The organism is Paenibacillus sp. NPDC058177 (genome assembly GCF_042883835.1).
Classification (GTDB): Bacteria; Bacillota; Bacilli; order Paenibacillales; family Paenibacillaceae; genus Paenibacillus_AQ; species Paenibacillus_AQ agri.
In genome coordinates this window covers 2,006,576-2,049,813 of the sequence record NZ_JBHVVB010000001.1, presented here as the reverse complement: position 1 = coordinate 2,049,813, position 43,238 = coordinate 2,006,576, and the positions used below count along the sequence as shown (strand labels likewise).

General features: G+C 46.0%; 56 protein-coding genes and 1 tRNA gene (1 of these 57 cut by a window edge). 47 read left to right on the top strand and 10 right to left on the bottom strand.

Annotated features, from left to right (window positions below; genetic code table 11):
• The 9 genes from ACFVU8_RS09855 to ACFVU8_RS09815 form a co-directional block, all read left to right on the top strand.
• Positions 1–2,817 (top strand): Ig-like domain-containing protein (locus ACFVU8_RS09855; protein ID WP_387427130.1); only part of this gene is annotated, 2,817 nt, incomplete at its 5' end.
• A 77-nt stretch (positions 2,818–2,894) separates the two neighbouring features.
• Entirely contained in the window at positions 2,895–4,088 is a 1,194-nt protein-coding gene (locus tag ACFVU8_RS09850) for a HupE/UreJ family protein (RefSeq protein ID WP_387427128.1), read from the top strand.
• A 28-nt stretch (positions 4,089–4,116) separates the two neighbouring features.
• Entirely contained in the window at positions 4,117–5,166 is a 1,050-nt protein-coding gene (locus ACFVU8_RS09845) for a permease (protein WP_387427126.1), read from the top strand.
• Positions 5,167–5,181: 15 nt separating this feature from the next.
• Positions 5,182–6,126: a TIGR03943 family putative permease subunit gene (locus ACFVU8_RS09840; protein ID WP_387427125.1), complete on the top strand. Its 945-nt coding sequence runs from the start codon at positions 5,182–5,184 to the stop codon at positions 6,124–6,126.
• 42 nt (positions 6,127–6,168) lie between these two features.
• Positions 6,169–7,074, top strand: coding sequence for a cupredoxin domain-containing protein (locus ACFVU8_RS09835; RefSeq protein ID WP_387427123.1), 906 nt, complete (start codon positions 6,169–6,171; stop codon positions 7,072–7,074).
• Positions 7,075–7,272: 198 nt separating this feature from the next.
• Complete coding sequence (locus ACFVU8_RS09830) at positions 7,273–8,619, top strand: MATE family efflux transporter (protein ID WP_387427122.1); 1,347 nt, start codon at positions 7,273–7,275, stop codon at positions 8,617–8,619.
• Between the two features lie 52 nt (positions 8,620–8,671).
• Positions 8,672–8,755, top strand: a tRNA-Leu gene (locus ACFVU8_RS09825).
• 229 nt (positions 8,756–8,984) lie between these two features.
• Positions 8,985–9,338, top strand: coding sequence for a winged helix-turn-helix transcriptional regulator (locus ACFVU8_RS09820; RefSeq protein ID WP_379468835.1), 354 nt, complete (start codon positions 8,985–8,987; stop codon positions 9,336–9,338).
• 194 nt (positions 9,339–9,532) lie between these two features.
• Positions 9,533–10,060 (top strand): NAD(P)H-dependent oxidoreductase, encoded by a 528-nt coding sequence (locus ACFVU8_RS09815; RefSeq protein ID WP_387427121.1) that lies wholly within the window; start codon positions 9,533–9,535, stop codon positions 10,058–10,060.
• Between the two features lie 51 nt (positions 10,061–10,111).
• On the opposite strand, the gene ACFVU8_RS09810 is transcribed toward ACFVU8_RS09815, so the two are convergent.
• The 5 genes from ACFVU8_RS09810 to ACFVU8_RS09790 form a co-directional block, all read right to left on the bottom strand.
• Positions 10,112–10,696, bottom strand: coding sequence for a DedA family protein (locus ACFVU8_RS09810; protein WP_387427119.1), 585 nt, complete (start codon positions 10,694–10,696; stop codon positions 10,112–10,114).
• A complete protein-coding gene (locus ACFVU8_RS09805; protein WP_387427118.1) occupies positions 10,693–11,316 on the bottom strand; it encodes a class I SAM-dependent methyltransferase in 624 nt (207 codons plus the stop codon). The genes ACFVU8_RS09810 and ACFVU8_RS09805 overlap by 4 nt, the downstream gene beginning before the upstream one ends.
• Before the next feature lie 161 nt (positions 11,317–11,477).
• Complete coding sequence (locus tag ACFVU8_RS09800; RefSeq protein WP_387427117.1) at positions 11,478–12,785, bottom strand: sensor histidine kinase; 1,308 nt, start codon at positions 12,783–12,785, stop codon at positions 11,478–11,480.
• A complete protein-coding gene (locus tag ACFVU8_RS09795) occupies positions 12,760–13,461 on the bottom strand; it encodes a response regulator transcription factor (protein WP_387427116.1) in 702 nt (233 codons plus the stop codon). The genes ACFVU8_RS09800 and ACFVU8_RS09795 overlap by 26 nt, the downstream gene beginning before the upstream one ends.
• Complete coding sequence (locus ACFVU8_RS09790; RefSeq protein ID WP_387427114.1) at positions 13,461–14,405, bottom strand: phosphatidylinositol-specific phospholipase C/glycerophosphodiester phosphodiesterase family protein; 945 nt, start codon at positions 14,403–14,405, stop codon at positions 13,461–13,463. The genes ACFVU8_RS09795 and ACFVU8_RS09790 overlap by 1 nt, the downstream gene beginning before the upstream one ends.
• A 222-nt stretch (positions 14,406–14,627) precedes the next feature.
• Between ACFVU8_RS09790 and ACFVU8_RS09785 the strand changes: the two genes are divergently transcribed.
• Positions 14,628–15,122, top strand: a complete 495-nt coding sequence (locus tag ACFVU8_RS09785) for a GNAT family N-acetyltransferase (RefSeq protein WP_387427113.1) — start codon at positions 14,628–14,630, stop codon at positions 15,120–15,122.
• 289 nt (positions 15,123–15,411) lie between these two features.
• On the opposite strand, the gene ACFVU8_RS09780 is transcribed toward ACFVU8_RS09785, so the two are convergent.
• On the bottom strand, positions 15,412–16,638 hold the full coding sequence (locus tag ACFVU8_RS09780) for a tyrosine-type recombinase/integrase (protein ID WP_387427112.1): 1,227 nt from the start codon (positions 16,636–16,638) through the stop codon (positions 15,412–15,414).
• 11 nt (positions 16,639–16,649) lie between these two features.
• Complete coding sequence (locus ACFVU8_RS09775) at positions 16,650–17,084, bottom strand: hypothetical protein (protein ID WP_387427111.1); 435 nt, start codon at positions 17,082–17,084, stop codon at positions 16,650–16,652.
• Between the two features lie 113 nt (positions 17,085–17,197).
• On the opposite strand from ACFVU8_RS09775, the gene ACFVU8_RS09770 reads away from it, so the two are divergent.
• Positions 17,198–17,518 carry a LytTR family transcriptional regulator DNA-binding domain-containing protein gene (locus ACFVU8_RS09770; RefSeq protein ID WP_387427109.1) on the top strand — a complete coding sequence of 107 codons (321 nt, stop codon included), beginning with the start codon at positions 17,198–17,200 and terminating at the stop codon, positions 17,516–17,518.
• A 188-nt stretch (positions 17,519–17,706) separates the two neighbouring features.
• Here ACFVU8_RS09770 and ACFVU8_RS09765 read toward each other — a convergent pair whose 3' ends face one another.
• A complete protein-coding gene (locus tag ACFVU8_RS09765) occupies positions 17,707–17,952 on the bottom strand; it encodes a helix-turn-helix domain-containing protein (protein WP_387427108.1) in 246 nt (81 codons plus the stop codon).
• A gap of 205 nt (positions 17,953–18,157) precedes the next feature.
• Complete coding sequence (locus ACFVU8_RS09760) at positions 18,158–18,565, bottom strand: hypothetical protein (protein WP_387427107.1); 408 nt, start codon at positions 18,563–18,565, stop codon at positions 18,158–18,160.
• 161 nt (positions 18,566–18,726) lie between these two features.
• Here ACFVU8_RS09760 and ACFVU8_RS09755 point away from each other — a divergent pair, with 161 nt between their 5' ends.
• The 21 genes from ACFVU8_RS09755 to ACFVU8_RS09655 all read left to right on the top strand — a co-directional run bounded on the left by ACFVU8_RS09755 (position 18,727) and on the right by ACFVU8_RS09655 (position 30,747).
• The gene (locus ACFVU8_RS09755) at positions 18,727–18,960 is read left to right on the top strand and encodes a hypothetical protein (RefSeq protein ID WP_387427105.1); all 234 of its coding nucleotides are present in this window, start codon (positions 18,727–18,729) and stop codon (positions 18,958–18,960) included.
• 15 nt (positions 18,961–18,975) lie between these two features.
• The gene (locus tag ACFVU8_RS09750) at positions 18,976–19,293 is read left to right on the top strand and encodes a hypothetical protein (RefSeq protein WP_387427104.1); all 318 of its coding nucleotides are present in this window, start codon (positions 18,976–18,978) and stop codon (positions 19,291–19,293) included.
• Positions 19,294–19,420: 127 nt separating this feature from the next.
• Positions 19,421–19,936: an XRE family transcriptional regulator gene (locus ACFVU8_RS09745; RefSeq protein ID WP_387427102.1), complete on the top strand. Its 516-nt coding sequence runs from the start codon at positions 19,421–19,423 to the stop codon at positions 19,934–19,936.
• Between the two features lie 11 nt (positions 19,937–19,947).
• Positions 19,948–20,241 (top strand): hypothetical protein, encoded by a 294-nt coding sequence (locus ACFVU8_RS09740; protein ID WP_387427101.1) that lies wholly within the window; start codon positions 19,948–19,950, stop codon positions 20,239–20,241.
• Positions 20,238–20,411: a hypothetical protein gene (locus ACFVU8_RS09735; protein WP_387427099.1), complete on the top strand. Its 174-nt coding sequence runs from the start codon at positions 20,238–20,240 to the stop codon at positions 20,409–20,411. Before ACFVU8_RS09740 ends, ACFVU8_RS09735 begins: the two co-directional genes overlap by 4 nt.
• Positions 20,408–20,668 carry a hypothetical protein gene (locus tag ACFVU8_RS09730; RefSeq protein ID WP_387427097.1) on the top strand — a complete coding sequence of 87 codons (261 nt, stop codon included), beginning with the start codon at positions 20,408–20,410 and terminating at the stop codon, positions 20,666–20,668. The genes ACFVU8_RS09735 and ACFVU8_RS09730 overlap by 4 nt, the downstream gene beginning before the upstream one ends.
• Before the next feature lie 194 nt (positions 20,669–20,862).
• Positions 20,863–21,066: a hypothetical protein gene (locus ACFVU8_RS09725; protein ID WP_387427096.1), complete on the top strand. Its 204-nt coding sequence runs from the start codon at positions 20,863–20,865 to the stop codon at positions 21,064–21,066.
• A 119-nt stretch (positions 21,067–21,185) separates the two neighbouring features.
• Complete coding sequence (locus tag ACFVU8_RS09720) at positions 21,186–21,482, top strand: hypothetical protein (RefSeq protein ID WP_175373109.1); 297 nt, start codon at positions 21,186–21,188, stop codon at positions 21,480–21,482.
• Positions 21,445–23,523: an AAA family ATPase gene (locus ACFVU8_RS09715; RefSeq protein ID WP_387427095.1), complete on the top strand. Its 2,079-nt coding sequence runs from the start codon at positions 21,445–21,447 to the stop codon at positions 23,521–23,523. Before ACFVU8_RS09720 ends, ACFVU8_RS09715 begins: the two co-directional genes overlap by 38 nt.
• The gene (locus ACFVU8_RS09710) at positions 23,523–24,653 is read left to right on the top strand and encodes a hypothetical protein (RefSeq protein ID WP_387427093.1); all 1,131 of its coding nucleotides are present in this window, start codon (positions 23,523–23,525) and stop codon (positions 24,651–24,653) included. Before ACFVU8_RS09715 ends, ACFVU8_RS09710 begins: the two co-directional genes overlap by 1 nt.
• Before the next feature lie 3 nt (positions 24,654–24,656).
• Entirely contained in the window at positions 24,657–25,364 is a 708-nt protein-coding gene (locus tag ACFVU8_RS09705; RefSeq protein ID WP_387427092.1) for an MBL fold metallo-hydrolase, read from the top strand.
• On the top strand, positions 25,361–25,555 hold the full coding sequence (locus tag ACFVU8_RS09700; protein ID WP_387427090.1) for a hypothetical protein: 195 nt from the start codon (positions 25,361–25,363) through the stop codon (positions 25,553–25,555). The genes ACFVU8_RS09705 and ACFVU8_RS09700 overlap by 4 nt, the downstream gene beginning before the upstream one ends.
• A 25-nt stretch (positions 25,556–25,580) precedes the next feature.
• Positions 25,581–26,492, top strand: a complete 912-nt coding sequence (locus ACFVU8_RS09695) for a hypothetical protein (RefSeq protein WP_387427089.1) — start codon at positions 25,581–25,583, stop codon at positions 26,490–26,492.
• Positions 26,470–26,814 (top strand): hypothetical protein, encoded by a 345-nt coding sequence (locus tag ACFVU8_RS09690; RefSeq protein WP_175373115.1) that lies wholly within the window; start codon positions 26,470–26,472, stop codon positions 26,812–26,814. Before ACFVU8_RS09695 ends, ACFVU8_RS09690 begins: the two co-directional genes overlap by 23 nt.
• Positions 26,807–28,216 carry a replicative DNA helicase gene (gene dnaB / locus ACFVU8_RS09685; RefSeq protein WP_387427088.1) on the top strand — a complete coding sequence of 470 codons (1,410 nt, stop codon included), beginning with the start codon at positions 26,807–26,809 and terminating at the stop codon, positions 28,214–28,216. Before ACFVU8_RS09690 ends, dnaB begins: the two co-directional genes overlap by 8 nt.
• Before the next feature lie 15 nt (positions 28,217–28,231).
• The gene (locus ACFVU8_RS09680; protein WP_387427087.1) at positions 28,232–28,393 is read left to right on the top strand and encodes a DUF6906 family protein; all 162 of its coding nucleotides are present in this window, start codon (positions 28,232–28,234) and stop codon (positions 28,391–28,393) included.
• Positions 28,390–28,593, top strand: coding sequence for a hypothetical protein (locus ACFVU8_RS09675; RefSeq protein WP_387427084.1), 204 nt, complete (start codon positions 28,390–28,392; stop codon positions 28,591–28,593). The genes ACFVU8_RS09680 and ACFVU8_RS09675 overlap by 4 nt, the downstream gene beginning before the upstream one ends.
• On the top strand, positions 28,574–28,786 hold the full coding sequence (locus tag ACFVU8_RS09670; protein WP_387427082.1) for a hypothetical protein: 213 nt from the start codon (positions 28,574–28,576) through the stop codon (positions 28,784–28,786). Before ACFVU8_RS09675 ends, ACFVU8_RS09670 begins: the two co-directional genes overlap by 20 nt.
• Positions 28,722–29,255 (top strand): crossover junction endodeoxyribonuclease RuvC, encoded by a 534-nt coding sequence (locus ACFVU8_RS09665; RefSeq protein ID WP_387427081.1) that lies wholly within the window; start codon positions 28,722–28,724, stop codon positions 29,253–29,255. Before ACFVU8_RS09670 ends, ACFVU8_RS09665 begins: the two co-directional genes overlap by 65 nt.
• Positions 29,256–29,257: 2 nt before the next feature.
• On the top strand, positions 29,258–30,283 hold the full coding sequence (locus ACFVU8_RS09660) for a hypothetical protein (protein WP_387427078.1): 1,026 nt from the start codon (positions 29,258–29,260) through the stop codon (positions 30,281–30,283).
• A 32-nt stretch (positions 30,284–30,315) separates the two neighbouring features.
• On the top strand, positions 30,316–30,747 hold the full coding sequence (locus tag ACFVU8_RS09655; RefSeq protein WP_387427075.1) for a DUF5348 domain-containing protein: 432 nt from the start codon (positions 30,316–30,318) through the stop codon (positions 30,745–30,747).
• Positions 30,748–31,013: 266 nt separating this feature from the next.
• Here the strand turns inward: ACFVU8_RS09655 and ACFVU8_RS09650 are convergent, their stop codons facing one another.
• Entirely contained in the window at positions 31,014–31,319 is a 306-nt protein-coding gene (locus ACFVU8_RS09650) for a DUF3889 domain-containing protein (protein ID WP_387427072.1), read from the bottom strand.
• A gap of 141 nt (positions 31,320–31,460) precedes the next feature.
• On the opposite strand from ACFVU8_RS09650, the gene ACFVU8_RS09645 reads away from it, so the two are divergent.
• The 15 genes from ACFVU8_RS09645 to ACFVU8_RS09575 form a co-directional block, all read left to right on the top strand.
• On the top strand, positions 31,461–32,150 hold the full coding sequence (locus ACFVU8_RS09645) for a hypothetical protein (protein WP_387427070.1): 690 nt from the start codon (positions 31,461–31,463) through the stop codon (positions 32,148–32,150).
• Positions 32,151–32,313: 163 nt separating this feature from the next.
• Positions 32,314–34,116 carry a DNA cytosine methyltransferase gene (locus tag ACFVU8_RS09640; protein ID WP_387427067.1) on the top strand — a complete coding sequence of 601 codons (1,803 nt, stop codon included), beginning with the start codon at positions 32,314–32,316 and terminating at the stop codon, positions 34,114–34,116.
• Positions 34,117–34,413: 297 nt separating this feature from the next.
• Positions 34,414–34,938, top strand: coding sequence for a hypothetical protein (locus ACFVU8_RS09635; protein ID WP_387427065.1), 525 nt, complete (start codon positions 34,414–34,416; stop codon positions 34,936–34,938).
• Between the two features lie 21 nt (positions 34,939–34,959).
• A complete protein-coding gene (locus ACFVU8_RS09630; RefSeq protein ID WP_387427062.1) occupies positions 34,960–35,346 on the top strand; it encodes a hypothetical protein in 387 nt (128 codons plus the stop codon).
• Entirely contained in the window at positions 35,346–35,801 is a 456-nt protein-coding gene (locus tag ACFVU8_RS09625; RefSeq protein WP_387427237.1) for an ASCH domain-containing protein, read from the top strand. Before ACFVU8_RS09630 ends, ACFVU8_RS09625 begins: the two co-directional genes overlap by 1 nt.
• Positions 35,798–36,217 carry an HlyD family secretion protein gene (locus ACFVU8_RS09620; protein ID WP_387427060.1) on the top strand — a complete coding sequence of 140 codons (420 nt, stop codon included), beginning with the start codon at positions 35,798–35,800 and terminating at the stop codon, positions 36,215–36,217. Before ACFVU8_RS09625 ends, ACFVU8_RS09620 begins: the two co-directional genes overlap by 4 nt.
• A complete protein-coding gene (locus ACFVU8_RS09615) occupies positions 36,214–36,399 on the top strand; it encodes a hypothetical protein (RefSeq protein ID WP_387427058.1) in 186 nt (61 codons plus the stop codon). Before ACFVU8_RS09620 ends, ACFVU8_RS09615 begins: the two co-directional genes overlap by 4 nt.
• Positions 36,400–36,503: 104 nt before the next feature.
• On the top strand, positions 36,504–36,989 hold the full coding sequence (locus ACFVU8_RS09610; protein WP_387427055.1) for a hypothetical protein: 486 nt from the start codon (positions 36,504–36,506) through the stop codon (positions 36,987–36,989).
• A 543-nt stretch (positions 36,990–37,532) separates the two neighbouring features.
• Complete coding sequence (locus ACFVU8_RS09605) at positions 37,533–37,907, top strand: hypothetical protein (protein ID WP_387427053.1); 375 nt, start codon at positions 37,533–37,535, stop codon at positions 37,905–37,907.
• A 143-nt stretch (positions 37,908–38,050) separates the two neighbouring features.
• Entirely contained in the window at positions 38,051–38,368 is a 318-nt protein-coding gene (locus ACFVU8_RS09600; protein ID WP_387427051.1) for a hypothetical protein, read from the top strand.
• 278 nt (positions 38,369–38,646) lie between these two features.
• Positions 38,647–38,940, top strand: a complete 294-nt coding sequence (locus ACFVU8_RS09595) for a hypothetical protein (protein ID WP_387427048.1) — start codon at positions 38,647–38,649, stop codon at positions 38,938–38,940.
• 1 nt (position 38,941) lies between these two features.
• Positions 38,942–39,739, top strand: a complete 798-nt coding sequence (terS, locus tag ACFVU8_RS09590) for a phage terminase small subunit (protein WP_387427046.1) — start codon at positions 38,942–38,944, stop codon at positions 39,737–39,739.
• Positions 39,736–40,998, top strand: coding sequence for a PBSX family phage terminase large subunit (locus ACFVU8_RS09585; protein ID WP_387427044.1), 1,263 nt, complete (start codon positions 39,736–39,738; stop codon positions 40,996–40,998). The genes terS and ACFVU8_RS09585 overlap by 4 nt, the downstream gene beginning before the upstream one ends.
• Positions 40,999–41,015: 17 nt before the next feature.
• Entirely contained in the window at positions 41,016–42,515 is a 1,500-nt protein-coding gene (locus ACFVU8_RS09580) for a phage portal protein (RefSeq protein WP_387427041.1), read from the top strand.
• Position 42,516: 1 nt separating this feature from the next.
• On the top strand, positions 42,517–43,238 hold the 5' portion of the coding sequence (locus tag ACFVU8_RS09575) for a phage minor capsid protein (RefSeq protein ID WP_387427039.1). 376 nt of this gene lie beyond the right edge of the window; 722 of the gene's 1,098 nt are visible here — the first part of the coding sequence; the start codon lies at positions 42,517–42,519; the stop codon falls past the right edge of the window.

Sequence of the window (43,238 nt, the reverse complement as noted above, 5' to 3'; positions counted from 1 at the left end):
AAGGTTGGCGAAAGCGACGAGCTTAAAGCTACGGTAACTCCTGATACGGCAAGCAATAAAGCCGTAACGTGGAGCACAAGCAACGCTGACGTAGCAATTGTGGATGCCAACGGTAAAGTTACTGCTATTGCAGAAGGAACAGCAACCATCAAAGTAACAACTGAAGATGGTAAATTCGAAGCAACGTCCGAAGTAACGGTAACACCGAAGGATTCCAGCGGAGAAAATACTCCGGTAACGGGTGTGACGCTGGATAAAGCAACGCTGAACCTGAAGGTTGGCGAAAGCGACGAGCTTAAAGCTACGGTAACTCCTGATACGGCAAGCAATAAAGCCGTAACGTGGAGCACAAGCAACGCTGACGTAGCAACTGTGAATGCCAGCGGTAAAGTTACTGCTATTGCAGAAGGAACAGCAATCATCAAAGTAACAACTGAAGATGGTAAATTCGAAGCAACGAGCGAAGTAACGGTAACACCGAAGGATTCCAGTGGAGAAAATACTCCGGTAACGGGTGTGACGCTGGATAAAGCAACGCTGAACTTGAAAGTCGGCGAAAGTGATGAGCTTAAGGCGACTGTAACTCCTGATACGGCAAGCAATAAAGCTGTAACGTGGAGCACAAGCAACGCTGACGTAGCAATTGTGGATGCCAACGGTAAAGTTACTGCTATTGCTGAAGGAACAGCAACCATCAAAGTAATAACTGAAGATGGTAAATTCGAAGCAACAAGCGAAGTAACGGTAACACCGAAGGATTCCAGTGGAGAAAATACTCCGATAACGGGTGTGACGTTGGATAAAGCAACGCTGAATCTGAAAGTCGGCGAAAGTGATGAGCTTAAGGCGACCGTAACTCCTGATACGGCAAGTAATAAAGCCGTAACATGGAGCACAAGTAACGCTGAAGTAGCAACAGTGGATGCCAGTGGTAAAGTTACTGCGATTGCGGAAGGAACAGCCACCATCAAAGTAACAACTGAAGATGGTAAATTCCAAGCAACGAGCGAAGTAACGGTAACACCGAAGGATTCCAGTGGAGAAGATACTCCAGTAACGGGAGTGACCCTGGATAAAACAACGTTGAGCCTGAAGGTTGGCGAAAGCGACGAGTTTAAGGCGACCGTAACTCCTGATACGGCAAGTAATAAAGCCGTAACATGGAGCACAAGTAACGCTGAAGTAGCCACAGTGGATGCCAGTGGTAAAGTTACTGCGATTGCGGAAGGAACAGCAACCATCAAAATAACAACTGAAGATGGTAAATTCGAAGCAACGAGCAAAGTGACTGTATCACCGAAGGATTCCAGCGGAGAAAATACTCCGGTAACGGGTGTGACCCTGGATAAAACAACGTTGAACTTGAAAGTCGGCGAAAGCGATGAGCTTAAGGCGACCGTAACTCCTGATACGGCAAGTAATAAAGCCGTAACGTGGAGCACAAGCAATGATGAAGTATCAACCGTGGATGCCAGTGGTAAAGTTACTGCGATTGCGGAAGGAACAGCCACCATTACAGTAACGACTGAAGATGGTAAATTCCAAGCAACGAGCGAAGTGACTGTAACTAAACCGGACACCTCCGGCGGAGATGAAGGTAATAACGGCAACAACAGCGGCAGCAACCCAGGTACAGGAAGCAATGGCAGCGGCTCGAATGGATCAAGCGGCAACACCACTCCTGGTAATGTTGTTGACAATGGTTCTGGCGCTAGCTCCAGCTACAAAGTATCCTCCGCTGACCTAAACAATAGTGCAAACGGGGTTACGACCGTCGAAGTTCCAGCGAAAACGACGGAAATAAGTCTTCCTGGAAATACAGCAGATCTGATTAAGCAAAATGCGTTGCAAATCAAATCTGACGCAATTACGTTAACCGTTCCGTCTGAGCTACTTAAGCAGCTGTTCAGCAAGCTGTCGACAGAAGAGCAGCAGAACAGTACGGTTACGTTGAAGCTGTCGCCGTTGAGTAATCAAACAGCAGTCAGCATAATCAACGGCAGCAGTCAAACAGCCCATGCAGGCCTGAAACTGAGCAGCGATATCTATGAGCTGACGCTTTCGATTCAGACAGCAAGCGGCCAGGCGATTAATCTGTCGAAATTCGATGAGCCAATTACGATCCAGCTGAAGGTTGCGGCAGATACGAATCCTAAGCTGGCAGGAATCTTCTATATTTCTGATGGCGGATCCATTGAGTATGTGGGAGGCACTTATGCCAATGGGTATATGACAGCCAAGCTTACTCACTTTAGTAAATATGCCGTTCTGGAATATACGAAGTCATTCGTGGATGTTCCGGCAGGACATTGGGCGGCAGATGTGATTAAAGAGCTTACAGCTAAACAACTGGTGAACGGAACCAGCGACAGCACATTCGAGCCGGAACGTAAGGTTACCCGTGCCGAATTCACTGCGATGCTTATCCGGGCGCTCCATCTTACGGACAAAGGAACCTTGGCATTTACAGATGTGAAGGACGGTAATTGGTATGCCGAGGCCGTAGCTATCGCTGTCAAAGCGGGCATTGTCCAAGGCAAGACCCAGACCCTTTTCGATGCCAATGCGCAAATTACCCGTGAGGAAATGGTCACCATGTTGATGCGGGGATATGAAGTGGTTCATGGTCAAGTAACCGTTAATAATCCTACTTTATTTACCGACGAAGCTAAAATCTCTGCTTGGGCCGTGCCATTTGTTCATGCGGCTTCAGCAAATAAGCTGATTCAAGGACGCGAGGCAGGCAAGTTTGATCCGAAAGGAATCACAACCCGTGCCGAAGCAGCGCAGGTCATCTATAATCTGTTGAACAACTAATATCATAAAGGCACAGGATGGAAAGCAGGATGCCCTTCTTTTGAAAGGCATCCTGTTTATTTAAGAGGAGGAAAATCATGCCCAGGCTTCAAAGCGTACGTCAATTATTCATCTGTTTTGCATTAATATTACTGCTAATACTTCCGTTTAATCAGCAAGCCGATGCACATGCGTATAGTGCCAGCTACACAACGCTTAATCTGACCAAGTCCTACACTGAAATGACTTATTCAATTGATGAACTGTCCGTGATCGAACTGGCTGGTGGCGATACAGATGGAAATGGAATGCTGGATGAACAGGAATTCGAAGCAGTCAAAGATCAATTCCTCAAGTTACTTGAGCAGGATATTACTTTGAAAATAAATAACGAGCCACAGGCTTGGACACAAGTGGAAAGTGTGGTTATGGATCGTAAAGGGGATGCCACTAAAGCCATCATCAAATTAAAATTTCCACCGGTGTCGCCGGCCCAGTCCATATCTTTGACGGATCGATTGTACATGAATAATAAGGCTACTGAGAACTATGTGGATCTGATCACGATCAATTATGGTCAACAAAAGAGCACCGCAGCATTATCCGGCAGCAGCAGGGTCTGGGCAATGCAGCTCACGGACACAGAATATGCAAGCTTGCAGCAGGACGGCGAACAGGTACAGTCTAGTGCTGCCGACAATTCATCCTCGGCGACACAGACGACCGACGAAGATGCTGGGCAGTCAGTTTCTGGTTGGGTATCGTTTTTCAAACTGGGTATGAACCACATCTTGTCTGGTTATGATCATCTATTGTTCCTGTTCTCGCTACTGATCGCCAGACAAACCTTCAAGCAGTATGCAGCGATGATCACTGCCTTCACCGTTGCACACAGTATTACTTTAACCTTGACCGTGCTTGGTATCATCAATGTTCCTTCTATTATTGTGGAGCCGGCGATCGCGCTTAGCATTTGTTTTGTTGCTGTTGATAACATGGTCCGTGAGCGTGTAAGCTACCGCTGGGTTTTGACCTTCCTGTTTGGACTCATTCACGGGATGGGCTTTGCTGATATTCTTAAAGAAATGGACCTTGTAAAAAGTGAGCTTGCCGTTGATCTAGTTAGCTTCAACCTTGGCATTGAGACCGTTCAACTTATTTTGGTCGCTATCCTTTTGCCGCTTCTGGCACTACTGCATCGTTGGAAATATTCGAGACGAGCGGTACTGGGATGCTCAACACTGGCCTTTGCGCTTGGTGGTATTTGGCTGGTTCAACGCTTGTTCTTCTAATTAATGAACGAAAAAAGGTGAAGCTAAAGTGCAAGAGACGGTAATGCGAAATAAGTCATCCAAGTGGAATAGTTACATCGTGCTGGGACTCTCATTGGTGACGATGCTCATCCTATACTTCTTTTCTACTCAAGAACCTGGAGCGCTGCTGCAAAATGCCAAGCTACAGTTATTTAAAATGATGTTTGTCAGCATTATTATCGAAGCGATGCCATTTATTCTCATCGGGGTGATTATTTCAGCGTTGCTGGAGGTTTTTGTATCAGAGGGGACCATTAAGCGAATGATTCCCCGCAATCCAGTGCTAGGAATTATCACAGCCAGCGTGATCGGTATTATTTTTCCCATTTGCGAATGCGGGATGGTTCCTGCGGTTCGTCGTTTAATTCAAAAAGGGATGCCCTTATATGTCGCGACCACTTTTATTGCGGTAGGACCTATTTTGAATCCGATCGTTTTCTGGTCAACCTTCACGGCATTTCGCAACCGGCCGGAACTTGTCTTTTCCCGTATGGGACTAGCTTTCCTGGTGGCCCTTGTCTTGGGACTGATTGTCTATCGTTTCGTACACCCGGATCAGCTGAGGCACAGTAGTTCTTCCTCACACGGAGGTCATGTTCATCATGTTCATGCGGAGGGTAAGACTTCAGCTGCACGTCCTTCCTTCAGAACACGAATGATGGAAGTGATGCACCACTCGATCAGCGAGTTTTTTGATATGGGCAAATATTTGATGTTCGGCGCATTATTGGTTAGTCTGCTGCAGACCTTCGTTCCCAAGGAAAGCCTGGCGGCATTAGGTCATGGACAGGGAAGTGCGAATCTGTTAATGATGGGGCTGGGCTTCGTGCTGTCGCTCTGTTCGACATCGGATGCATTTGTGGCGCAATCGTTCACGACTAGCTTCTCCGGGGGAGCGCTCGTTGCATTTATGGTGCTGGGTCCAATGTTTAATTTGAAGGGTGTACTGATGATGACAGCTGTGTTCAAATCCCGGTTTGTCGTCGTGTATAGCGTAATGGTGATTATATTCGTCTATGCAGGCACTTGGCTGCTTGAGAAGCTGCTGCTGCAATAGGAAGGGGAATCCGAAATGGGAAAAACACGCATGTTGGTACATGATTCATTAAAACTGCTGATCCTTATGGGATTCACCGGTTACATGTTTTCTCTGGCTCTCACGGGTGAAATTCTGCTGTATATCGCACCACATCTGGTAAAATACACGGAGCTCGCGGCTGCCGGTCTATTCCTGTTCACCCTGTTTCAGCTTTACGTTCTAATCCGCTCTCGTACTCAGCCTATGGTTGCTTGTAGTTGCGATCATGGTCATGACCATGGTCACTATCACTATCACGATCATAGTCATGATCATGGGCACAGCCATGAGCCTTCCAAATCAGTTTTGAAAAATGTGATTATGTATGGCTTATTCATTTTGCCGCTAATGCTGGGCGCATTTCTGCCTAGTCAGGCTTTTGCTGGCTCCCTTACTAAGGGAGGTTTTCAACTAGGAGGAACAGCAGCCAGCAGCAATAGTATCCCTGAGGATCTAGCTGGGCTTGTCGGAACGGAATCTCCGGAACTAAAAGAACGGTTTATATCGGACAAGTACAACCGGGATTATGCCAAGCTAGGGATGCTCTTGTATCAACAAGATATCATTGAGATGAAGGATCAGTGGTTTATCGAGAGGCTGCAAGCGCTGAATTCCTTTGCAGGTAACTTTGAAGGCAAGACGATTAAGATCAAAGGCTTTATCTCTCGGGAAGATGAATTACAAGGGAACCAGTTTATTATCAATAGAATGGCTATGACGCATTGTATTGCGGATATTACTCCTTACGGGATTGTTGCCGAGAGTGCGGACGCGAGCAGTTTTGCCAATGACACATGGGTGGAGCTCACGGGCACCATTGATAAGACAACCCATCATGGCCAGACTGAAATTAAAATCATGGTCACGGATATTAACCCTTCAACTGGACCAGAAATTCCTTATATTTATCCAGACTGGGATTTTGCTTCTAAGCTGTGAATCTACAGTGCAAGAATAGATTAAAGATGGAGTGAATGTGTTATGCTGCTGAATACAGGCGGTCTTGTATTGATTCTGCTGATTACGATTTACCATATTTATTTTTTGGTGCAAAGAAAGAGCGGGCTGACTGGGAAGAGCGGCATGCTGCTAGCTTCACTGTTTGCTCTTCTTGCAGGACTTGCAGCCGGGATTATTGGGGCCCAAACCTTTGATTTAGAACTGGGGCTGTCCATGCTGGTCTGCGCATTGTTGGCTGCTGCTGCAGGAGCGGCTCTAGGGTTTCCATTCGGTCGGCAATCTGTGATTAATAGTATCCTCTCCGGTGTGATTGGCGGTACATTGGGGACGGTACTAGGAAGTTTGTTCTTTACTTCAGGACGAATTGTTTTGTCTGGGGTCGTTCTGTTCATTCTGTGCTCCTTCCTCGTGCAAAAAATAGGCGATGTATGGATCAGCAAGCCGCGTCCGAAAGCGAAGAAAGCAAACACAGTCAAGAAAACAGCAGGTAAGGCTACCTATACAAGCACTATTCTGCTAACAGCAGCAACGATCATTGTTGTGGGAGGCCTGTTATTGCAATATGACCGAATTGCTGTAGGTTCCATTGGTCAGCCCATATCTCAGACCGCAGTATTTGATGAGGACAACGATATGCAGGTGGCTACTATAGAGGTATCAGAAGCGGGGATTACTCCTAAGACTACTGAATTCATCGCCGCCAAAATGATCAAGGCCATAGTAAATGTCAAAGGGTCTGTAGGAACCGGGTTAACTCTCGTATCCAAGGACTTGAATTTTAACACTGATCTAAAAGAGGGGCAGAATATCTTTGTGCTCAGTAATCCTCAGCCTGGTACTTATGAGATTGAGATCCCGGCCAAGAATTATAAAGGGACCTTCATTGTCAAAGCAGCAGAGAAAACCAATAGCATAAACAATCCATAGTCTGATTAAGCAAGGCATGGAGAACGTCCGTAGACACGCGATAGAGGTGTTTGCGGGCTTTTTATTTGCTCAGAAGTATTTTGTTTGCCCAAAATCATTTATAGATAGATCATTGACAATTCAAATTCTAATAATTATATTATGGATATAGATAGAATTCTAACAGTTGAAGATCTTACGAAGAAAGAAGCGAACGAAATGGAGAAAAATCAATATTACCTGGAAGCTGCACCTGTCCGAAAAGCGATCACACATTTGTCTATTCCCATGATGATCGGGATGTCTGTTGGTATGATTTACAATGTGATTAATGCTTATTTTATCGGCCTGCTGCACAATACAAGCATGCTGTCAGCCATCACCCTGGGCCTGCCGATTTTCACCGTGCTGATGGCCATTGGAAATGTATTTGGCGTAGGTGGAGGAACCTTTGTCACACGTTTGGCGGGGGAGAGGGAGACGGAAAAAGGGAAGCGAATTGCTGGCTATACTTTCTATAGCAGTATTATTGCAGGCCTCCTGATTGCTCTCCTTGCTTTTCTGCTGGTGAATCCCATCGTCCAATTACTTGGTGCGGATGCTGCCACATTGGCGTATACTAAAACCTATGTCTTGACTCTGTTTGCCGGAGGATTCGTCGTTGTTCTTAATTTTGCATTGGAGCAGCTAGTGCGGTCGGAAGGGGCCTCCAAGGAGTCGATGTACGGCATATTTATTAGTACGGCGCTGAGCCTGATTTTTGACCCGTTATTTATTCTGGTGTTGAAATGGCATGTAGCTGGAGCGGCGCTGGCAATGGTTCTGGCCAATGCAGGGTCCGTGATCTATTACATCTATTACTTGGAAAAGAAGAGTGAATATCTGCGAGGGTTCCTGAAGTCATTTAAAATTTCCATTAAGGATCAGTTGGAAATCTACAAGATCGGGGTATCGGAGCTATTGCAAGCTGGTTTTCTCATTGTGAGCACACTTTTGCTGAATAACTATTCCATACTGTATGGAGACAGCGTTGTTGCCGGTTTCGGTCTGGCGCTACGGATCGCTCAGGTGCCGGAATTTCTCGCCATGGGATTGTTCTTAGGCCTGATTCCATTCTTCGCTTATAATTATTCCAGTAAAAATATTAGCAGATTCAAAGCAGGCTTTACCTATGCAGCACTTTATATTGGCGGGATCGCGATACTATTCGTGGGTCTGGTGTATCTGTTCAGAGAGCCTGTTATCCAGTTCTTCTCCAACGATCCAGAGGTGCTGAAAATAGGGACCTACATCGTAGTAGCGATGCTCATATCCGCATTGTTTAATGGTTTTACAGGATTGTTCACTAGTGTATTTCAAGCCACAGGTCAAGGACTGCCAACGATGATTATGTCCATCACACAAGGTGTTTTGTATATACCGGTCATCGTCCTGTTACATTCCATATTCGGACTGCACGGCGTTATCTGGTCCATGACAGTTACCGAAGTGATCACCTGTGTGATGGGACTGCTGTTATTTATTCCGTTTAATAAAAAAATAAAAAAATCCTTGCATTCTATCTGAAAAAGGCGTATAGTCTTATGTACAGGCGGTAATGATCGTCGGTACATAATTTGCGGTCGTGGCGGAATTGGCAGACGCGCACGGTTCAGGTCCGTGTGGTAGCAATACTGTGGAGGTTCGAGTCCTCTCGACCGCATTATAGTTTGAATGAAATGAGCTTGTAAACTGACCATTAGGGGAGTTTACAAGCTTTTTTATTTGGTAAAAGTATTCAGGCTATTATTTGTGTTTGTTCTTTTTTTGTTGGATTGTTTTACAATTATTACATGCGTTATTTCTTTACTTCTTTTATACTTGATTGTAGAATTAAACAACATGTAAATTATACGCATTTACTTCATATATACAAAAAGGAGAGCGTACTTGTGAACACTGAAAATTGCGTTACGACTGACCTGGATCTAAAAGATACCGGTTTTGGATACACCTTATCACTGATAGGTGGCAAATATAAAATGATTATTATTTATTGGTTAGCTGAACATAAAGTTATGCGACATAATGAGCTAAAAAGACGTATTGGAACCATTTCATTCAAAACATTGGGGATTACGCTAAAAGAGCTTGAGGCCGAAGGCATCATTATCCGTGAGGAGTACCCGCAAATTCCTCCGAAGGTGGAGTATTCTTTGTCGGAACGCGGGCGCTCGCTTATTCCTGTCCTTGATAAAATATGTGAATGGGGAGAGAGTAACCGTCCAGCTCTTTTGGCTAAATGAGCTAACAATATATTGTATTCATTAAATTTGGCGATCCGCGAGCGGGTCGCCTTTTTATATACCTTTTTTGTCTATAACACTCTCTAAAAGGTTCACTACTTACCTAAAAGTGCATACTTACTTTAATAATTCCCATGATATATACTCGTTCTCGAGCCGAAAATAATATTCACAAGAAAAGAGTGGTGGGTTTTATGAAAACATTAGTAGTTATAGCGCATCCAAGTATAGAAAGTTCAATTATTAATAAAAGATGGTTGGAAGAGTTGAGAAAGCATCCTGAAGAGATTACTATACATGAGATTTACAAAGAATATCCGGATGAGAAAATTGATATTCAGAGGGAACAAGAGCTGATCGAAGCTCATGATAATTTGATTTTACAATTCCCAGTTTATTGGTTTAATTGCCCGCCTTTTCTAAAGAAATGGCTGGATGAAGTACTTGCAGATGGATGGGCTTATGGCAAAGGTGGAGATAAGCTTAAGGATAAGAAAATAAGTTTGGCGGTCTCTGCTGGCATTAAATCGGAAGATTATTCGTCTACAGGCAGATACAATTACACCTTAAGTGAAGTATTACGTCCTTTTGAAGTTACTATTCTCTATACACATGCTGACTATCGACCGTTTTACGCATTTTATGGAGCGGAACATAGTCCATTAGATCAAGAAGTTGAGTTAAGCGCTCAAGAGTATATTCATTTTATTAATTCTTTGTAAGTAAAATAAGAAGTTCATAAGTTTGCTCTTGCAGCAGCTTATGAACTTTTTCTATATGCGATCACGGATGATGTGATACAGGACTAGAGCAACAAATAGCGCTGAGAGTACCCAGATTCCGTCACGGTAAAGCAAATGTCCGATTTCTTCGACATGGCTACCTACACTCCGCCCCAGTATGAAAAAAATCGTCGTCCATACAAGTCCGGTTGTGTAAGACAGTAAGGCGTAGCGACGGAACGACATTTTATTGAGTCCCATAAGATAGGGCAGGACATGCCGGATGACCGGGAAAAAGTAACCGATGCACAGTGAGAAGCTTCCATATTTCAGTATCAATTTTTCTGAGAATACAAGGTATTTATCCATCTTCTTTTTACGGCGAAGTTTATCCAGTACAGTGGCCCCCAGCAGGCGGCCAAGCACATAACCAAGCGATAACCCCGAGATGACTCCCAAATAGGTAACAATGAAGGCAGGAACCATATGAAGTACGCCGTTCGAGGTAACGCTGCCTCCAGTCATGACAATAACTTCGTCGGGGATGGGGAGACCGATGATCCCGAACCAAAGGGCAAGGAATAAAGCGGCATAGCCAAACTGCCCAATAAGCGATATAAGCGTGTCATAGCTCATTTACAGGCAGCTCCTTCTGCTAAAGGATGTGAGTCTGAAGGAAGAAGAGGCGGTTTCTTCCGACAGACGTAGACGAAGGCAGGGGGCATATTAAGAGGCACGAAATGTACATGCTCTATCTCAAACTGCTGGTGTAGCTGTTTTCTCATTTGCTGGGAGTATTGAAAAGCAATGAATAGTCCACCGGGCTTCAGAGCCGTACTAATCTGCTCCATTAGAATATCGCGTAGCTGTTGCGGGAAATTAAAAAAGGGCAGGCCACTTAATATGCAATCCAATTTCTCGTCTTCAAGCCCTTGTTGGCGTAGGGCAGTGTCCAGACGGCTGGCATCGGGATAGCTGGGAAATCCCGGGTATCTCTCAGTCAGTTTCTGCCGCAATTCAGCATCTTTCTCAAATAGAAGAACTTGCGTGTGTTTTGACTTAGCAGACGATATGTATTGCGTAATTGCGCCGCTGCCAGCCCCAAGCTCAGCAATTGCCGTTACTTGTTGCCAGGGGACGTACTCTACCATTTTTTTGGCCAGAGAAGCTGAGCTTGGTGTAATACTACCGATCTGCATGGGCATCCGAAGGAATTTATAAAAAAATAGTAAGGCGTCATGGAGGTTTCTGTGCATAGTGTTATCCTTCTTTCTCGTTGGTGCCTCCATCATAAGCAATAAAAATAAAGATCAAATAAGGGGAAATCTAAAGTTTCTTTGAAGATTTTTTTGATATTAAGGAACGAAAAAAGCCCCTTCAACTTCTGATGGAAGTGAAGGGGCCTAGTGCTTTGATATTATAATCTCGTTTTGGGCAGTTCTAGAAGAACGTTGAACTGATCCCCATGGATTTCGATTTTGATGTCACCGCCGTGCAGGTCAACAATGCTTCTCACAATAGCCAGACCAAGCCCGGAGCCTTCGGTTTGACGTGACTCATCTGCTCTTTTGAAGCGTTCAAATAATTCGTCAGCGGGAAAGTCAATTTCATAAGAAGATGTGTTTTGGATTTTAAGCAGAACCCGATGTTCAGATTCTTCAAGATAAATGTAAATTCGTGTGCCTGGAAGAGAGTATTTTTTGGCGTTACCAATCAGGTTTTCAAATACCCGCCAGATTTTATTTCCGTCCAAGTCGGCATAGATATGAGGTTGGGCTATTTTTTCTCTAACTTCAAGCGAGGTTCCCAAGTTGCTGCTGAATTCAGCAATCGCCTGTGTTAATAATGTGGCTACATCGATTGTTTGAATATCCAGTTCAACCGTGCCACTGGTCATTTTAGACACTTCAAACAGGTCTTCAATTAATAGCTTGAGCCGGAGAGCTTTGCGGTCCAGAATATCAACGTAGGAATTGGCTCGATCCGACTCAAGTTGTTCTTTTTTTAACAAATCAATGTAGTTGATAATAGAAGTTAATGGGGTTTTCAAGTCATGAGAGACATTTGTAATCAGCTCCGTTTTTAAACGCTCGCTTTTTATTTGATCCTCCAATGCATTTTGATATCCGACCTTCATGTTGTTAATGTATCCTGCCAGTCTGGGAAATACGCCTTCTCCTTGAACCGGAATTGTAGATTGAATATTGCCTTGGGCAATTTCTTTCGTGCCGTTAACAATCTGCATCAACTGAGTAAGCTTGTGTAAACTATACGGAATGACAATCAGAATATACAAAACGATATAGGGTATCCACACATACAGTTCATAATATGGGGGATAGCTAATAATTCGCCAAACTGAAACGCCTGCAATAGCTGTTAACAGGAATAAAACTAATAATTTCAGTGTAATTCGGCTGTCTACGGAAATGCCTTTCCAGACTTGAACATACTTCCTAAGAAGGTCCAAGTAAATGGATACCACACTGACCTGTTTCGGAGCACTTTTAACAAAGAAGAAGTAGCCTTTGCCTACAAGAATCAGGACAAGAATAGTAGCTGAAGAATAGCTGAACAGCCTATAAGAAAGAGAGTCCCAGTAGAACCACCCGAGGTAGAACCTAATTAGTTGAAGCGCTATCCATAAAATTGCCGTACTTAATATGACGCGAAGATCAAGAGATAAGGCGCTAATCCAGTTATTTTTTCTCGATTTTGTACCCAATTCCCCACACCACCTTTAAATATTTCGGATCCTTGGGATTAATCTCAATTTTCTCGCGAATGTTCCTTACGTGTACAGCGACTGTATTATCAGATGCATAAATAGGCTCATTCCATACGCTCTCGTAAATTTCTTCAATGGAAAAGACCTTTCCTTTGTTCTCCATCAGCAGCTCCAGAATTTTATATTCCTTAGGGGTGAGCCGGACGTCTTCGCCGTCTACTTCAACGGTTTTTGAAGTTTTGTTCAGGGCAAGACCACGTACCTGGATAATTTCCTCGCCCGCACTCATTTGAAAAGATCCCAAATTGGTAAACCTTCTGAGCTGAGACCGGACCCTTGCGACCAGCTCCATCGGATCGAATGGTTTTGTAATGTAATCATCGGCGCCTACATTAAGCCCTATGATTTTGTCGTTCGCTTCTGATTTGGCGGAGAGTAGAATAATTGGTATATTTTTATTTTCACGAATTTTGAATGTTGCTTTAATTCCATCCATTTGTGGCATCATGACATCCATGATAATGAGATGAATGGTTTCTTTTTCTAATATTTCAAGGGCTTCTAACCCATTGGACGCTGTAAAAACATCCACACTATCGCTTTTCAAATAAATGACCAGCGCTTCTCTGATTTCCAATTCATCATCCACAATAAGAATATTATTAATCGCCATTATGTTGCCACCTTCATTATTATACTACTTATACTTCCCAGTACTTCCTGGATGTATTTCCCGAAAACCAGCTTAGCAGGCTTGGAAAATGTATCCTTCAGCGTGTTAGGGGGTGTTTCTAAATCTGTGTAATACCCGTGTACGCCTAGTTGAGACATTAATTTCATAGCGCCCGGACTATTAACGGTATGGACGTAGCTTTGTACATTTAGTTGGTTTAATGCATAGACCAGATTAGGATTTATGAGCACACGGTAGGTGGGCATGGCCACCACGGAAATATGTTTTTTCTTTACAAAATCCACAATACTTGCGGCCGAAGCTCCGGATTGATACAGGGAATAGATTTTATTGGGAAAAGGATAGATGTTCATGACGGTATCGTACATTTCCGGACTATAGATTTCAGGAATAATTCGATACAGGAGAGATGCATCCATCTTCCTGGCTTGTTCCACTAAAAGAGAAAATTGCTGCTCAATCTTCTGTTTGTTCGTTTCCTTCGTATCTGTAATCAGATAAAAATCAGGGTATTTCTCCATTAAATGAAGGATATCTTTAAATAAAAGGGGTTGGAATTTTCCATCTATAAGAGAACTCTCAAATTGCGAACTAGTTAATGAATGACCAGTCTGACCAGACAGATCTGGCTGTAGTCTTTTGGACCAGTCATGTCTAGCGGCAAGCTCACCGTCTGTTGTTAGCAAAAGATCTGTTTCGAACAGGCGGTATCCTTTATTGTAGTTCGTTATAAATGCATCATAGGAGTTCGTATAACTCGATCCTTGTATTCCGCCCAAAGCATGAGCGATTAATCGGTTATTTTCCCAACCATTTATATTTTGCGAAGTAGTCTGCCCGTTCGATCCAGACCAAACGATTCCCCATCCTAACCAAATTAAACAAAACGCTATCAATATTACACTCATTATTTTCTTATCCATCTGTAATTCTCCTTTTCATATGCCGATGTAAGTCATCTTACAGGGCTGATATGAAGGACAGGTGGAGAAAAAACGAATGAAATTATGAAGATTATTATAGCATGAATGGGAGAGGCGCTAGATAAGGGGGCATATTCGCTATCTGAAAGCGCAAGGAATAGAGGTCTTGATAAGCTTAATGTCGAAAAAAGTGTAACCGCATAAAACAAAAGGAGAGGTACTTTGAAAAAAATTAGGGTAGCAGCAAAAGAGGAAATGATAGAAATTTATAAGATGGGCTATGATGTTTGGGGAGATAATCTGCCATATGAAGAATATATAACAATGTGTCAGAATTCCAATAAGTATAAAAAGGGAAAGTGGTACGTTCTTGAAGCCACAGATACAAAGCAATTATTAAGCTCCCTCATCGTATATGAACTAAATCTTTCTGAAGACCAAATTGTAAGAGGGATAGGTTCAATCGCTACCCCTTTAAATTTAAGAAAAAAAGGATATGCTTCTTTATTGGTCAAAGAAACGATAAATAAACTTGAACAGGAAGAAAAGTGTAACAACTTTTTCCTTTATAGTGATATTGAGATAGAAATTTACAAAGAATTGGGTTTTGTTGTACTACCTAATGATAGTCAAAAATATAAAGACAGTGTTTGTATGTATTACTCAAAAGAAAATGATATCGACTCCATATCATTTGGTATCCCCGATTACTTTTAAAGCACATCCTTATTGAAGTAAAGGGACACGAAAAAGGGAGGGTATGAAGGTGCATAAAAAGAAGTATTTTATTCTAGTGCTACCAACGATAATAATTGGGCTATTTTTATTCTACTTTCTTCCAGTAAACAAGAGACCTTATATTTCATTAATTCCTATTGCATTTTGGTTGATATATTATATTTGAATATATATATAAGAGCCAAGAACCTATATAAAACCAGTGTTTATAAGGGTTATTGGCTCTTATTTTTACGAGAAGATCACGGAAAGATCACATTTCTTGAAATTATACGTCTTTTAGTATCTTTCCAAAGTGTGTTTTGATGCTCTGGTTGACATTGGCCTTCATACGATTTGTAACGTGGGTGTATATTTCCATAGTAGTTTTTGCGTCTTTGTGACCAACTCTTTGCATAATGACCGGCAAAGGAACTCCAGCCTCTGTGAGCATACTAATATGAGTGTGTCGCCAAATGTGAGGGGTCGCATCTTTTTTTATGCTTGTCATTTTGACGATCCTATGCATGCGGTTTAACAACTTGATAGTTGTAAAAGGCCGTCCATCTGCATTTGAAAGTATGAATTGTCCTTCGTGGAAATCATCGTGATACTCTTTATACCTTTCATGTATTTTCTTCTGTTCTTCTTTTAATTCCTCTAACATTCTAATGATAATTTCATCGAAATCAAAGATTCTAACTGATGTATCATTTTTTGGTGGGGTCAACTCCCACACATATCGATTGTTGGTTGGGTGATAAATTGTTTTGTGTATATCGCACATATATGTTTCATTATTAACATCAGGCCACTCTAAGGCGCACATTTCCCCTGGCCTCATACCTCCAAATAACATAGTTTTGAATATCTTGTAGTCATTGTCTATGCCATGAGTTTTAGCCTTCTGTAAAAACTCTTCTATTTCATCTCGTTCAAGATATTTTTCTAAGATAGCATCCCTTTTAATTTCTTCAACTGTTTTTGGCTTTTTTGGAATGGTTACTTTGTAACATGGATTATCCGTTCTTAACTTCATTTTGATGCACCACTCAAAAACCATATTAGCGGCAGAATTGATATTGATTAATGTCCCGCGTGCATATCTCTTTTTACCATGCTTATCTTTCATTTCATCTAGTTTGTTAATAAATTCTTGATAAGTATCATTAGTATGTCTATCAACATTATGATTACCAATAAACTTATTTATGATATTGATGTAAGAAGTGGTTTTACGAACTGTAGATTTTGTAAAACCTGACTTCGAATACGTCACAAGAAATTTTTTAGAAGCATCTTTAAACGCTGTCGCTTTAACTACCTTAGTGTCAATCCCCTGGGCTAGCTTGTTATATTCCTCTTGGCACCGCCCCAGCGCTTCTGTCTTCGTTTTACCGCGCCTCGGGATCTGCTTCCGCTCACCCGTTACAGGATGGGGAGGACCCTCCAGTACGCATTTCCATACATATCCTTGCTTGTACTTCTTTGATGGTAGTTTTGAATATGATGCCATGGTGGGGCCTCCTATGATTCTTTTAACTGATTTTCGAGCTTTCTCTCTAACCTCGCTAATCTTCCGGGGTATCCTCCTTTTGTGCCATCGGTAAGTTCATATTCAAGCGCTGCATTGCAGATGTCTATGGCTTCATAAAACCGCTGCTTATTCTCGTAGAAAATAATTAAGGTCTTAAATGATGGAATAAAAGGGAGGAAGCCGTAAGTAGGGTTACGTTCATGCCAGGATTCCTTGAATCTCGGGAACAGCTCGATATCCTTAATACAGACTGCAACAAGTTTCTCAGCTGCGTCAGGTTGGATAAGATGCATAGAGTAGAGTTTAATGAAGCTGTTATACGCGAAGTGTAACTCAAAAGGTTTGTCCTCAACCAGTTCGAGGTGTTTCATGAACAAATCCTCAGTAGCCCTGTAATTAAGCCATAGATTCATATAGCCAGACATTGAATCCCTCCTGTTGACTGTAATATTTTATGTAATGATAGCTAGTCGATTTTTGTCGTATTATATCAAGTAAACAACTAGAATCGGCAGGTGCGTGCAAGATGATAAGGCGAATGAAGAGGCTACAAATCAAGAAGAAGGATGCTTTCGAATACAGAGACGTTAATCTCAAAGATGTGAATTATATAGACAAGTGGCAACGTACAAGCAACTCGCATTCTACGCTTGCCTACCATACGAGTGAAGGTTCGTTTCAAGACCCGGATATTTTGGTTGAAGCAGCTGAAACCTATAAGGATCTGGGTTTTGTGTTAATTGGAAGGACTGCTCTGGTGCAAGAATCCAAGATCGATAAGATTCAGGCCATCGAAAATAATGGATCTCTAATAACATTCAAGGACGGTACCGAATTATATGTGATGAAGCAAATATAAAAGTGAAAGTCAACCCCTTCAACGGTGTTTAGGGGGTGCTTTCGTTCGTCCTTTTTCGACAGCGTTTTCCATGTTTATGTGATATTGTATGTACTACCAGAAGGGATTGCGTATTTAGGTGGATAGTAAAAAACATAAAGTACGCACTAGAGTGTACTTATTCCTTACGAGCAGCCTAAGCCACTCGGCTATCGCCACTCCATTACATAAAGATCGTCAACCAGGCAATCGAGATAGTAAGCAATCAGATGGGCTTTTTGGAGCCTCATGTTCTTCCTGCGAAGGTTGATGTAGTCAGAAAGTTGCTGTTTGCTCATATCAATGCTATCAGCCAGCCATTGTTGATTGATCTTAATCGGACTTGTCGGCGGCTCCATATTGGCGCGCCGAACAAGTAGCTCTGGAATGCGACAGCGGACCGGAACAAGTTCCATCGCACTGCCACCTTATTATACTATTTTTTTGGATCATTTACGAACTCATGTTCGTATGTTAATATGGGTTAAAAATCCACCTAGAACTGGACGGTGACAACAATGAATCAAGAATTTGTAGATAAGTTATTAACGTTAAAAGCATTTTTATCAATAGATCCTTTGGAGTTATATGATTCTATCAAGTCACTATTAGATGAAGAAACTACTTTTGATTGTTACGATGGACAATTTTAATCAGATCCTCCAATGTCTCTACATCACGGGGGTCAGTTAAATCAATATTGTACTTCTTAACTAACTCCCTTATTACATACTCTGTTTTTTCCCTCGATAAAGATTTCTCCTCATGAAGGGTATCGTTTTGATTCGATTCAGAACTTTCGTCAATATATCCTGCCGCAATCATTAAATCAATATCGGATACATTATTATGAGCTTTACTTCCTAACTTACTGATGATTGCTGCGCTAGGCGGAGTATCGTTTTGACATCTTAATAGCCGAGAAATATATCCCGGATCGACTTGTGATATTCGTCCGAAATTATTAATCGATCTATCACCTTTAGCTTTATTTAATAGCTCGGAAAACCTCTCCTTATCAAAAATCATACTTCACCACCTCTTCTGAACTAATAATAAACTTTGGCGTTGTTTATAGGCAATAAAGCGTGAAAAAAAGTATTGTTTGTAAACAATAAAAATGACTTGACCATTGTCTATAGACATGATATATTTATGTTGTCAGTAGACAACGGAAGGCGGTGAACAGCGTGAAGATAAATTCGAAAAAGCTCTTGAAACTCGCTGAAAGCGAAGGCTGGAGTATTCCAGAATTGGCAAATCAACTAGGTGTTAACTATTCATATCTATTTAGGGTATTGAAAAACGAAAAAAATGGTGGCGGAAAACTATTCAATGGCTTGTATCAATTATGTAAGGAAAAGGAACTGAACATAGAAGACTATATTTTTTTGCAAAAAAACGTTGTCTACAAACAATGGTAAAAAAGAGGTGATCTAATGGCACTAGTAGTGATTGAATCGGCAGACCTCGAAGCAATGATCCAAAAGGTTGTGGAAAGAACCATTGAAACTCACGGCGTGCGGGTTCCAGCTGATCTTCCAGCCATATTGGATCGTTCAGACCTTAAGAAACTTCTAAAGGTCGGAGACAACAAAATTACTGAGCTGCTTAAGCGACCAGACTTTCCGGTCACGCGAGAGTTTGGCGATCCGCGGATAATGACATCACTGTTCTTTCGATGGACAGAAGAACACAGCGGCTGGATGAACAAGAATGTTGGTGAAAAATGGAACGCTCGTCGTCAAGTAATATGAAAAACCCGCCGAGCTGTACCGGCAGCGGCGGGCAGGGAATGCGGCAAGGGGAATTGCTTAAGTCAATCATACAACAGGCCTCTGTCCGATAAAACCCGCAAAACCGGACAAAGGAGATGATTAAAAGTTGGCAATCGGACAATTCGGACCAGCGTTAGAACAAGCGTTAAAGCGCTCAGGAGATACGAGGGAGAAGGCAGGGCTAATTGTTCATGCTGATGCTTCCTTGGTGGGGAAAATCGCAAAAGGAACTCGCAATCCATCCAAGCCGGTCATGAAAGCGGCAGCTGAGCATTACGATGATGGGCAATTGTATCTTGCAGCGGCAGCAGAAGTGACCGGAGGGGCGTTTGCCCCATGGCTGGACAACGTAGACCTACATAGAGCAAGTGTTCTTCTCAAATCGTTAGAAGAGATTCAAGAGGTGCGTGATGCCTCCGGCATAGCGCCAATCAGTAAAACGAATGAACAGATCAATGAAACCGAGCGTCAGCAGATCAAACTGCTTTTGATGGAGACGGTAGAGGCGATTACAGCACTGACGCATTTGGCGGCGGCTATCTGTAAGGAATACTCATTCAGTTGGCTGTCGACCTGGAAGGAACACCGCGCTGAACTGAAACTCAAAAATTACATGAAATGAGGGTTGCTGAAATGATAACACTCGAAGATTTGGAACAAGAAGCGCGTTTCGTGGCAAAGAATGCTAAACACAATCTCATGCTGGTTAAACAGCAGGCTGCAGTTATTGATCCGGCAAAGCTAGAGAGCAACATCAAGTGGCTCGAAATGATGATCGATCTGCATCAAAGGGATCTGGCAGCAGCAAAAGAACAAATGAAAAAAGCCCGCCGGGCAGGGCGGACTCCGTTGAGAACTCAGCTAAAGTATCTCGTTGCGTCCATTTTACGTGAAGATCGCAGCAAAGGCAAGGGGGAGGCGGTGTGATCAATAAAATCGGCGTTAAGCACCTGATCGGCCGTGAACTCTCTGATATTGAAGTTCAGGCTCTTGAAATGTTGAATCGTGGTGACGACAGTATTAGCGAGACTATCGCCTCCCTCATTTTAACGGCTTACCGGAATGGCGAAAAGCACGGAAAGTCGGTGGTCCTATGACGGAGCAGGATAAGGCTGAATTCGCTACTGCACTTGCGGAATTGTACGTCAAGCGTCGTCAGGAATGGTGGTCCGCCATTGATAGGGTTCAGAAGATCAGAGCGGCCATCAAGGAATACAGTCAAGCATTCCTCCTACAGCAAGATCGGATCAAACAGATAGCTACTGCAAAGTGGGATCAGTTGGTTGAAGTGATTGAACTACTCCCAGCAGACATCAAGGAAGCAACCATGCGGGAAGTAGCAAGGATTGAATGAGCAGAGGCTTCGGCCCCTGTCTCCAAGCGTCGACCCTTAGAAATAACCTTTCCTCCGGGTTGACGTTTGGAGATGCGGCTGACGCATCCAAGGTGGTGGCGGATCACATAGGTCAAGGGAGCCGAAGAGGCCGTCTTCATTGGTGCAATTACTCCCTCGCCCACCTTGATTATACATAGGAAGGAGGAACTGAATTGACGGTTAGAAGTTCAAATTCAACACTTCTGAAAAAGTTGGAGCGGACTTTGGATGATCACGAAGATTACATCCCCGCGAAAGCGTGGGAAGCTTTGGAGCAATGCTTCAATGAATTGGACGACGAGGCTGAAGAGCTGGAATCTCAGCTGAAAGAAGCTAATGAACGCATCAGAGTACTAGAAATTGAAAATGAGCAATAAAAAAACGACCCGTTGCACCGGGCCGCCTGCTCTTTGAAAACTGAATAGCATTAAAGCTTTATCACTTGCCTTTATCTTACACGATGAAGGCCAAACGACACAAGAGGGAGGGACTAGGAATGTCAACAGCTTTTTCTGCTCATATCAGCGGGAAGCCTATCGAAGTTGAAATCGTGCCTCCTACGAATTACGCACCGCCGGTTCTTTCTATCCGGCAGCAATCTGGGACCTTTCAGTTGCATGCTGACCCGGATCAATTAGCTGAAGTCGAATATGCCATTCGGACTTATCTGGAAGGCATTCGTTACCCGGAAACACCCGATCAACAAATGATCTTACATGCTGAATGCAATGCAGCAATTGAGGAGGGGATAATGCTTGAAACGTATCGTGTTGGAGCGCCTGACGCTCCGTAATTTCAAAGGGGTTAAAGAACTTGTCCTCGCTGTTAACGGCGGGGCCGCTGATGTCTATGGTGACAACGCCACTGGCAAAACAACCGTCTTCGACGGTTTTGTCTGGCTCTTGTTTGGTAAAGACAGTCAGAACAAGGCAGACTTCGAAATCAAGGGACTGGATGGTGCCGGTAAAGTCCTGCAACACAAGCTGGAACATGAAGTCGAGGGTGTTTTTCTAATTGATGGCCGCCGCCGAACCTTCCGCCGGGTCTTCTCTGAGAAATGGACGAAGAAGCGCGGTGCCGCAACAGACGCTTTCGAAGGACATGAGACGAATTACTTCATTGATGGCGTTCCAGTAAAAAAGGGAGAGTACACCGCTGAAGTGGATTCCCTCATTAAAGAAGATCTCTTCAAACTCCTGACTTCGCCTTCTTACTTCAATGAACAATTGAAGAAGGAGGATCGCCGGAAGACGTTGCTGGAAGTGTGCGGTGATCTGACGGATGCTGAGGTGATTCACGGTAATAAGGAGCTTGCATCGCTGCCGGGCATCCTCAGCGGGCGTGACCTTGATTCCCATAAGAAGGTGATCTCATCACGTTGCAGCGTGATCAATAAAGAGATCAAGGAGCTGCCGGTGAGAATCAGCGAAGTACAGCGCCAGATGCCAGATGTTGCCGAGCTGGATGAAGAGCTTCTTAAGGAAGACATCGCCATCCTGCGCAGCCGAGTTGAGTCGTGTGAAGCTGAACTGTCCCGTATCCTCTCCGGTGGCGAAGTTGCAGTACAGGAGAAGCGGTTGAGAGAGATCGAAGGCGAACTGATAGACATCAAGAGCCGGATGCACTCGGATGTTCTGGATCAGTTGGCTTTCAAGCGAGATGAAGTAAACCGGATGCACATTGAGGTCAATCGGTACCGTCGTGAGATTGAGGACAAACAGCAGCGCATTCAGCACAATGAGAGGCTGGCAACGGGGCGTCAGCAAGAAGCGGATCGGCTACGGACGGAGTTTGCTGAACTGAAGGGTATGGTTTTCGAACATCCGGAAGGTCATGATTCTCACTGCTCTGCCTGTGGACAGTCGTTACCTGAAGACCAGGTAAAAGCTGCTCATGACAAGGCAGAGGCTGATTTTAACCGCAGGCTGGCTGAACGGAAGGAACGTATCAATACCTCTGGTAAAGCAGCAGTGGCAGAAGCTCAGAAATTTGAGCAAGAGATCGTCCGGTTCCAGGGAGACATTGAGAACCTGAAGAGTGCTTTGCAACTGCTTCAAGCTGAATTGACTACTGCTGAGGCTGAACTGACTGATCTGCGAGCGGGCGTTAAAGACCCTGCTGATGATCCAGCCTATGCCAGTAAACAAGCCGAGGCAGTTGCAGTACAGCAGCAGATCAGAGAACTGAAAGCTTCCTCAGATGATGCTGCCGCAACTGTCCGCACTGATATCCGCCGGCAACGTTCCGAGATTGAGGAAATGGAGCGTGATCTTGCCAAGTTCGATGGAATCCGTCGTGCAGAGCTCAGGGTTACTGAGCTGGAGAACCAGGAGCGGGACCTCGCAGCTGAATACGAACGGCTGCAACATGAATTGTTCCTCTGCGAGGAGTTCACCAAGACGAAAGTCAGCATGCTGGATGCCAAGATCAACAGTAAATTCAAGCTTGCTAGATTCCGCCTCTTCGAAGAACAGATCAATGGCGGAATCAAGGAAGTCTGCGACACACTCTATAAGGGCGTTCCATATGACGGCGGGCTGAACAACGCGGCTCGGATCAATGTAGGCCTGGACATCATCAATACGCTAGGTGAGCATTACGGCTTCTCGGCTCCTATTTTTATTGACAATGCAGAGGGAGTTACAAAATTGGTCAAAACAGAGGGACAGATGATCCAATTGATAGTTCCTCCATCTTTTGAAAAGCTGCCCGATGAAGTGCAAGCACATTTAGTTTCAATTTATGGTAGTTCGGAGAACGCCGAGAAGAACTGGATCAAGCGAAACAGTACATTGCGTGTAGAGACGGATCAGCAGATACAGGAGGCGATTTAATGACCTTTTCAACAGGGTTGGTAAAAGTAACGGAAACCTATGCACCGATGATTGAGCGGCAACTCAGTGGCAATGGGGTTAATTTGGACGCTTATGCTCGGCAGTGCGTAGTCAATGCTATCTCTGCCATCAACACTGCTCTTGATTCGAAGGCAATCTCTTGGAATGATGAGAAACTCGACAGAAATAACATCACTCAGGTTTTAATGAATGTCGCAGCCTTGAAATTGAACGCTGCAGCGAGTCCGAGGGAAGTTTACTTCCAAATTCGGAACGTCAATGTAAAAGCGAAACCGTCCGACCCAGACAACTGGCGCAAACAGATCGAGATGGGTATCGAGGGCGACGGTAACGATGCGATCCTATCGAACTTTGGCCGGAACGTTGAGAAGGTTTATCCTTACTGGCTTGTTCGGGAAGAAGATCACTTTGTATATCCTAAATTCCGCGGTGTTGAGTACGATCCACCAGAGTGGTCACCAACAGGACGTGGAGAGGTAGTTAGGGTGGTATACCCTATTCTGCACACTGACAAGACCCTACACTATTACATTTCTGAACGAGATGATGTAGTGAAAAACCTGATAGCCCACATGAGCAACAACATGATGAACGAAACATTTGGTATCTGCGCAGACCGTTACAAGGCTACTTCTGAACAGAAAAAACAGATTGCGGCCAAGAAGGCGGAAGTTCTCAAACGTGCAAAAGATCTAGGCATTGGCGCTCTTGACGATGTGGATCTTCAGCAATATATCAGCCCTGCTTGGAGCGAGTATCAAAGCCGTGAATCGATGTTAATTCGTAAGATGAGGAACAACGTCGTTAAGAAAATACCGAAGGACTTCAACAGCGCCTATGTTGAAATGCTGCATGACGAGGTTAATGACCCGGATTACGCTGGAGTTCGGCGGGAAATCAACGAGAATGCAAATACTGAGCTTCTCGATGTTACTGTTGCATCGCCAACTCAACCATTGAAAGAAGAAGCTCCACTTTCAAATGCATCTGAGAGCGAACCATCAGACGCTAAATCTAAAGGTAATACGGATCCAAATGATTTTTCCGGGGATGTTCCTTCAATGGATACGTCGTCAACTGTAAATCCAAACGACGAAGTTCTCTTTTAGCTTATGATCGACATCTTACCTCTCGGGTCCAGTAGCGCCGGTAATGCCTATCGAATCTCAGATGGGCATACCGTGCTCCTGCTGGAAGCTGGCTTTCCTTATAAGTCGATACAACGGGCTCTTAACTTCCGAATGTCGGACATTGCCGGATGCTTAATCACACATGAGCATTTGGACCATAGCAAGGCTGCTCCTGACATCATGCGAGCAGGCATCAACATTTACACCAGTGCAGGTACGGCAGCTGCCAGAGGGCTGTCAGGTCATCGTCTGAAGGTGATTAAGGCACTGGAGCAGTTCACGATTGGTACCTGGACGATTATGCCGTTTGATATCCAGCACGACGTTGAGGAGCCGTTGGGCTTCCTGCTAGCCAATACTGCAGGCGATAAGTTGGTCTTCCTGACTGATACCTACTACTGCCGACATCGCTTTCGAGATCTTACTCACATCATGGTGGAGTGCAATTACTCACTGGATATCGTCAATGAGCGTGTGGCAACAGGGAAATTGCATCCGGCACAGAAGAAGCGGTTACTGCGTTCGCACTTCGGATTGGAGCATGTGAAAGACTTCTTGAAAGCTAATGATACCCGGAATGTCGAAGAGATTTGGCTTCTGCACTTGTCGGATGGCAACAGCGATGCTGATCGGTTCAAACGGGAGATACAGGAGACAACAGGCGCACTGGTTAGGGTAGCAGACCGATGAACGGCCCAATGGGAGAACGTATTTGGACCAGCAGCATCGCTGAGCATATCTGGGAGCTGAGATCCACTGACCCAGAGGCGTTCAAGATGAGAGTTAAAGAGTACTTTGCTCGCGGACATCCTGGCTTTACAGTGATCCGGGCGAAGTATCCGCACATTTACATTCAGGACGATAGAGCAAGCAATAAATAATGGCCGCTGCGGGAGGGGGGAGTGCATGACGGAGTCAGCCAGAGAACCAACAATGGCCGGCCTCCTTAACCAGTATGAAGCGATAGGCGGGCCAGAGGAATATGGTCCCGAAGGTATAGCTATCATGGTTGCCTTATGGCGAAAATCGAGCAAGTTAGGTTGGAGGAAGGCATTCCAGATGACGAACACAGAGCTTACACTTCAGACCGGAATTAAGAGCCGGGATACGTTAAATACACATCGAAGTAAACTCGTCAAAGCCGGGTTAATCGGCTACTCTCCCCCACCGCGGGGGAGTTCGAAAGGAGATTATCAGGTACGCTTTGATCTAATTGTTGTCGGAGAAGTGGTCCGAAAACCGGACAGCTTTTCTGAAGTATCCGAAAAAGTGGTCCAAAATCCGGACCACTTTAACCAAGTTGTCGGCGAACCTGTCCAAAAATTGGACCACTTTCCCGACACTGTATTAAAAGATCTTATTACTACTACTACTCCTACTACTGCCGCGGGCAGTGATTGGATTGAGCCAGAGGTTGATCCTGAGGCAAACGGAATGATCGCTATTTTAAACGCTTATTGCAAATTGAATCGCAAGCTAGACTTCCATGTTAAACCAAAAGAGCGCGATGCCATGGGTCGGATGGTCGCCGGGGGGATGCCGGTACCCTTTACCATCTCAACTATGGAGAGCCTGCTACAGGCCAAGCGCGAAAGAGAAGGTAATGATTTTGAGTACCCAACAAGCTTTTTTTATTACGACAAGGCAATAAACGAAGCCTGGCGTAACTCCCAAACTACCAACCCGCCGATGGAAGGAGTCGCCCCGGGAGAAGCACCAGGTCCTCAAACTAAGAAGACAAGGCAACAGCAGGAAATTGATGATCTGGACCGCTGGATCAGAGAGGAGGAAGCACGTGAACAAGCTAGAAGTCGCTAAGCTCTACAAGGAAATCAAGAAGCGCTATGCGAATTTCGACGCCAGCCTTCAGGCGGTGGAAGAGGATCTGGGGATGCTTCACGATATTCCCTATGATGTCGCTTATTCCAATGTCCGGCAACACATCATGACCAGTGATTTCCCTCCGAAAATCTCGCAGATTCGCGGCCGGCTTGGAGAGCAAATTGAGCGGGAGCGCATGAAGGAAGCGACGACTCAGCATTTCCAAAACCTTGATGCATGGAGTACAGCGAGTAAGCCGCCACCAGCAGGTTATTGGGATGATGTAAGGCGGAAAATCAGGGGTGAAGCAAATGCTTAATCGTGAAGAGATGCTTGAGCAGATGGGCATTCAGACTCCAGTTGATTTGGAGGCTGAGCAGGCGGTACTCGGTGCAGCTCTTCTGGACCAGACTGCTTACGATGCAGTTGCTGACATCCTTCAAGGCGGGGAATTCAGTGACAAAAGCCATGCCCGCATATTTCGGGCAATGCGCAAGCTCAATGATGCTGAGCTGCCGATCGATATGGTCAGCTTAACCTCACACCTCAAGGATAGTGAAGAGCTTGAAAAAGTGGGTGGAGTCAGTTATCTGGCACGGATGGCCGGAGCTGTTCCAACCGTTGCGAATGCCGGATATTACGCGGAGCGGGTACAGGAAATGTTCCTTCGGCGACAAGCCATAGACACAGCAATGGACCTCTTGCGAAATGCTGGTGAGGAACAGGACGTGAAAGGTTTCATCTCGATGGCGGAACACGCTGTTTCGAAGTTATCCGATCAGTCGGTTCCAGTTCGGGAGTTTGCTACCATGAAGGATGTGCTAATGCAGGTCTGGGAAGATGCCGAACAGCGGTACAGCGTTCGGGAAACATCACGAGGAATCACTGGCATCCGCTCTGGGTTTGATGATCTCGACAAGATGACATCCGGATTCCAGCGCAATGATCTGATCATCGTTGCAGCCCGGCCGTCCGTAGGGAAGACGGCATTTGCCCTGAACATCGCCCAGAATGTTGCGGTTCGTGCCAAAGAGACGGTTGCCGTATTCAGTCTTGAAATGTCCAACGCTCAGCTCGTGCAGCGCATGGTCTGTGCTGAAGGTAATATCGATGCCAGCCGGATGCGGACCGGTCACTTCGAAGGAGATGACTGGCAGAGGATGTCCGAGGCTATGGGGTATCTGGCCGAAGCAGACATCTACATCGACGATACTCCTGGCATCACCGTCAACGAGATTCGTTCTAAGTGTCGGCGGCTCAAGAAGGAGAAAGGCCTTGGCATGATTGTCATCGACTATCTGCAGCTCATACAGGGTAGGGGGCAGCGGGGAGTCAGCCGGCAAGAAGAGGTTTCTCAGATCAGCCGGACGTTGAAGCAGCTTGCGCGGGAACTTGAAGTGCCGGTAATTGCACTATCACAGCTCAGTCGCGGTGTAGAGCAACGCCAGGATAAACGACCGATGATGAGTGACCTTCGGGAGTCCGGTTCCATTGAGCAAGATGCCGATATCGTCGCCTTCTTGTACCGTGATGATTACTACAATCAGGACACGGAGAAAAAGAACATCATCGAGATCATCATCTCCAAGCAGAGAAACGGCCCAGTGGGCACGGTGGAGCTAGTGTTCCTGAAACAATTCAACAAATTCGTCAACTATGAGCGTTCGCAGCATGATGCTGCAGCGCCTCCAGATGACATGGATAAGCGCAAATGGGCTTAGGAAAGGGGAATTGCGATGAAGCAGGGGAAGCGGCCGACACGTCGGCAGAAGCAAGAAATTAAAGCGGCAGGCTTAGTTATGGATAACTGGCTGGTAGAGCGGGATACGCATACTCAGTTAGTACTGATTAATCGGTACTCTGGCAAGGCGCGGACGATTCGGAGAGCTGTATCATGAGTGCCTGGAATTACTGGCATGTGTATCACTACATGGTCACTCACTACGCGAGCACCGGTCTTGTTCCAGATAAGGCAACTCTGTTGAATGAATTTGCAGAGCTGGGGTCTTCTGAGATCGACGAAGGGATTGCGGAGTTTGATCTGGTGATTGGGAACCACAGGGAAGGAGTTGATCAAGATGCCTGCAAAGAAGCGTAAACTGATCGATCCATTCTTCCAGCAGCGGAATTACTTTGCGGTGAATGATGAGACTGGGGCAATGGTCGGCATGGTGTATGTGCTGGATACAGCGATGATGCCACCAAGGCAAAAAGGAGGTAATGCGCGTGAAGCTTCTAGGAATCGATCATGGAACCAACTATGCCGGATGGGCAACGATGGAAAACGGTAAGCCGATCGAGTTTGGTCTCAGAGACTACAGCAAGATTGCTATGCCGGATGTGCTGGATGCCATCTATCAGGATACCTTCCGAATGATCGAGCAGGAGCGCCCAGATCTGATAATTCTGGAGAGGCCAGTTCACTTCAAAAATGCGAATAGCGTCCTGGCTTTGGTCGGTGCGTTTTCCATGGTCACGCTGGCTGCACTGCATCTAGGTATCAAAATCGCCCATATCCGTCCGTCAGAATTGAAGATACAGACTGGTAAGGGAAATGCGGACAAAGAGACTGTCGCCATCGAGATGCAGATGCTGTTCAACCTGGATTATGACGATCTTGCTGTGCCAGTTCTCTACAAGACGAATGATCCAAAAGGCAAGTACAAGAAGGGCGCAGTGAAGGAGCGTTTATTCGACCCATCGGATGCACTGGCGCTTTGCTGGGCTTACCACCAAAAATATATCAAGGGAGTGGCGTAATCGTGGGATATCTCGATTTCAAGGGGCTTGTGAAAAAAGTAGATCTGAAGGCTGACGGCGATGTGAATATTTTGCTGACTGTGGCTGGAGAGGAACTTCGCGGGAAGATTGAATGGCTGCATGAAATGATTGGGGATAAAGTGACGGCATCGCTTGATTCCGCTGTTGTTAATTACAACATCGAGATTAATGCCCGCACGGAAAAACCGATCAAAACCTACCGGGTGGATAACGGCGTTGTCTCCGAGGTGAAACCAGAAGGCGAACAGCTTTCCATGGACCTTGGGCTGCTAAAGGAGAAGATCGAGATCAAGCAACAGCCGGCTGAGATTGAATTATCAATCATCGAGGAGTTCATTCTGTCCGGCCTAGCCCCTACCTATGAGGATCTGGACTATGACTTCGTTTCCTTCTCTCAGCGTTTGGCCGGCGGTGAGACTTACATGAAGCTGGCTTCCGAGCTTGGGATCAGCAGCGGGAAGATTGTCGAGAAAATTGATGAGTACCGCAAGCGTGTAGCCCCTTCCGCAGCAGCATGGCATGAGTGGATGGAAAGTCAGGGTGTAGCCCCTTCCGCAGCAGCGGAGCCGGTCCCAGTATCTGAGGAAGGAAATGCTGGAGAAGCGGATAGTATCGAAGGAAAATCGGAAGGCAGCAAATCTGCGCAAGAGGGCAATGGCGATGGCGATGGTTTTACGCCGGAGTGGGAATCTGGAAGCAGTCAGTCTGCAGGTGATTCTGTCAACGGGTCAGACCAAGATCATATCGATCCTGCTGGTTCCGAGGATGTGGATAAAGAGGAACTGGATGCATTCATCCTTGCTGATCGCCCTATCTTCGCTGAAGTGGAGTATAACGGCCAGCCCGTTCCTTTCCCAGATCTGCTGGAGAAGCGACTCAAGGAGAACAAGGTATGGCGGGAAATCGCTAACGAGAACGGTATGACCAGCGGGCAGCTCTCTTCCCGGTACAACGTTTACAGGAAACTGGCAGCAAAGAAAATGAAGGACGGGGGAGGGGCAGCGTAAGCTGCTTCTTCTCTTACAGAGGAGGGATTTATATGAAGGAACAAATTAAGGCGGCGTTGGCCAACTTGGAGCCACAGCTGAAGCGCGTATCGAAATTGATTCATGATGCGGAGAACGATGGCATCTATAGCAGCGAAGATCCGGAAGAACTGTATCTGCGGAACATGTTTTACAGAGTCGGTGAAGATCTGGATAAAGCACGGCGGTATATCCGCCAGGTTTCAGCACGCATCTCTTCAGAAGGAACAATTAGTAAACTGCCAGATGGACGGTATGGAAATGAGAGAGCTTATTACACTTCTGGATCGTCAATTGAATTCTTATTCAGAGATCCTGACGGAGATGATCGCTGGATTTACTCCAGTGTGGAACACAATGGCGCTGATTATTACATCGTTGCTAAACCAGAACTCTCACTTGATGGCCTGCGGGTCCGTGTTAAGGATCTTCCTTTCTGGGATTAGGAAGCGGTCATGAACTGGCGTGCTGCTTCTTTTAAGGAACAGCAGATAGTTCTCAGGGAAAGCAGCGCGCATTTGGTTCACCGGCAGGATGCCGAGGCTGAGTTGTTGCACCGTCGACGCATACTGCTCACTAGCGATTCCCACAAGAGCTCATTTTGAGGGACCCAATATAAAAACCAACAGCTGTCTTAAACTGAAATATAAAGCCCTAGACCACTGTTGGTTTATTGAACTAACGTTCCTCGTTACCGTGAGATTTATTAAATCTAACGATTAGTTTCGGAAAATTGAATCGATTGTATTATTTCAGTTGACGGGTCAAATTGGATTGATACAAAAACCCCAAACTCGTTACCTACTTTGGTTCTAATCCATAGTTTGAATTTCTCTTCAGACTTTTTTGGTGTTAGTTTAGTACGACCGATGTGCTTGTAATCAATTATGTCTGCTTTGTAACGTTTTTGTGTTTCCTCTACTGCAATTTTACCCCATTTTGCATATTCTGGCGTAGCCTCTATTGAAGTAGTGGGAAAAATGAGTATGGCCAAAAACGATATCAGTAATTTTTTCATAATAACCGCCCATCTGGAGAAGTTTTCAGTAATATATCCTACTTTATCCAAATGTATTCTTAAACAAACTTACACGTTAGCTGATGCATAGTACGAAGATACCGGCAAGATGAATCAAAAGATTAGGAGGGTGTATCCCAAATGAGTTATCACGAATATGATCATGAATTTTACCGGGAACCGAGCGAGTTCGAAGGGCAGATCAATGTTCTGAAGGAATCTCTAATGAACGCTATCAAAGATGAGCACAAAGCGGAAGTCGAGCGGCTTCGGAGGGAGAACGCTGAGCTGCAGGAGGTAAAGCGCACCCTGGAAACAATCAAGCGGGACTACAACCAGAAGGTTGTTGAGTTGGATATGCAAAAGCGTGATCTGAAGAACGAAGTGCGGCGCGAACGGCTAGTGCATATCATGGACAATCTCAAATTTGAGCTTTTTAGAGCCGGAAAGGACTGGATGAGCGGTCCTAAATGTGAGAAATGCGACGAAGGTAGACAAATACACTTCCTCTCCCCATCAGGGAAAAAATGTTCAGAAGACTGTGATTGCAAAAAGAGGAATTATTTTTACAAACCAAGTACGCACATTTGCTCTTCCTTCGAGGTCAGAAACGGGAAGGTGTTGGCTTGGTATAAACCCTACTCCGACGCTGATGGAATGGAATTGGAGTACCTGGGAGGATCAAACGCCCCAAGGTTCATATATTCCGGGGAAAGCTTCGAATCCATCAAAGAAGACTTCTATGGCGTTTATTTCCGTGCAGAAGAAGACTGCCAACGATACTGCGACTGGCTGACTGAGCAGGAAGCTGCCAAGAAGAAGGAGAGTTAATCCCATGAAAACAGTCATTCGCTTCAGGGACGACAGCGGCCGTATTATCACGGCCCGGGAAGAGGAACTGTCGAGTCCTACCAGGGTGCTCTTCCAGTTTAGCGTGGCAATGTTCATTCTCTGGTTGTTGTTGAGTTGGCTTCTATAGAAAGGACGTGAAGACTTGGGCTTATCAGACAATATCATCTACAAAACAGCAGCATTTCTCTTTGCTGGGATTGGCGGGGCTACGGCCGGGTCAATGCGTTCTACTGTTGAATATGGCGGCAAGGTATACAAGTTCAAAGTGCTGTGCTCGATCGACAATGACCCGGTTGCTTGCCGGAATCATGATTTGATCTGCGGGGAGAAAACGTCCGTTGTGATGGATCTGTTCCAGCGTTGGCAGTATGAAGCCTGGCACGGCCATGAACCGCCGGAGGGCTGGAGGGAAACAACGCCCTGGGATATTTGGCTGGCATTCAAGGAGCAGGTACCGTTCTTCCTATTTCTCTCACCACCTTGTAAGGGGCTCAGCGGGCTATTGCCATCCGATAAGGCAGCTTCAGCTCAGTATCAGGCGCTAAATTTTTTGACAGTTCATGGGCTTGAGATGGCTCTGCGGGCTTGCCTAGAATACGGCGGTGCCATCCCAGCAGTCATCCAATTGGAGAACGTGCCGAGAATCACCAGCCGGGGCAAGCCTTTATTGAAGCAGATTCTAAAGATGCTCAAGAAATTCGGATACGAGGTAAGTATCCGTTCTGATCACAACTTGGGTAGCATTGGCGGTCTTGGGCAAAACCGAGTCCGTTTTCTCCTTAAAGCCCGCGATCCGAAGCAGATTCCAAATGTGATTTATTACCCTGAGCATAAACCATTAAGAAGCATTGGAGATGTGATCGGAACACTGCCGTCCCCCGGAGATGTTGTAGCAGGCGGACCACTGCACAGACTTCCCCGGCTTCAGTGGAAGACTTGGATGCGGCTGGCCCTTATCTCCGCCGGCGGAGATTGGCGAGATCTGAACAAGGTCGATTGGCAGAACCTACGCGTTGTTCATGAGCCTCGACGCGGAGCTTACGAGGTGGCGGATTGGAATGAGCCTAGTAGGGCAGTGACAAGCACAGCGGGACCCGGCAGGAGCAACGGGGTAACGGCCGTTTCGGATCCTCGCCTACAGATAAACGGCGAAGGAAAGACAAATATCCTGCGGATACAGTCCGTAGATGAACCTTCCTCCTGTGTAACTGGTGCTGCCGGTCCGCACCAAGGTGGAGCCAGTATTGCTGACCCTGCACTGAAAGAACGTCCCGGCCGTCATCCGGCAGCATACCGGGTAGTACGTGCAGATGAGGTGGCGCCATGTGTGACAGGTACGCGATTTGGCAGCGGTGCTATTGCTGTTGCTGATCCAAGTGTTCCGGAACGCCCAGGGAGATATACCGATCAGTACCGGATCCAGTCAATCGATGGACCCGCGGCTACAGTAACGGGTTCCACGGATGTACAGAATGGGGCGCAGTTAATCGCTGATCCAACTCTGAAATGCGCTCCACGTGCAGATAGCTACGGTGTCCAAGACTGGAATCAGCCAGCCAAGACAGTGATTGGTAGCGCCGATATCCATGCGGCGGCTGCAGCGGTAGCTGATCCACGGATCCCGGCAGACAACGAACAGGGGGTTTGGGTGATCATCGCCCAAGATGGTACTTGGCATCGTCCGCTTACTACTTATGAGCTTGCTATGTTGCAAAACTTCCCAACGCATCTGCCGGACGGCAGACCATTCCAGCTCGAGGGATGCAGTGACGCCAAGGCTCGGGAGTACATCGGTAATGCTGTTCCTCCGGCAGCTGAGGAGGAGATGGGCAATGTGATTCTGATGGCGGCAGCGGAGGCAGAGGCGGGAGTATCCTTTCAGCTCAGTTGGAATCCGGTATGGGTTGCTCCTGATGAGGAGCAACGGCCGACAGTGTTGCAATGATCTGCTGTTGGGCAGATGGAGTTCAGTCTTTAGATTCATACAGTTTAAATATTTCTCGGCTAATAAAGAATATAACTTTCACGGAAAAGAAAATGTTTTCCCGCTTTTCGTTCATCTTTTTTAATAGCAATCTGTATTTTTTCATTAATCATCTCTCCCAGTTCAGATTGTTAGATGCAGTAGATTACCGCCTCTATGTATTTCAACGATATACTCCTGACTCTCGCACAGTTTTTCATACAAAAAATTTAGAAAACAATGGAGCGTCTTTATTTTGAACTCAAGGAGGGAACAGACATGAGCCACTGGTTTTATATCACACCTGAAGAGTACGAGCAGGCTGCAGCAATAGGAATTGACTCCGAAAACTTGAATCGTCGTGTCCGGCTATTGGGCTGGGATAAATCAAGAGCCCTGACTACTCCTCTCGGTAAAATGACTGATCGTAAGTACTGGGCAAATGTAGCAAAGCAAAATGGTATCGGCTATTACACATTCATGAATCGGATAAACAACTTAGGTTGGGATGAAGAGAAAGCAGCCACCACACCTTTACAGGATCGGAAAACTGCGGCAGCTCATGCTACTGAAAAGGGGAGAAAGTTCCCTGTAGAACTCCTTCGACTGGCTGAACAGAACGGCATTGCTTACCACACAATGCGCGCCAGAATCAATAAAGGGTGGGATCCGCAAGAAGCAGCGACCATGGCGGTTGGCTCTCACAGCGATGCTGGGAAGCTCGGGAAAGCTGCTGTCATTGATAAATATGGGGACTGGAATAGGTTCTCTTTCAAAGATCCTATAACAACTACTCGAGCATAACCCCTATAAGGAGAGATAAGCGTGAGCGATCAAACAAAAGGCCTTTATAACAAATACCAGATCATTAATCGGGAAACAGGACAGGAGGCAGATGGTCAGTTTTTCGTTCTCAAGCCTGCATCTGATCCGGCAGCTCGGGCAGCTCTGGTGACATACGCTGAGGCAACGAGCAATGAGCAGTTGGGGATTGATATTTCGACCTGGATATCCATCCTACCGAAGCTGGCAAAATGCGATTGGTGCGACACTGACGTAAAGGGAGAGACAGAATTGACGCATCCTCATATGTTTGACATGGCAATTGGAGGACGGATGTGTCGTAACTGCTGGGAGCATGACCGCGAGGTATACAAGGGTTCATATGGCGAGGATATCGGGGAGTTCAAGCCAATCAAGGAGGAGCAATGATGAAAGCCATAACCATTATACAGCCCTGGGCGACACTGATCGCTGTTGGGGAGAAGCAGTTTGAAACACGCAGTTGGTCCACGAAGTACCGGGGAGAGCTGGCGATCCACGCCGGGAAAAAGGTAGACCGGGAAGCCTGCCAGAAGCCGGAGATACAAGCAGCGCTAGAGCGGCACGGCTACACTGCTGATAACCTTCCTACTGGGGCGGTAGTGGCAACATGTGATTTAGCGAATGTCTATCCAATCACTAATCACTTTGAATACTCAGGCGAAGCTGCTTCAATAAACGCCGAAGGAGTAATTGAGGAAATATTCGAGGGTAACGAGTACGCTTTTGGGTGGTATGAGGTAGGTCGCTACGCATGGGAATTGCATGCGGTACGCCGGCTGCCGGAGCCGATCCCGGAAAAAGGACAGCAAGGACTCTGGAATTGGGAAGGGGTGTCGCTATGAACCAAAGAATGTCTGAAGTAGATCGCAATCGGCTACTACACTGTGAAGCGCTCTATAAAGCTTCTGCAGATCAACAAGTGGAGGCAGATATAAAAGCCTTGTTTGATTCAGAGGCTGCAGCATGGTCTGAGGTAGAGCGGTTATCATCTGCTCTGGAAGAGGCACAGCAGACCTTAAACAATTTACGATCTGAACGTGATGGACTTAAAGAACATCGCAGTGAGCTGGTAATCAGCAATACCGAGTTACAGGGGCGATTATTACAGGCACAACAGACCATAGCCCAAGCAAGGCATATCGTCGAAGTTCCTCCAGCTGTATTTGGAGAAGGATTTGACTGGGAGTTCCATTATAAGTCTCGACGAAGAACGTTACTGAAGCTGCTTGGTGATAAAGACGGGGGTGACAGGGCATGAAGCAAACAGTCGATTACTCCAAAGTAACCCATGTTCACTGGACCCCTGAGCAGTTGGCAGAACACCTTCGGCGGATTGGAGCTGATAAAGTTCCAGTCAAGCCAAAGACTAACACAAGTATTACGGCTCCACAACAACATCAGGGCAGTAGCCATTATTCTCGCCGTGGTGGGGAGTGGTAATAGACATGCAAAGACCCCCATATCCTTGGCCGGGGCGGGGGTCAATGTAGCAAATCATTTCTCTTGACATTATAACATGACAAAGGGGAATGAGGGGAATGTCGATGGCATACGAACAAGGGGAACTGTTTGCTGAGGCATCTGATAAAGAAATCTCTGAGACCGAGTTCTACCTCGAAAGGTATAAAGACATGATGTTGTTTATTGCAGATTTCGAAGGAAATGAAGCTGATATGGCTCAAGTGGCCATTGATGGAGAGTCTGCTCGTCGGTTAAGCGTGGATGATTTGCATGCTGATAAGACAGCCAATGCAGTTATTTTGAATGAGAAGCAGAAGTGGATGTATGAGCGGTACCGCGTTTATACGTTCATGATCTTTAGGGCATATAACCTGATACGAGATCCGGACGTGAAGGAAGTTATCCGAGTTCGTTTTATCCAGGGGCATAGCCGTAAGGAAACGATACTTTTCACGCGTCGGGGCACTGCTGCTAGTACAGTGGACCGTTATATTGAAAAAGGCATTAAGATGGTTGCCAATTCTTTGAATCAGATGGGCTTCTTCGACGAAATTTTGAAGAGAAACTGACGACAACATGAGGACAAAACGGGGAATGTTGACGACCACATGGGTATTTTACCGTGCTATATTGGTAATGTGGAAATCAAGCGAGAGTGACACGCACGGCTGCAGCAATGCAGCATTAACCGAGGCGTACCTCCTCTCGCTTTTCTATTTACTCCGTTCTTGAGGGTTTGTCATTCCCTTGTCCCCCTAGAGCCGTGACCACAGCGGTTAAAGTTCGGATCGTGGAGGTTGCCGGCCCCCTGAGTAAGTGCCGGATTATCAAATAAGTGAGAAAATAGTAGGAAATCTATGATTTATTGGGGTGTAATTGCTTTGATCGGATTCAGTGGTTTTGACTCCGATTTCTCCAGGTTAGTAAAATGGTCTTGTTCTCCATTGTAACTATGGAGGTAAAGATTTTAAGCAAAGAGCGCAGCGCATTTGCTGCGGACGCGAAGCAGACGCCGTGATCTGGCCAAGATTCCAGCACGTAGTAACTATATACATATTCCAAGGTCGCTCATTATTGGGCGGCTTTTTTATTATGCAGGAAGGGTGATTCTTGTGGAGATAGCAGCTGAGCTTAAGGATTTGGAAATGACCTGTGAAGAGGTTGTTGCTGAAATCGCAGGGCCGTATAGGCTCAATAAGAAGGAGCAGCGTTTGCTTGCTTATCTACTAGATGACTGTAAAAGCAAGAATATCGGCGATATTTGTAGAGCGCTTAATACCACAGCCCGGACATTGATCGGTAAGACGAAACCCGAACTTGAGAGGAAAATTGACGCTGTTGGTACCGAGGCATGGAAACGGGATTTGAACGCTGCACTTCAATCCAGTTCAGTATCTAAGCGTGAGGTGAGCCAGTGGTTGAGGTTATTTTCGAGAGAGGAGAATATTCGTGGTGAACAAGAAGAACAAAGTCTGGAATCCACTTAAGAGTATTCCCAGGCAGCCATCGAAGTGCAAAGGTTGTATATGGGGCCGATGGGAACAATCAGCACAGTTTTGTTCCAGAGTGAAATGCCAGAAGGAAAAATCTTCCTAGACGTCGAATTATGATGTCGAAGGGAGGTGATTATATGTCAGATTGGAAAAAAGAGATCTCAGATAAATTCGCATCTATTGACGCGCGAAGAATGGAAATTCACAAACCATTATATGCTCTTTTGCAAGAACTAAAAAATGAACCAAGTATACGAGCAGTTGATTTTGATCTCATTAGTGAGCATCCATTGGTTTGGTCTGTTACCATTAATGGTAAGACAGAACAGATTAATGAATCAGATGTTGAATACTCGCAACGTCCTTATACAGACCCTTCTGATTCGGAAATATCTGAAGATAAGAGAGATGTCGCCGAAGTGTTAAAAGAGATATTGGTTCGGAAGTTTAAGTGAGATTAACACGGCACCCTCTTTGGGTGCTTTTTCATACCTATAAATGGCCTTCTGTGAGCCGGTTTAAGGCATTGTTACGTTGTACGTCCGTTTGTGAGGACAGGGCTGGAGGAAAGCAGGACGACACAAGCCACGCAGCATACTGGCGGATTACAGCCTGACCCTACAGCAAAACCGACATAACATAAAGTTCGGCTACGCAACGGCGTTAGAAAGTTTTAGTTTCTGCTTATCCTTAAATTGTAGCCAGTGGTTACAGAAAGGAGTGGGCAAAAATTATGAACGCCTACAATTTATTACTGCTTCGCTTATTAGTAACCGGACCGGAGGAGACTTACTCCCATTACGTGAAGCAGGATGAGCACGACCAGTTTATCCAAATACTCATTGATTTATACCATAACGGGTTGGTCAATATGGGTTATAAGTCACTGGTACCGCATGGAGATTATGTTAATCCAATTGACGTTGTCGCAACTGGAATAAGGTTGACAGACTTTGGTCTAAATGAAGCAGAGCACCAAAAGAAATTGTTCTTAGCTCAATATAAGGCCGGGGGTGGTGACATGTAACATGGCGAGAGAACGCAGTCCCGAGCGGGACAAAGCTAGGCAGATGTGGTTGGAAAGCGGCGGTACTATGAAGTTGGTGGACATCGCCGCCGCCCTTTCTATTGGAGAAACACAGGTCCGTAAGTGGAAGTCTCAAGATAAATGGGCTATCGAATTGAAAAGTAACGTTACCAATGATTCGAAAGGTAACGTTACTAATCGTGGTGCGCCCAAAGGTAACAAGAACGCCGTCGGCAACCGAGGCGGTGCTCCTCCGGGAAACCAAAACGCTAAGGGCAACCGAGGCGGCAATGGTGGACCGTTTCGAAATGATAAGGCAGTGACACATGGCTTCTTCCGCAAGTTCCTTCCAGACGATACAGCCGAGATCTTGGAGGAGCTTGAAACTCGTTCTCCCATTGATATGTTGTGGGATCAGATCACGATCCAGTACGCCGCCATTCTCCGGGCGCAGCAGATCATGCATGTTAAGGATCAGGCCGATTTAACCAAGGAATTGAAGAAGTCCAAGCTGGTGACCACCGAGAAATCGGATAATGAAGAAACAGAGTGGGAGATTCAGTTTGCTTGGGATAAGCACGCGACCTTCTTAACCGCACAGAGTCGGGCGATGACCACATTGCAGAACCTTATTCGGCAATACGACGATATGTGCCGGCAGGATGGGGCGGATACGGAGCAGGAGCTACGTGTTGAGAAGCTCAAGAAGGAAATTTCGATTCTTGATAAGAAAGGCGGAAGCGATGGCAGCAAGCCGCCTCTTCACATCGTTATTGATTATGGGGATGATTCCTCATGAGTGCTTCTGTAGTCGTGGGCTTTAATGTACATTTTAAGACAATTAACCTTTCACTTCACCGGTACCGCGTTCTACGTGGGAGTGCTGGTTCAGGCAAGTCTGTTAATCTCGCACAGGACTATATACTGAAGCTTGGCGATCCCAAGTATGAGGGAGCCAATCTACTGTGCGTCCGGAAGGTTAATGAAACCAACCGGAATAGCACTTATGCTGAGCTGGTCGGAGCGATCAACCGCATTTACGGCGACCGGGCTGAGGAGTATTGGGAAGTCCTGCGTTCACCACTGATGATCCGCAGCCGTGTTACGGGCAATGAGATCATATTCCGAGGCATGAATGATGTGCGGGACCGGGAAAAGGTCAAGTCCATTACCTTCACGAAGGGAAAGCTGGTTTGGATCTGGGTAGAGGAAGCAACGGAGCTGCAGGAATCGGACGTCGATATCCTGGATGACCGGTTGCGCGGGGTTCTGCTGAATCCGAATCTATACTATCAGATCACTTTCAGCTTTAACCCGGTGTCAGCATCACATTGGATTAAGAGAAAGTACTTTGATTATGCAAGCCCAGACATCTTGACTCATCATTCTACGTATCTTCAGAATCGTTTCATTGACGAAGCATACCATCGCCGCATGATGATGCGTAAAGAGCAGGACCCAGAAGGATACGAAATATATGGGCTTGGTGAATGGGGCGAGCTCGGTGGCTTGATATTCAAGAACTTCATTGTGCATGACTTCGATACTTCTTTTGGGATGTTCGATAGTATGCACCATGCTCAGGACTTTGGCTTTAACCATGCTAATGCCATTCTCACGGTCGGTGTCAAAGACGGTGAGTTTTTTGTGTGCAATGAGATTTACGTTCATGAAATGGCGACAGATGGAATCATTGAGCTCGCTGATCGGCAAGGACTCAGCAAGTATCTGGCGATGTACTGTGACTCAGCTGAGCCGGATCGCATTCAGATGTGGCAGAATGCCGGGTATAATGCATCAGGCGTTGTTAAGGAACCAGGAAGTGTTGTTGCACAGATCGATTATCTGAAGCAACGGAAGATTCACATTCATCCTGATTGCGTCAACACGATTAAAGAGATCCAGCAATGGTCATGGAAGAAGGACAAGAAGACAGGCCTTTATCTAGATGAGCCTGTGAATATATTTGATGATGCGATGGCTGCGCTCCGCTATTCAGCTGAGCCGTTGAGACGGCCAGAGTCTCTATATGCTAATCAACGGCCTTCGGGCTGGTAAGAAAGGAGGAATAACCCGTGACAATCATCTACAGCAAGAAGCGCTTCCCGCCGCCGCCTTACGACACCGAAGTTGAGGACATGCTCTATTACCGGTTGCTCTACAGCGGTGATCATGATCTGATCTTTCCACGGGCACGCAGCATTCAGACTACGGAGCGGGTGATTCGGAGGTCGCGGCCTGGCTTGCATAGGCGTGGTAGATCAACTGATATAAAGATCACCAGTGAGCATCAGTATATCGTTGTTAACTTCGCTTCTCTTGTTGCCGAAGTGCCTGCTGACCTCATTAACCGAGCACTCGGTAATGTGTCTGCAGACGTGGAGACGGGGCCGGAGTTAGAGTTTGTTTCGGGTGTGGTCACTGCATCTAAGCCCAATGACAAGATATGGGCTGCGGTCACGCAGCATCAGGTCGACGGTCTAATTGCTTACCGGATCCGGAGAAGTGCCAATGGCAAGGTCTGGTTCGAGTGGCTGCTGGGGGATCGTTACTTTCCGCATGAGGATGGAAACGGTGCTGATCTCGCTTGGATCGAGGAGTGGGACGACGGGAAGGGGGGTAAGCTGAAGTTTTTACGGGTGGAGCGGCAGCTTCTTAGCGATGACGGTCTTGCTATCCAGCAGATGGTATTTAAGATGGACGGCGATGCGGTGGGCGATCAGATAGATACCGAGCAGTATGCTGCTACTTATGAGATCGAGATCCCTGAAGATGAGACCCTGAAAGATGTTAGCGAGCTGCTCTGTGGCTTCGTCGTCAATGATGAAACCTTGCTGCATCCCCGGGGGCGTTCAGCCCTTCGAAACATCGATACTATTCAGGAAGAGATCAACTGGACGATTACGCGGGATTCCATTGTTTTCGATAAGCACGGAAAGCCGAAGCTGGCTATCCCCCGGGCGCTTTGGGATACGGTGGCCAATCAGAACCAGCGGGATTATGGAGCTCGGTTTGTTCGCGGGGCTGATCTTGAGGTTGTCTCTTTCGACGAGAAGACCGGAGCTGTTCCTCAGTACATTGTGTGGGACGCTAAGACGGAGCAGTCCTTTGAGCATGTCAATCGGCTGATCCGGTATATGCTGGCCGTTTCCAAAACTTCGATCCAAGCTGCAGGTATGGAGAATGCCAAGGGAGATACTGGCATTGCTCTGCTATACCTCTGGATTCAGTCGGTCATCAAGGCTGATGCGATCAAGGGAAAGTTCGATGTCGCCATCAAGGACGCGATCCGGAAGTGTATGCTGCTTGAAAACGCGCTCGGTAGTGCTGATCTAAAGCCTGTTAACCCTGTAATTGAATGGGGTGACATGTTGCCGAAGGCTGAATCTGAAAAGGATACTGAGGAGACGAACAAGTACGAGAAGGGCGTTCAATCTCTTGAGACCACAGTGAGAAAACTTCATCCAGACTGGTCAGAGGATGCTATCGCCGCCGAGATTCAGAAGATTCAGGATGAGAAGGCGGTCGACTCACTGAATCCAACCTATGTACAACCTCCCCGGGTAACGGTGTAGGATGGCCACTACCGAAGAGTTGATTGCGCTGTATGTCCAGACGGATGAACGGCTGCGTGCTTTAGTTGATCAATTGCGGGACGGGAACATATCAAACCGCCGTAAGCAACAGCTACTCCTTCAGGTGGATGTGATCATAGCGGGGCTGACCAGTGATGCCGGGCAAGGCCTGGCTGACCTTATCGGAACCGAGTACCGCAGTGGGGCTGCTGTGGCTGTTGAGCAGATTGTTGCAGCCGGGATTGCGCGGGATGATATTAACGATACATTGAAGACGTTCGTTCACCAGAAGGCAGCACAGGCGATCTCAGACGAGGGGTTCTATTCCATCTTGGAAGCATCGGAGCATATGAGCCGTGATACCAAACAGCGTATCGAAGATGCTGTCCGCATTGCGAATGAGCAGTCGCTTATTCAGGGAGTCAGCCGGCGACAGGCCACCCAGAATGCTGTTGCTCAGGTTAATAAGCAGGGCATTACCGGAATGGTAGCCAAGAATAATGCGCGGATCCCTGCTGATAAGTACATAGCTGGGGTTGTGCAGTACCACCAACGCAAGGCTCATGTCACTGGTACCGAGAACATGGCTGTGCAGAATGATCATGACCTGTTGTATATCAACTTTGTTGGTATCACTTGCCCGGTATGTGCTGTCTATCAGGGGCGTGTATACAGCATCAGTGGCAATGATTCACGTTTTCCGAAGCTGGAGTTGCGTCCGCC

Bases quoted from the DNA above. Each gene is read 5' to 3' on its own strand.
- ACFVU8_RS09615 (WP_387427058.1), top strand. From the start codon at position 36,214: ATGAAGCAAACAGTCGATTACTCCAAAGTAACCCATGTTCACTGGACC.
- ACFVU8_RS09620 (WP_387427060.1), top strand. From the start codon at position 35,798: ATGAACCAAAGAATGTCTGAAGTAGATCGCAATCGGCTACTACACTGT.
- ACFVU8_RS09770 (WP_387427109.1), top strand. From the start codon at position 17,198: ATGAAGAGGCTACAAATCAAGAAGAAGGATGCTTTCGAATACAGAGAC.
- ACFVU8_RS09810 (WP_387427119.1), bottom strand. From the start codon at position 10,696: ATGAGCTATGACACGCTTATATCGCTTATTGGGCAGTTTGGCTATGCC.
- ACFVU8_RS09850 (WP_387427128.1), top strand. From the start codon at position 2,895: ATGCCCAGGCTTCAAAGCGTACGTCAATTATTCATCTGTTTTGCATTA.
- ACFVU8_RS09765 (WP_387427108.1), bottom strand. From the start codon at position 17,952: ATGGAACTTGTTCCGGTCCGCTGTCGCATTCCAGAGCTACTTGTTCGG.
- ACFVU8_RS09840 (WP_387427125.1), top strand. From the start codon at position 5,182: ATGGGAAAAACACGCATGTTGGTACATGATTCATTAAAACTGCTGATC.
- ACFVU8_RS09780 (WP_387427112.1), bottom strand. From the start codon at position 16,638: ATGGCATCATATTCAAAACTACCATCAAAGAAGTACAAGCAAGGATAT.
- ACFVU8_RS09705 (WP_387427092.1), top strand. From the start codon at position 24,657: ATGATCGACATCTTACCTCTCGGGTCCAGTAGCGCCGGTAATGCCTAT.
- ACFVU8_RS09675 (WP_387427084.1), top strand. From the start codon at position 28,390: ATGAGTGCCTGGAATTACTGGCATGTGTATCACTACATGGTCACTCAC.
- ACFVU8_RS09655 (WP_387427075.1), top strand. From the start codon at position 30,316: ATGAAGGAACAAATTAAGGCGGCGTTGGCCAACTTGGAGCCACAGCTG.
- ACFVU8_RS09790 (WP_387427114.1), bottom strand. From the start codon at position 14,405: ATGGATAAGAAAATAATGAGTGTAATATTGATAGCGTTTTGTTTAATT.
- ACFVU8_RS09815 (WP_387427121.1), top strand. From the start codon at position 9,533: ATGAAAACATTAGTAGTTATAGCGCATCCAAGTATAGAAAGTTCAATT.
- ACFVU8_RS09610 (WP_387427055.1), top strand. From the start codon at position 36,504: ATGGCATACGAACAAGGGGAACTGTTTGCTGAGGCATCTGATAAAGAA.
- ACFVU8_RS09775 (WP_387427111.1), bottom strand. From the start codon at position 17,084: ATGTCTGGCTATATGAATCTATGGCTTAATTACAGGGCTACTGAGGAT.
- ACFVU8_RS09730 (WP_387427097.1), top strand. From the start codon at position 20,408: ATGACGGAGCAGGATAAGGCTGAATTCGCTACTGCACTTGCGGAATTG.
- dnaB (WP_387427088.1), top strand. From the start codon at position 26,807: ATGCTTAATCGTGAAGAGATGCTTGAGCAGATGGGCATTCAGACTCCA.
- ACFVU8_RS09635 (WP_387427065.1), top strand. From the start codon at position 34,414: ATGAGCCACTGGTTTTATATCACACCTGAAGAGTACGAGCAGGCTGCA.
- ACFVU8_RS09670 (WP_387427082.1), top strand. From the start codon at position 28,574: ATGCCTGCAAAGAAGCGTAAACTGATCGATCCATTCTTCCAGCAGCGG.
- ACFVU8_RS09585 (WP_387427044.1), top strand. From the start codon at position 39,736: ATGAGTGCTTCTGTAGTCGTGGGCTTTAATGTACATTTTAAGACAATT.
- ACFVU8_RS09600 (WP_387427051.1), top strand. From the start codon at position 38,051: ATGTCAGATTGGAAAAAAGAGATCTCAGATAAATTCGCATCTATTGAC.
- ACFVU8_RS09710 (WP_387427093.1), top strand. From the start codon at position 23,523: ATGACCTTTTCAACAGGGTTGGTAAAAGTAACGGAAACCTATGCACCG.
- ACFVU8_RS09650 (WP_387427072.1), bottom strand. From the start codon at position 31,319: ATGAAAAAATTACTGATATCGTTTTTGGCCATACTCATTTTTCCCACT.
- ACFVU8_RS09680 (WP_387427087.1), top strand. From the start codon at position 28,232: ATGAAGCAGGGGAAGCGGCCGACACGTCGGCAGAAGCAAGAAATTAAA.
- ACFVU8_RS09750 (WP_387427104.1), top strand. From the start codon at position 18,976: ATGGCACTAGTAGTGATTGAATCGGCAGACCTCGAAGCAATGATCCAA.
- ACFVU8_RS09830 (WP_387427122.1), top strand. From the start codon at position 7,273: ATGGAGAAAAATCAATATTACCTGGAAGCTGCACCTGTCCGAAAAGCG.
- terS (WP_387427046.1), top strand. From the start codon at position 38,942: ATGGCGAGAGAACGCAGTCCCGAGCGGGACAAAGCTAGGCAGATGTGG.
- ACFVU8_RS09740 (WP_387427101.1), top strand. From the start codon at position 19,948: ATGATAACACTCGAAGATTTGGAACAAGAAGCGCGTTTCGTGGCAAAG.
- ACFVU8_RS09720 (WP_175373109.1), top strand. From the start codon at position 21,186: ATGTCAACAGCTTTTTCTGCTCATATCAGCGGGAAGCCTATCGAAGTT.
- ACFVU8_RS09595 (WP_387427048.1), top strand. From the start codon at position 38,647: ATGAACGCCTACAATTTATTACTGCTTCGCTTATTAGTAACCGGACCG.
- ACFVU8_RS09835 (WP_387427123.1), top strand. From the start codon at position 6,169: ATGCTGCTGAATACAGGCGGTCTTGTATTGATTCTGCTGATTACGATT.
- ACFVU8_RS09695 (WP_387427089.1), top strand. From the start codon at position 25,581: ATGACGGAGTCAGCCAGAGAACCAACAATGGCCGGCCTCCTTAACCAG.
- ACFVU8_RS09805 (WP_387427118.1), bottom strand. From the start codon at position 11,316: ATGCACAGAAACCTCCATGACGCCTTACTATTTTTTTATAAATTCCTT.
- ACFVU8_RS09625 (WP_387427237.1), top strand. From the start codon at position 35,346: ATGAAAGCCATAACCATTATACAGCCCTGGGCGACACTGATCGCTGTT.
- ACFVU8_RS09760 (WP_387427107.1), bottom strand. From the start codon at position 18,565: ATGATTTTTGATAAGGAGAGGTTTTCCGAGCTATTAAATAAAGCTAAA.
- ACFVU8_RS09700 (WP_387427090.1), top strand. From the start codon at position 25,361: ATGAACGGCCCAATGGGAGAACGTATTTGGACCAGCAGCATCGCTGAG.
- ACFVU8_RS09795 (WP_387427116.1), bottom strand. From the start codon at position 13,461: ATGGCGATTAATAATATTCTTATTGTGGATGATGAATTGGAAATCAGA.
- ACFVU8_RS09645 (WP_387427070.1), top strand. From the start codon at position 31,461: ATGAGTTATCACGAATATGATCATGAATTTTACCGGGAACCGAGCGAG.